This is a genomic window from Pseudomonas sp. 8 R 14 (assembly GCF_900005955.1).
Taxonomy (GTDB): domain Bacteria; phylum Pseudomonadota; class Gammaproteobacteria; order Pseudomonadales; family Pseudomonadaceae; genus Aquipseudomonas; species Aquipseudomonas marginalis.
The window spans coordinates 1-56482 of sequence record NZ_CVTH01000062.1; the positions used below are offsets into that span (position 1 = coordinate 1).

Here is a 56482-nt window from a genome sequence, read left to right on the forward strand (position 1 = left end):
CCCCATTTGCGAGAGCAGATGGGGTTTTGTTTTGGGCGGTCGGAAAGTGCGAAGAGGCGCCTCGGGAGGGGCTTCAGTGCTAAAGTCCATGCCCTCGATTTTGCTTTTCCCAAGGAAGCCGTTATGCCGGATGCGACGTCCCTCAGCGCTGGATTCATGGTGGTTCACGGCAACCGCTTGGACGAACTGCGCAGCCTGGTGGTGAGTTGGATGCGCCGTTATCCCCTGGCGCCCCTGGAAAACGAAATCGCCCTGGTACAAAGCAACGGCATTGCCCAGTGGCTCAAACTGGCCTTGGCTGAAGACCCGGAAGACGACGATATGGGAGGCTGCGGAATTGCCGCCGCCATCGATGTACAGCTCCCCGGCAGCTTCATGTGGCAGCTCTATCGCATGGTCCTGGGACGTGACGAAATCCCTCCAAAATCCCTGCTCGATAAAGCCCCGCTCACTTGGCGCCTGATGCGCCTGCTCCCGGAACTCATCGATCAACAGCACTTCGAGCCGTTGCAACGCTTCTTGACCCACGACTCCGACCTGCGCAAACGCTACCAACTGGCGGAACGACTGGCTGACCTGTTCGACCAATACCAGGTCTACCGCGCTGACTGGCTGGAAGACTGGGCCGCTGGCCGTCATCAATTGCGTAACGGTCGAGGCGAATCAAAGCCACTCAGCCCGGCCAACTGCTGGCAAGCCGAGTTATGGCGCGCGCTGCTGTTGGACGTCGGTGAAGAGGGCATGGCCGAAAGCCGCGCCGGCGTGCACCAGCGCTTTATCGAACGTATCAATGCGCTTGAGCAAGCGCCGAAGGGGCTGCCTTCCCGGGTGATTGTCTTCGGGATTTCTTCCTTGCCCGCCCAAGCGCTGGAGGCGCTGGCCGGCCTGGCCCGTTTCAGCCAAGTCCTGCTGTGCGTGCACAACCCGTGTCGCCACCATTGGTCCGACATCGTGGCCGACAAAGACCTGCTGCGTAACGAATACAAGCGCCAGGCGCGCAAAGCCGGCATGCCCGTTACCATCGACCCACAAACCCTGCACCAACATGCTCATCCGCTGTTGGCCGCCTGGGGCAAACAAGGTCGTGATTACATCAGCCTGCTGGACAGTTACGACGATCCCAACAGCTACCGCGCCGCTTTTCGCGATGGTCGAATCGACCTGTTCAGCGACAGCGAGCCCACCACACTGCTCAACCAGCTTCAGGACGATATCCTCGAACTGCGCCCGCTCAATGAGACTCGGGAACAATGGCCGGCTGTCGATCTGGAGCGTGATACATCCATCCGCTTCCACATTGCCCACAGCGCCCAACGCGAAGTGGAGATTCTCCACGACCAATTGCTCCAACGCTTCAGCGCCGACCCCACGCTTCGCCCAAGGGACATCATCGTCATGGTCCCCGACGTCGACAGCTATGCGCCGCATATCCGCGCGGTATTCGGTCAACTGGACAGAATCGATCCCCGCTTCATCCCCTTCACCCTGACCGATCAAGGTCAGCGCGGCCGCGATCCCCTGCTGATCGCCGTTGAACACCTGCTCAAACTCCCTGACAGCCGCTTCCCCGTCAGCGAGATTCTCGACCTGTTGGATGTCCCGGCCTTGCGCGAACGCTTCGCCATCAAGGAGCGCGATCTGCCCACACTGCACCGCTGGATCGAAGGCGCTGGCATCCGTTGGGGGCTCAACGCCGAGCAACGCGCGGGTCTCGGTCTGCCGAGTAAGCTGGAACAAAACAGCTGGCGATTTGGCCTTCGCCGTATGCTTCTAGGCTACGCCGTCGGCACCGGTGCAGCCTGCGAAGGCATTGAGCCCTACGACGAAATCGGCGGGCTTGATGCGGCCTTGATCGGCCCACTGGTCGCTTTGCTTGATGCGCTCAGCGATGCCCATCAAGCGCTGTCACAACCCGCAGCACCCCACGAATGGGGCGAGCGTCTGCAACGCCTGATGCAACTCTTCTTCCTACCCAGCAGCGAGCACGACGACTACCTGTTGGGTCAGCTTGAGCAACTCAGGGAAACCTGGTTGGAAACCTGCGAGTCCGTTGGCCTGCAGGATGAGTTACCGCTTACCGTAGTCCGCGAAGCCTGGCTGGCCGGCCTGGATCAAGGCCGTCTGTCCCAGCGCTTCCTCGCCGGAGCTGTCAATTTTTGCACCCTGATGCCCATGCGCGCCATCCCCTTCAAACTCGTCTGCCTGCTCGGCATGAACGATGGCGACTACCCACGCGCCCAACCACCGCTGGATTTCGACCTGATGGGCAGCGACTACCGGCCCGGCGACCGTTCGCGCCGCGAAGACGACCGTTACCTGCTGCTCGAAGCCCTGCTGTCCGCCCGCGACCAGCTCTATATCAGCTGGGTCGGCCGTAGCATCCGCGATAACAGCGAGCGCCCGGCCTCTGTACTCATCGGCCAACTGCGTGACCATATCGCCAGTGGCTGGCACAACGCACAAGAAACACCGCTACTGGACGCGATGACCCAGGAACACCCGCTCCAACCCTTCAGCGCCCGTTACTTCCACGAAGGTGATGCGCTGTTCAGCTATGCCCGCGAATGGCAGTTACTCCACCAAGCTGTGGATAACGTCCCCAAAGAGGATCAACTGGCGCAGCACCAACAGGAAGAGCCCCTGAGTCTCGGCCAGTTGCAGGACTTCCTGCGCAATCCGGTCAAACACTTCTTCAGCCAGCGTCTGAAAGTGTTCTTCGAAGCCGCCGAAGTACCCTTGGCCGATGAAGAACCCTTCGTGCTTGACGCGCTGCAACGCTACAGCCTGAGCGACAGCCTGTTGAACGCTGCGCTGTCCCAGCCCGAGCACCTCGACCAGGCCCTCAACGCCCAGGCTCTGCGGCTGCAAGGCAGTGGCCTGTTGCCGATGGTTGGTTTCGGCGAGTGCCTGCGCAACGAACTCATTGAGCCCCTGCCCGACTTGTTGCAACGCTACCAGCAGTTGCTGGCGCTCTGGCCAACGCCACACACCGCTGCAGAACCGATCAGTTTCGAGCATCAAGGTATAGCGCTGGAAGGCTGGATCAGCGGCCTGCATCGACGCAGTGATGGCGGATTGCTGAGTGTCACCACCATCCCCAATAGCATCGGCTCGATCAAAACACGCAAATGGCATCGTCTGATTCGTCCTTGGGTCAATCATGTGGTGGCCTGTGCCTGCGGTCTGTCGTTGAGCACGGGGTTGGTGGCCAGCGACGATACGTTGCTACTGGCCCCGCTGGATAAGCCCATCGCCCGGGAAATCCTCGGCAACCTGCTGTTGGCCTGGCACAGCGGCATGAGAGAGCCGCTCCCGGTAGCCGTCAAGACTGCCTTCGCCTGGCTCAGCCAAACCGATCCGGTCAAAGCCCACGCCGCCGCGAGCAAAGCCTATGAAGGTGACGGCCTGACCACCGACGGCGAGCGTCGCGAAACCCCGGCGCTCACCCGACAGTTCCCCGATTACGCCGCCCTGGTCGCCAGCGAAGAGTTCGAAGGCTGGTGCGAAACCTTGTATCGACCGCTCATCAACGCCCCATGGCGATCACTCACAGGCGAGGAGGCCGGCCCATGAGCAGCAAACCCTTGGCCCTGGCCTTCCCGTTGAATGGCAGCCAGCTGATTGAAGCCAGCGCCGGCACCGGCAAAACCTTCACCATCTCCGCCTTGTACCTGCGTCTGGTCCTTGGCCACGGTGACGGTGAGTCCGGTTTTGGCCGTGAACTGCTGCCGCCGCAAATCCTCGTGGTGACCTTTACCGATGCCGCCACCAAAGAGCTGCGCGAACGCATCCGCATTCGTTTGGCCGAAGCTGCACGTTTCTTCCGCGAAGAGATTGAACAGCCCGACGCGCTGATCGCCGACCTGCGTGCGCAATACCTCCCCGAGCAATGGCCCGCCTGTGCCAACCGCCTGGACATCGCCGCCCAGTGGATGGATGAAGCGGCGGTTTCCACGATTCACAGTTGGTGCCAGCGCATGCTGCGCGAACACGCGTTCGACAGCGGCAGCCTGTTCACCCAGACCCTGGAAACCGACCACAGTGACCTGCTCGGCGAAGTGCTGCGCGATTATTGGCGACTGTTCTGCTACCCGATGCACGACGACGTACTCAACTGGGTACGCAACAACTGGGGCGGCCCGGCCGCGTTGATGCCACGCGTGCGCGCACTGTTCGGCAGCGAACGGCCGACGGATGAAACCCGCGAACCCGCCGAGTTGATCAACGCTTGCCTGCAAGAACGCCGTGAAGCGTTGATAAACATCAAGGCTCCCTGGCAACAATGGGCCGCCGAGCTACGCGATATCTGTCTGCAAGCCGTAGCCGCCAAAGCCGTCGACGGCCGCAAGATGCAAGCGCGTTACTTCGAGCCCTGGTTCGAAAAGATCAGCGCCTGGGCCGCTGACGAAACCCTCGAGCAACTGGACATCGGCACCGGCTTCACTCGCCTCACCCCCGACGGCATGGCCGAAGCCTGGAAGGGCGACCCGCCGCAACACCCCGGCATCGACGCCATGGCCGGCCTCAAGGCCGCCCTCGACGCGCTGCCAACCCCCGACGCGGCGGTGTTGCAACACGCTGCCGTTTGGGTGGGCAACCGCTTTGAAGAAGAAAAACGCCGTCGTGCCGAAATGGGCTTTGACGACATGCTGATCCGCCTCAACGCTGCCCTGCGAGCCGATGGCGGCGAGCGTCTGGCCAGTGTGATCCGCGAGCAGTTCCCGGTGGCCCTGATCGACGAGTTCCAGGACACCGACCCAGTGCAGTACAGCATCTTCGACAGCATCTACCGTATCGAAGAGAACCACCTCGACAGCGGCCTGTTCCTGATTGGCGACCCCAAGCAAGCCATCTACGCCTTCCGCGGCGCCGATATCTACACCTATCTGCGTGCGCGCAAATCCACGCTCGGCCGTCATCACACCCTGGGCACCAACTTCCGTTCCAGCCATGCGATGGTCGAGGCAGTGAACCACGTGTTCCAGCGGGCGGAAACCGGCCGCGGCGCGTTCCTGTTCCGGGAGTCGAATGGCGACAACCCGGTGCCGTTCCACCCGGTGCTATCCCAAGGCCGCAAGGAAAAGCTGCAGGTAGACGGCCAAACGTTGCCGGCAATGAACCTGTGGCACCTGCCCACCGACCAGCCGGTTTCCAACGCGGTGTACCGCCAACAACTGGCCGGTGCCTGCGCCACCCGGATTGTCGAATTGCTCAACGGCGGGCAGCAAGGTACGGCCGGTTTCCTGCAGCCGGACGACAGCTTCCAAGGCGTACTGCCGTCGGACATCGCCATCCTCGTGCGCGACGGCAAGGAAGCCCAAGCCGTGCGCGCCGAATTGGCCGCCCGTGGCGTGCGTAGCGTGTACCTATCGGACAAGGACTCCGTCTTCGCCGCCCAGGAAGCCCACGACCTGCTTGCCTGGCTCAAGGCCTGCGCCGAGCCGGACGTCGAGCGGCCGCTGCGGGCCGCCCTGGCTTGCGTCACCTTGAACCTGTCACTGCCGGAACTGGAGCGTCTGAACCAGGACGAACTGGCGTGGGAAAGCCGCGTGATGCAGTTCCGAGGCTACCGCACGATCTGGCGCACCCAAGGCGTGTTGCCGATGCTGCGTCGCCTGCTGCACGACTTCAAACTGCCGCAAACCCTGATCGCCCGCAGCGACGGCGAACGTGTGCTGACCAACCTGTTGCACCTCAGCGAGTTGTTGCAACAAGCCGCGTCGGAACTGGACGGCGAACAGGCGTTGATCCGCCACCTGGCCGAGCACCTGGCGTTGTCCGGCCAGGCCGGCGAAGAGCAAATCCTGCGCCTGGAAAGTGACGAGCAACTGGTCAAGGTGGTGACCATTCACAAATCCAAGGGCCTGGAGTACGACCTGGTCTTCCTGCCTTTCATCTGCTCGGCCAAGCCGGTCGACGGCAGTCGCCTGCCGCTGCATTACCACGATGAACACGGCAAATCCCACGTCAGCCTGCGCCCTACCGCCGAGTTGATCGCCCAGGCCGACGATGAGCGCCTGGCCGAAGACCTGCGTTTGTTCTACGTGGCCCTGACCCGCGCCAAACATGCCTGCTGGCTCGGCGTTGCCGACCTCAAACGTGGCAACAGCAGCAGCTCGGTACTGCACCTGTCGGCGCTGGGTTACTTGCTCGGCGCCGGTGCGTCGTTGAGTGAGTCTGCCGGCCTCGCGCGTTGGCTGCTGGATCTGCAGGACGGCTGCCCGGCCATCCACTACGCCCCTGTGCCCGACGCCCAGGACATCCTGTTCCACCCGCCGCGCAACACCGCCCACTTGCTCGCGCCCTTGTTACCCAAGCGCAAGGCCGCCGAGAACTGGTGGATCGCGTCCTACAGTGCCTTGCGCATTGGCGACAGCATGAGCGTCGCCCACCTTGAAGCGCCCGAAAGCCCGCAGGCGCAAAAGCTTTTCGATGACGAACGTCTCGATCCCGATGCACCGCGTGACGTGGCGGCGTCCGGCGCAGACATTCACCGTTTCCCACGCGGTCCGAACCCCGGCACCTTCCTTCATGGCCTGCTGGAGTGGGCCGGGGAAGAAGGCTTCAACGTGACCTCGCAAGCCATCGAACACGCCGTAGGCGCGCGCTGCAATCGCCGCAACTGGGAAGGCTGGATCGTCACCCTCAGCGATTGGCTGGGCCATCTGCTGCACACGCCGCTGCCGGTGGATAACGACCAGGTCGCCCTGAGCGACCTGCAGCACTACCAGATCGAAATGGAGTTCTGGTTCGCCAGCCATAAAGTCGACGTGCTCGCCCTCGACAAGCTGGTGTGCCAGTACACCCACAACGGTGTGTCCCGCGTCGCCGCCGAACCGGTGCTGCTCAACGGCATGTTCAAGGGTTTTATCGACCTCACCTTCGAACATGACGGCCGTTACTACGTGGCCGACTACAAATCCAACTGGCTCGGCCCTGACGATTCGGCCTACACCCAGGACGCCATGGAACAGTCGATCCTCGAGCACCGCTACGACCTGCAATACGTGCTTTACCTGCTCGCGCTGCATCGTCAACTCAAGGCGCGCCTGCCGGACTACGACTACGACCGTCATGTGGGTGGCGCGCTGTACCTGTTCCTGCGCGGCACTCAGGCCGTCAGCCGAGGGGCGTTTTTCACCCGGCCGCCACGGGAACTGATCGAAAGCCTGGACCTGCTGTTCCAGGGCAAGCCCATCCCGCCCAAGGCTGAGCCTGCCTGGGAACAAGGAGTGTTGTTATGAGCCTGTCGCCGTTACCGCTTGAGGCGTTAGCGCCCTTGAGCCGCGCCGCCGACCTGGTGCACCTGCTGGAGCGTTGGGTTGACAGGGGGTGGCTGCGGGCGTTGGACAAGGCGTTCGTGGGCTTCCTGCACGAGCTCGATCCACACGCCGACCCCTTGGTCCTCCTGGCGGCGGCGCTGACCAGCCATCAACTCGGCCACGGCCATGTGTGCCTGGACCTGTTCGAAACCCTCAACGCGCCGGATTTTGCCCTGTCCCTGCCGCCCGAAGGCGACCTGCAAAGCGGCGCCATGCTGCTGCCGTCGCAATTGCTCGACGGCCTCGACGGCGCCCACTGGTGCCATGCACTGGCCGCCAGCCCGTTGGTCGCCCTGGCGGTGGACGGCAGCGAATCGGCACACAGTCGTCCCCTGGTACTGTCGGGCAAACGCCTGTACCTGCGCCGCTACTGGACTTACGAACGACGTATCGACAGCGCCTTGCGCCTGCGTCTCGCCACCCAGGAAAACGTCGCCGCCGATTTGCCCCAGCGCTTGAATGGCTTGTTTGACCAGCCGGCGCCCGATGGCGTGATCGACTGGCAAAAACTCGCCTGCGCCCTGGCCACCCGCGGTGCATTCAGTATCGTCACCGGCGGCCCCGGCACCGGCAAGACCACCACCGTGGTGCGCCTGCTCGCGCTGTTGCAGGCGCCGGCCGTTGAGTCCGGCAGCCCGCTGCGTATCCGCTTGGCCGCGCCGACCGGTAAGGCCGCCGCGCGTTTGACCGAATCCATCAGCCAGCAAGTGCTGTCGCTGACAGTGGCGCAAAGCGTGAAGGAAAAGATCCCGACCCAGGTCACCACGGTCCACCGCTTGCTGGGCAGTCGCCCGGGCACTCGGCACTTCCGCCATCACCTTGGCAACCCGCTGCCCCTGGATGTGCTGGTGGTGGACGAAGCCTCGATGATCGACCTGGAAATGATGGCTAACCTGCTGGATGCGTTACCGCCCCATGCTCGCCTGGTGTTGTTGGGCGACAAGGACCAGCTTGCCTCGGTAGAGGCCGGCGCCGTACTCGGTGATTTGTGCCGCGACGCCGAAGCTGGTTGGTACAGCCCCCACACCCGCCAATGGCTGCAAACCGTCAGCGGCGAAGACCTCAGCGCCAGTGGCCTGCACGAAGACCTCGATGGCAGCCATCCCTTGGCCCAGCAAGTGGTGATGTTGCGCTACTCACGGCGTTTCGGCGAAGGCAGCGGCATCGGCCAACTGGCGCGCTGGGTCAACCAGCAAAACGCCGAAGAGGCCCGCAAGCTGCTGGCCGCGCGCAGCCACAGCGACTTGTTCTGCGTCAGCCTCAAAGGCGAGCACGACCACGCCCTGGAGCGCCTGGTGCTGGACGGGCAGGGCGACGGCGCCCAGGGTTATCGCTATTACCTCAACCTGCTGCACAGCGCGCGCCCCACCGTCGACACCCCGCGCGATGATCTCGCCTGGACCCACTGGGCCCAGCAACTGCTGCAAGCCTTCGATGCGTTCCAACTGCTCTGCGCCGTGCGCAAGGGGCCTTGGGGGGTGGAGGGACTGAACCTACGCATCACGGCCGCCTTGCGCAAAGTGCGGCTGATCGAGGGGGATGAGCAATGGTACGAAGGCCGTCCGGTGTTGATGACGCGCAACGATTACGGCCTGGGCTTGATGAACGGCGATATCGGCATTGCCCTCAAACTGCCTGAAAGCGACGGCGGCCCCCAGGTGCTGCGGGTGGCTTTCCCACGTAACGATGGCCAGGGTGGCGTGCGCTTTGTCCTGCCCAGCCGTCTCAATGATGTGGAAACCGTGTACGCCATGACCGTGCACAAATCCCAGGGCTCGGAGTTCACCCACACCGGGCTGATCCTGCCGGACGCGCTGAACCCGGTGCTCACCAAAGAGTTGATCTACACCGGCATTACCCGCGCCAAGCGCTGGTTCAGCCTAATCGAACCCCGGGGCGGGGTGTTTGAAGAGGCCGTGCGACGCAAGGTCAAACGCTTGAGTGGGTTGATGCTGGCGTTGGGTCAGGAGTCAGAACTATCTGATGCTGTGCTATCGTTGCGGCATCACCCCGAAAACACCTGAGAGTATCGCTGCATGAACGTGGCCGTCTCGCCCACAGAGCGTAGTTTGAGCTGGAGGCGCCTGCTGCTGGTGGCGGTTCTATGCCTGCTGGCGCCCCGCGTATTTGCCGAGGGCCCAGGCCCGGCGGACCAGCGCGCCCAGGCGGTCACGCAAGTGGTACTCGGTATCCTCAGCTATGCCCGCTGGCCGGTAGAGCCGGAGCAACTGCGCCTGTGCATCGTCGGCCCGACCCAATACACCGACGACCTGATCAAAGGCACCACCCAGGCTACCGGTCGTCCGGTCGTGGTGCGGCGCCTGCTGGTCGACCACCCCGATGTGGTCAACGCCTGCGACGCCGTGTACATCGGCAAACTCAGCAATGACGAACGCAACCGCCTGTTTGCCTCGTTGATCGGCCACCCCGTGCTCAGCATCAGCGAAGGCGGCGACCAGTGCACCGTGGGCAGCCTGTTCTGCCTGCGGGTGGGCGATGAGCAAGTGTCGTTTGAGGTCAACCTCGACTCGGTGGCGCGCAGCGGCGTGCGCATTCATCCCAGCGTGTTGCAACTGTCCCGGCGCCGGGCGCCCGCCACATGAAAGTGGCGAACGTACGACCTACCCTGCGTTCCGTCATCGGCCGAGGGCACATGATCCTGGCGCTGGTGGCGGTGACGCTGGCCAGTGTTTCCCTGACCCTGCTCGGCGTGTTGGCGCTGCGGGTCTACGCCGAACACAACCTGCACCTGATCGCCCGGTCCATCAACTACACCGTGGAAGCGGCCGTGGTGTTCAACGACCGCGGCGCGGCCACCGAAGCCCTCAGCCTGATTGCCTCCACCGAAGAAGTCGCCCAGGCTGACGTGTTCGATAGCAGTGGCCGGCTGTTGGCGCACTGGGAACGTCCGGAAACCGGCATGCTCTCCCGGGTTGAACTGGCGCTGGCGCATACCCTGCTCGAGCAGCCCATCAGCCAACCGATCCTCCACCAGGGGCGCACCATCGGCAGTATTCACCTGACCGGCCACGGCGGTAGCCTGCTGCGCTTCCTGCTCAGCGGCCTGGCGGGGATCCTGATCTGCACCGTCCTCAGTGCCTGGGTCGCCCTGCACTTGGCGCGGCGTCTGTTGCGTGGCATTACGCAGCCGCTGCAAAGCCTCGCCGCCGTGGCCCACGCCGCCCGCAGCGAGCGTGACTTCGACCGCCGCGTGCCGCCGGCCCGCATCGCCGAACTCGACAGCCTGGGCAGCGACTTCAATGCCTTGCTTGGCGAGATGGAAGCCTGGCAAAACCATCTGCAAAGCGAAAACGAAACTCTCGCCCACAAGGCCAACCACGACAGCCTTACCGGTCTGCCCAACCGCGCGTACTTCGAAGGCCGCCTGATTCGCGCGCTGCGCAGCGCCGCCAAAGCCAAGGAGCAGGTGGCCGTGCTGTACCTCGACAGCGACCGGTTCAAAGAGATCAATGACAGCTTCGGCCATGCCGCCGGTGATGCCGTGCTGGTGGCCGTCGCCGAACGGGTGCGTGCGCAATTGCGTGAAGATGACCTGGTAGCGCGCCTGGGCGGTGACGAGTTCGCCATCCTGCTGGCGCCGCTGCACAAGGTGGAAGACGCCCAGCGCATTGCCGAAAAAATCATCGCCAGCATGGACATGCCGATTGCCGTGCCTGGCGACACCCAGGTGTTGACCTCCCTCAGTATTGGTATCGCCATCTACCCCGAACATGGCGTCACACCCGGCACCTTGCTCAATGCCGCCGATGCGGCGATGTACCAGGCCAAGCGTTTGTCCTCGGGTGGCCAGCAAACGGCGGAGTCGGAGAGCCCCGTCGTCAACGTTCAACACAGGAGTTGATCCCTTGTTCTCGACCGCGCGTCTTATGTTTATCACCCTGCTGGTGACACTGCTCGCCCTTGGCGGCTGCCAGACGGCGCCTCCCAAAGGCCTGACCCCGGCGCAAGTCGCCGTCCTCAAGCAACAGGGCTTCGAGCTTACCGATGACGGCTGGGCGTTCGGCCTGTCCGGCAAAGTGCTGTTTGGCAGTGACGTCGAAACCCTTAACCAACCCAGCACCGACATCGTCCAGCGCATCGGCAAGGCCCTGCTGGGTGTAGGCATCGAGCGCGTACGCGTCGATGGCCACACCGACGGCTCGGGCAAGGAAACCTACAACCAGCAACTGTCCCTGCGCCGCGCGAAAAGCGTGGCGACGGTGCTGCAGGGCGTGGGCATGAAAGAGGAAAACATCCAGCTGCGTGGGCTGGGCAGCAGTAAACCGGTGGACACCAACGACACAGCGGAAGGGCGTACCGAGAATCGGCGGGTGTCGATTGTGGTGATCGCGGACTGAGCCGGCAGTCCGATTTCAATCTGAAATCCAATCAAAATGTGGGAGAGGGCTTGCCACCTCCCACATTCGAACGGTGTTCGCTTAGTTGGCCGGAGATTCTCTAGGAGCCTCCTGCCATTTAAGGGGAGTTGTCGTTGCTGGCCTTTAATCCGCAAACCGCATCTCCCGCGTCTCCCCCATCAACAACCCCTGGTTCTGCTCCGTCACTTCCCTGATGTAATCCCACAGCAGAGTAATCCGCTTCAACTTCCTCAGGTCCTCCCGGCAATACATCCAGAACTGCCGGGTAATCGCAATCTGCTCCCCCAGCACCGGCAGCAGCCGTGGATCCTGCGCCGCCAGAAAGCACGGCAAGATCGCCATTGACCGCCCTTGCTGCGCCGCCACGTACTGCGCAATCACGCTGGTACTGCGCAGGCTGGCGCTGGCGCCGGGCACGACGTTGGCCAGGTACAGCAGCTCCGAGCTGAAGGCCAGATCATCCACATAGCTGATAAACGGATGCTCGGCCAAATCTGCCGGTTTGTGGATAGGCGGGTGTTGGTCGAGGTATTCCTGGGTCGCGTACAGCTGCAGTTTGTAGTCGCACAGTTTGCAGCACACGTAGGGCCCGTGTTCCGGGCGTTCCAGGGCGATGACGATGTCGGCTTCGCGCTTGGACAGGCTGATGAAGTGGGGCAGGGGCAGGATGTCGACCGAGATGGCGGGGTAGGTGTCGACGAAGTGGCTCAACTGCGGGGTGACGAAGAAGCTGCCGAAGCCTTCGGTGCAGCCCATGCGCACATGGCCGGACAGCGCCACGCCGGAGCCGGACACTTGCTCGCAGGCCATGTGCAGGGTGCTTTCGATGGACTCGGCGTAGCCCAGCAAACGCTGGCCTTCGGGGGTGAGGACGAAGCCGTTGGTCCGGGATTTTTCGAACAGCAGCGTACCGAGGGACACTTCCAATGAGCTGATGCGCCGCGACACGGTGGTGTAGTCCACCGCCAGGCGCTTGGCGGCGACGCTGGCCTTGCGGGTGCGGGCCACTTCGAGGAAAAACTTCAGGTCATCCCAATTCAGGGAACCCAGTGATGTGATGTTTTTTTGCATATTGGACCGGCTTTTATGTGCGTTCTTATTAGAGATTTGCACATCTATACTCCAAAAACAGTCCGAACGCCTCATTCTTCAAGGCGATTCAAGCGCCTTGTCTCTGCATAAATATAAGAGTTGGAGACCACATGAACGCATCTGCCGATATTTCCGTGCAACAGGTCAAGTTGCTCATCAATGGTGAGTGGGTCGAGTCCAAGACCACCCATTGGCAAGACATTGTCAACCCGGCCACCCAGCAAGTGCTGGCCAAAGTCCCGTTCGCCACGGCCGATGAAGTCAATGCCGCCATCGACGCCGCCCATCAAGCCTTCCAGACCTGGAAGCTGACGCCGATCGGCGCGCGCATGCGCATCATGCTCAAGCTGCAAGCCCTGATCCGCGAACACTCCAAGCGCATCGCGGTGGTCCTCAGCGCCGAGCAGGGCAAGACCATTGCCGATGCCGAGGGCGATATTTTCCGTGGCCTGGAAGTGGTGGAGCACGCCTGCTCCATCGGCACCCTGCAAATGGGCGAGTTCGCCGAGAACGTCGCCGGTGGCGTTGATACCTACACCCTGCGCCAACCCATCGGCGTGTGTGCCGGCATTACCCCGTTCAACTTCCCGGCGATGATTCCGCTGTGGATGTTCCCGATGGCCATCGCCTGCGGCAACACCTTCGTCCTCAAGCCGTCCGAACAAGACCCGCTGTCGACCCTGCTGTTGGTGGAGCTGGCGCTGGAAGCCGGCGTACCGGCGGGTGTGCTCAACGTGGTGCACGGCGGCAAGGACGTGGTGGATGCGCTGTGCACCCATAAAGACATCAAGGCTGTGTCCTTTGTCGGTTCGACTGCCGTCGGCACTCATGTCTACGACCTGGCCGGCAAGCACGGCAAGCGCGTGCAATCGATGATGGGCGCCAAGAACCACGCCGTGGTGCTGCCGGATGCCAACCGCGAGCACACCCTCAATGCCCTCGTCGGTGCCGGTTTCGGCGCGGCGGGCCAGCGTTGCATGGCCACCTCGGTGGTGGTACTGGTGGGCGCGGCCAAGCAATGGCTGCCGGATCTGAAAGCGCTGGCGCAAAAGCTCAAGGTCAACGCCGGCAGCGAAGCCGGCACGGATGTCGGCCCGGTGATCTCCAAGCGCGCCAAGGCCCGTATCCTGGAATTGATCGAAAGCGGCGTGAAAGAAGGCGCCAAGCTCGAGCTGGATGGCCGCGACATCAAGGTGCCGGGCTTCGAGCAAGGCAACTTCGTCGGTCCGACCCTGTTCTCGGGCGTGACCACCGATATGCAGATCTACACCCAGGAAATCTTCGGCCCGGTGCTGGTGGTGCTGGAAGTCGACACCCTCGATCAGGCCATTGCGCTGGTCAACGCCAACCCGTTCGGCAACGGCACCGGCCTGTTCACCCAGAGCGGGGCGGCGGCGCGTAAATTCCAGAGCGAAATCGATGTGGGCCAGGTCGGTATCAACATCCCGATCCCGGTGCCGGTGCCGTTCTTCAGCTTCACCGGTTCCCGTGGCTCCAAGCTCGGCGACCTCGGCCCGTACGGCAAGCAAGTGGTGCAGTTCTACACCCAGACCAAGACCGTCACCAGCCGTTGGTTTGACGACGACACGGTCAACGATGGCGTCAATACCACCATCAACCTGCGCTGATTCGGGAGACGACCATGAAGATTGCATTTATCGGCTTGGGCAACATGGGCGCACCGATGGCCCGCAACCTGATCAAGGCCGGCCATGGGCTGAACCTGTTCGACCTGAACCAGACGGTGCTCAAGGAACTCGCCGAATTGGGCGGCAACATCAGCGACTCGCCGCGTGACGCTGCCCGCGGCGCCGAGCTGGTGATCACCATGCTGCCCGCCGCCGCCCATGTGCGCAGTGTCTGGTTGAATGAAGACGGTGTGCTGGCGGGGATCGGCAACGGCGTGCCCGCGGTGGATTGCAGCACCATCGATCCACAGACCGCGCGCGACGTCGCCGCTGCTGCCGCCAAGCAAGGCGTGGTGATGGCCGACGCACCGGTCTCCGGCGGCACCGGCGGGGCGCAGGCCGGGACCCTGACCTTCATGGTCGGCGCCACCCCGGAACTGTTCGCCACCCTGCAACCGGTGCTGGCACAGATGGGCCGCAACATCGTGCACTGCGGCGATGTGGGCACCGGGCAAATCGCCAAGATCTGCAACAACCTGCTGCTCGGCATCAGCATGGTCGGCGTCAGCGAAGCCATGGCCTTGGGCGACGCGCTGGGCATCGATACCCAGGTGCTGGCCGGGATCATCAACAGCTCCACCGGGCGCTGCTGGAGTTCCGACACCTACAACCCATGGCCGGGCGTGATCGAAACCGCGCCGTCGTCCCGTGGCTATACCGGCGGGTTCGGCGCCGATTTGATGCTCAAGGATTTGGGCCTGGCTACAGAGGCGGCGCGCCAGGCGAAACAGCCGGTGATTCTGGGGGCTGTGGCTCAGCAGTTGTACCAATCGATGAGTCAGCGTGGGGAAGGGGGCCAAGACTTCTCGGCGATTATCAACAGCTACCGCAAGCCCAAATAAGGGCATTCAGGGACGAGCATTGTGGTGAGCGGGCTTGCCCCGCGCTGGGGCGCGAAGCGGCCCTGAAACCAGACGCCGCATTCTTTCTGAGAGAATGCGGCGTTTTTTATTGGGGCTGCTTTGCAGCCCAGCGCGGGGCAAGCCCGCTCACCATAAAAGGCGACTGCACCACAAAAAACTCAAGCAAACACAAAATACTTACGTACCGTCTCGACCACTTCCCACGTTCCCTTCATCCCTGGCTCCACCACAAAGATATCCCCAGCCCGCAAGTGAATCGGTTCCATCCCCTCAGGCGTGATCACGCAGTAGCCTTCCTGGAAATGGCAGTATTCCCATTTCACATATTCGACATACCACTTGCCCGGCGTGCAGATCCAGGTGCCCATGATCTTGCTGCCGTCTTCGCTGGTGTAGGCGTTGAGGTTGACGGTGTGCGGGTCGCCTTCGAGCTTTTCCCATTTGCAGGCATCCAGGACCGGCAGGGGGTGGGTGTCGCGCAGTACGGTGATGGGCTTGGACATGATGACTCCGAGGCAGGGAATGGAAAGATGCACCCTAAGGCCTGGGACGTTGCGCCAGTGGTCTGAACTCGACATCGGGATGCCCAGAAGCGCAGGTGAACACGACTCCTCAAGCCATGTGCAGTCAATGTGGGAGGGGGCTTGCCCCCGATGGCGCCGGGTCAGCCGACACTTTTGAGCGTGAATCAGTCATTTCCTCGCAGTAAGTGCGAAAGAAGTCACTCACGGCGCACGAATTCGCAAGAAAATTCACGTCTGGCCCTCGTATCATTCACCCCAGTAACCGCCGAGAGCCTTCAAATGACCTCAATAAAAACGTGGTGGGATATCAGCCCGCCCTTGAGCACGGCAACCCCGACCTGGCCGGGCGATACGCCGTTCCAGGAAGAGCGTGTGTGGCAGTTCGGCCCGGAGTGCCCGGTGAATGTCGGACGCATCACCCTGTCGCCGCACACCGGCGCCCATGTGGATGCGCCGCTGCATTACAGCGCCGACGGAGCGCCGATTGGCGAGGTGTCGCTGGAGGTGTACATGGGCCCGTGCCGGGTGCTGCATTGCCTGGACAGCGGTGCGCTGGTCCAGCCCCATCAGTTGCAAGGGCGTGTGGATAACCTGCCGGAGCGCGTGCTGCTGCGTACTTATCCACAAGCACCGCTGACCGAATGGGATTCGAACTTCACCGCCATCGCCCCGCAGACCATTGAACTGCTGGCCGGCCTGGGTGTGCGCCTGATCGGTATCGACACGCCCTCCCTGGACCCGCAACAGTCCAAGACCATGGATGCCCACAACGCCGTGGCGCGGCATGGCATGGCGATCCTTGAAGGCATCGTGCTCGACGACGTACCGGAGGGCGACTACGAACTGATCGCCCTGCCGCTGCGTTTCGCCAACCTGGACGCCAGCCCGGTCCGTGCCATTCTCCGCCCGCTCAAGGAGCCCACGCGATGAGCCAATGTCCTTTCTCTGCCGACTACCAGCCACCGGAAGAATGGCATAACGCCGAACTGAATTTTTCCGAGTCCATGAGCTACGGCGACTACCTGGACCTGGGCAAAGTGCTCAGCGCCCAGCACCCGCTGTCGCCGGACCACAACGAAATGCTCTTCATCATCCAGCACCAGACCTCCGAGCTGTGGATGAAGCTGATGCTCCACGAACTCAAGGCCGCCCGCGAACACGTGCGCCTGGGCGAGTTGCCGCCGGCATTCAAGATGCTGGCGCGGGTGTCGCGGATCTTCGATCAACTGGTGCACGCCTGGGCCGTGCTGGCGACCATGACGCCGTCGGAATACAAGGCGATTCGCCCGTTCCTGGGGCAATCGTCCGGGTTCCAGTCGTTCCAGTACCGCGAGATCGAATTTATCCTCGGCAACAAGAGCCCGGCGCTGTTGCGCCCCCACGCCCATCGGCCTGAGTTGTTGCAGGCGTTGCAGGTGGCGATTGCCACGCCGTCGCTGTATGACGAGGCGATCAACCTGATGGTCAAGGCGGGGCTGGCGATTGACCCCAAGCGTGCCGAGCGCGATCCGACGGCGGCGACCGTTCACGATGAGTCGGTGGAGGCGGCGTGGCGCGAGGTGTATCGCGATCCGAGCCGGTATTGGGACTTGTATCAGTTGGCCGAGAAGTTTATCGACCTGGAGGATTCGTTCCGCCAATGGCGCTTCCGGCATGTGACCACAGTGGAGCGGATTATCGGCTTCCAGCCCGGCACCGGCGGCACCGAGGGCGTGGGTTACCTGCGCAAGATGCTCGACACCGTGCTGTTCCCCGAGCTGTGGCGAGTGCGCTCCACGCTGTAAACAAAAAGCCCCGGATCACCGGGGCTTTTCATTTGCAATGCAATCAAATGCGGGAGGCGGCGACCGCTTTCGTCTTGCTCATTCGCAACCGGTAGGCCACATAGATAACCCCCACCCAAACCGGCATCGCATACACCGACTCGCGAATCCCCGGGATCGCCAGCATCACGCTGATGATCATCAGCATGAACGCCAGGCACAGGTAGTTGCTGAACGGGAACCAGAAGGTCTTGAACGACGGTGTTACCCCTTGCTCACCCATAGCTTTGCGGAACTTGATGTGGGTGATGCTGATCAGCGCCCAGTTGATCATCAGCGAGGCAACCACCAGCGCGAAGAGCAGCTCCAGGGCACTTTGCGGTGCCACGTAGTTGACCACCACGCACAGCATCGTCACCAGCGCCGAGATCGCCAGGGCCCGCAGCGGTACGCCTTGCTTGTTGAGCTTCATCAGCGCTTTCGGCGCATCGCCTTGCTCGGCCAGGCCGAACAGCATGCGGCTGTTGCAGTACACGCCGCTGTTGTACACCGACAGCGCCGCGGTCAGCACCACGAAGTTGAGGATGTGGGCGGCGGTGTCGTTGCCGATCAGCGAGAAGATCTGCACAAACGGACTGCCGCTGTAGGCATCGCCTGACGCGCCGAGGGTTTGCAGCAGTTGATCCCATGGGTACAGCGACAGCAGTACGGTCAATGCGCCGACGTAGAAAATCAGGATCCGGTACACCACCTGGTTGATCGCCTTGGGGATCACCTTGCGGGGCTCACTGGCCTCGGCAGCGGTGATACCCACCAGCTCCAGGCCGCCGAACGAGAACATGATGAAGGCCATGGACATCAACAGCCCCATGCCGCCATTCGGGAAGAATCCGCCGTGGCTCCACAGGTTGCTGACCGACGCTTGCGGGCCGCCGGTGCCGCTGAACAGCAGGTAACAGCCGAGCACGATCATGCCGACAATCGCCACCACCTTGATGATCGCGAACCAGAACTCCGCTTCACCGAAGAACTTCACGTTCAGGGTGTTGATCAGGTTCACCGCGACAAAGAACACCAGGGCGCTGACCCAGGTCGGGATCTGCGGCCACCAGAACTGGATGTACTTGCCCACCGCAGTCAGCTCGGCCATGCCCACCAGCACGTAGAGCACCCAGTAGTTCCAGCCGGCCAGGAAGCCCGCGTAACCGCCCCAGTATTTGTGCGCGAAGTGGCTGAACGAGCCGGCCACCGGTTCTTCGACGATCATCTCGCCGAGCTGGCGCATGATCAGGAACGCGATGAAACCGGCGATCGCGTAGCCCAGGATCATCGACGGCCCTGCCGACTTGAGTACCCCGGCCGAACCGAGGAACAGCCCCGTGCCTATCGCCCCGCCCAAGGCGATCAACTGAATATGCCGGTTCTTAAGGCCACGCTTGAGGCCTGCCGGGTTAACCATGTCATCCGCCATTAACGTTCCCTTCTACTTGTTTTTCTCGGGGTAGAACCCCTCAGAAGTGCTGAGGAGTCAGATATTACTCTGCGTAAACTTTTCGTAATACAGCTGAACGCCATCAAGTGCCTGATCCGCCAGCCATTGTTGGATGGATTCGACCATTGGCGGAGGGCCGCACACGTACATATCCGCCAATCCGTCGCGCAATTCGGCCAGGTCGAAATGCTCGGTGAGGTAGCCGCGCTTGCCGGCCCAGTCGGGGGCGGCATCGCTGAGGACTTCGGTGTAGCGAAAACCCGGCAGTTTCGCCGCATAGGCCGCGATGCGTGGGGCTTCGCATAAGTCCTCGGCGCCGCGTACGCCATAGTAGAGATGCACCGGCTGGTTGCAGCCGGTGGCGGCCAGTTGATCGAGCATGCCCAGCAGCGCCGACAGCCCGGTGCCGCCGGCGACCAGCACCAGCGGTTGGGTCACATGGCGCAGGTAGAACGCACCCAGCGGTGCTTCCATCCGCAGTTCATCGCCGACTTGGCAGCGCTCACGCAGGTAGTTGCTCATCACCCCATCGGGCAGCAAGCGGATCAGGAACTGCAATTGATTGCCCGCCAGGTTGGCGAAGGAGTAGGAACGCCAATGGCCTGTGCCCGGTACCGCAAGGCGCGCATATTGGCCCGGTAGAAAATCCAGCGGCGCATCCAACTGCACCTTCAGGATCGCCGTGCTGGTCGACACCTGTTGCACCTCGCTGACCGTCCCGCGCACTTGCACCGGCCCCGGCGCATTGCACAGGCTCGAATCAAAGTCGAAGTAGAACGCCGCGTCGGACTTCACCCGCGTCTGGCAACTGAGCATCTTGCGCTGTTGCAGGTCGAGCCTAGAGAGGGCTTCCTCGTCCACATAGTCCTGGGTGTAGTCACCCGACTCGCACCGCCCCTGGCAGGTGCCGCACACGCCTTCGCGGCAGTCCAGGGGGATCTTGATGCCATTGCGCAGCGCCGCATCCAACAGGATTTCATTTGCGCCCACCGGGAAAAACAGGGTCTTGCCGTCGGCAAAACTGAAGGCCACTTTGTGATTCATGTGTTGTTCTCTGCATATTTATGACGTACGTACGGCCTGTTGTGGTGAGCGGGCTTGCCCCGCGCTGGGCTGCGAAGCAGCCCCATGAGAGTCGCCGCATTTTTCCCGCCAAACCGCAGTGCTTGCACCAAGGGCCGCTGCGCGACCCAGCGCGGGGCAAGCCCGCTCACCACAAAAAGCCCGCTCACCACAACAACAAGGGTGCTTTAGAGGTGATAGAAATCCAGCACCGAATTGATGGTGTCGTTAAGCAGCAGCGCATGCTTGCGAGTGATCAGCCAACTGTCGCCATGGGGCTTGAGGCGATAGGTGGCATGCCCGTAGAACTGCTCCGATGTGGCCAGCCGATAGAACAGCGTGTGCCAGTTCAACCGGACCTCCAGCGTGCCGTCCGCCTGCTCGGCGATGCGTACGTTGTTGATCAGGTGCAAGGTGCGCGGCATCGGTGTAGCGGACGCCGCCTTGCCGGTGCGCAGGCGGAACACGCGGTCTTCCAAGCCCGAACGGTTGGCGTAGTAGATCAGCGACATCTCGCGCTTGGGGTCGCGGGTGTAGACGTGCTCCGAGTCCCATTGCGGCAGGTGGAATTCGCTCTGGGGGTCGAACAACTGCACGTAGGCGTCCCAGTCCTGGGCGTCGCACAGCTCGGACTTAAGGTAGAAAAACTGCTCGATCCGATACTGCAATGGCGCATTCATCATTCCACCTCCCGCAGTGTCAGCGCGTGTTGGTCCAGGCCCTTGAGCAGGAAGTGCTGCCAGTTGCGGTGCTGGTTGACGTACAGGCCTTCATGGGTGAATTCGGTGCCGGTCATGGCCGGCGAGATGCCGATGGCTTCGCTGTTCGGCGTTGGCCCGGTTTCCCAGCGATGGCTGCCGCGTGAAATATCGCTCCAGCGTTCCAGGCGGCCCTGGAAACCACGCTGGGCTTCGCGGAACTCCACCAGGTCGTCCGGTGTGCCCATGCCCGAGACGTTGAAGAAGTCTTCGAACTGGCGAATACGGTTTTCACGGTCGGCGTCGGATTCGCCTTTCACCCCCAGGCACTGGCTGATGATCTCGGTCTTGTTCCACGCCACCGGACGAATGATGCGCAGCTGCGAGCTGATCTGGTCGAGGAAGAACAGGCTCGGGTAGATATTCAGGTTACGCAGGCGGTGCATCATCCACTCGGCCTTCTGCTGGCCATGCTCTTGTACCAGGCGCGGCATGATGGTGGCGTAGCCGGAGCGCACGCTGGGGTTGGGCATGTCGCTGAACAGCACGCTGTGGCCATTGTTGAAGGCGAACCAGCCGTCATCGGTGTTGGCGTCGCCGGCGCCGAGCTTGCTGTAGTCCAGGGTGCTGGCGGACCCGCTGCCGCTCTCGGTATTCACCTGCTGGCGATGCTGCACCGTGGCCACGTAGTTGTAGTGCACGGTGCTGACGTGATACCCGTCCAGGCCGTTTTCGTTTTGCAGTTTCCAGTTGCCGTCGTAGGTGTAGGCCGACTTGCCCGGCAGCACCTCCAACTCACCAGTGGCGGACTGCGCGACCATCATGTCGAAGAACACTTTGGCGTCGCCGAGGAAGTCTTCCAGGCTGTCACGGCCATTCACATCCAGGCTGATGAAGACAAAACCCTTGTAGCTCTCGATGCGGGCCTTTTTCAGGCCGCGCGTTGCCTTGTCGAAACTTTCCGGATATTCCCCCGGCGCCTTGACCTTCACCAGCCGGCCATCGCTCTTGTAGCACCAGGCGTGGAACGGACAGGTGAAGGTGGACTGGTTGCCTTTGCCGACCCGGGTCAGGGTGGTGCCGCGATGCTGGCAGGCGTTGACCAGCGCATTGAGCCGGCCCTCGCCATCACGGGTAATGATCATCGGCTGGCGCCCGGCGCGCATCGTCACGAAGTCATGATGATTGGCCAGTTCGCTTTCATGGCAGGCGTAGATCCAGTTCTTCTCGAAGATCAACTCCATCTCAAGATCAAACAGCTCCGGCTCGGTGAACATGTCGCGGGCGATGCGGAATACGGCGTCTGCCGGGCGAAAATCCAGGCAGCTCTCGATAAAGCTTTTCCATTGCTCGACGCTTCTTGCACCACTCATGGGAGGCACCTTTTGATAATGGCTGAACAGGTGAGCCATTAAGAGGCTGCGGCAAGGTGGCGGGCTATCCGCTTAATGGGGGAAGGTGGGCCGCAAAGTTGGGCAGCAAATACCCACGGTGGTGCAGGGCGGTGACGCGACGCGCTACCGTCTGGCGAGGCAAGGGGCGTCAACACCTGCGGTTTATCCACATAGTGGACGGTTGCTATCCACCCGGTTGCAATCGGGCCGGCGTGGCGTAGAACTTGCTGTGGAGCCACAACGACGCGCCGCCAGAGCGCGCAACCGCCTGACCGCCGTGGGTGCACACTGATGAATAGTCCTACACGCGATATCCATGTCCAACGCTTCGACCTCGAAGGCGCCCGCAGCTGGATGTCCGGCATTTGCGGGCCGCACCGCCTGGCGACGAGCACGCCCGAGCGCCTGCGCTTTCATCACAGTGCCAACGTGTTCAAGTCCCGGGCCACCACCCTGGGCGTGATCGAATACGGCACCGACGTGACCATCGATATCGAAGACGCCGAGCACTTCAGCAGCTACAGCCTCACGCTGCCGTTGGTGGGTGAGCAGGAGCTGAGCAAGAACGGCCAACGCCTGAGTTCCAACCGTGATCAGGGCGTGATCATTGCGCCCAATGAACACCAGGTGCTGGCCATATCCGGTGACTGCCGCAAGTTGCAGGTGGTGATCACGCGGGCGGCGATGAGCGAGTCGCTGGAGGGCTTGCTGCAACGGCCGGTCGACGCGCCGCTGCAATTTGAACCGGTGATGGATGCGGTGGAGGGGGCGTCGGCGTCGTGGTGGCGCATGGCGCGCTACTTCATCGCCGAGCTGGAGTGCCGTAGCGAATTGTATGAACAGGCGGCGTTCACCCGTGACCTGGAAAGCTCATTGATCAAGGGCCTGATCCTCGCCCAACCGAACAACTACTCGGAAGAACTGCGCGCCGTACTGGGGGTGAAACTGCCCCATTACCTGATCCGTGCGCGCCAGTACATTCACGACAACGCCCGCGAGGCGCTGCACCTGGAAGACCTGGAAACCGCTGCCGGGGTGTCGCGGTTCAAGCTGTTCGATGCGTTTCGCAAGTACTTTGCCCTGTCACCCATGGCCTACCTGAAGAAGCACCGGCTGAGTGCGGTGCGCCAGGAAATCCTCGAGCACGGATCGATCCGCACCATCTCCGAGATCGCCTTCGGCTGGGGCTTTACCCACCTGGGGCGGTTCTCGGCGGAGTATCGAAAACTGTTCGATGAATCCCCCAGCCAGACGCTGCAACGCATGCGTATGCGCAGTACTTGAACCTGATGAAGATCAACCTGTGGGAGGGGCGGTACCTGGGCGATTTCAGATCAGTTCTTCAACCAACTGCAGGCAATGACTGAGCCCCGGCGACTGATCATTTACCCGTCGGCTGAGAATGATCGGCGAGGTCGCCGTCGCTTCCACAACCGGCGTGTAGCCGATATCCGCGCGATGCAGCACCTGCACCGACGCCGGCACCAGTGTCACGCCCATGCCCGCACCGACCAGGCCGATGGCGGTCTGCAGTTCGTTGGTCCACTGCGCCACCTTGAGGCTCAGGCCGTGGGCGTCGAACAGTGCAATCACATGGTCGGCATAGCTGGGGCGCGGGTTACCGGGGTAGAGCACAAACGGCTCGGCGGCCAGTTGGGCGAGGGTCGCGGGTGCATCGAGCAATGGGTGGCCGGCGGGCAGCACGGCGACCAACCGATCCTCCACCAGCACGCGCTGGACGATGGCCGGGTCGTCGATACGAATGCGCCCGAAGCCCACGTCGATACGTCCGGCCTTGAGCGCCTCGACCTGCTGCAAGGTGGTCATCTCCGACAGCCCCAACTCCAGTTCCAACGCCTCATGGCTGCGCAACCGCCGGATCAATTCCGGCAGCACGCCATACAAGGTCGACGGCGCAAAGCCGATGCCCAGCCAGGTCTTCTCGCCCTGGCCGATGCGGCGGGTGTTGTCGCAGACCTTGGCCAATTGTTCGAGCAACACATTGGCGTGCTCATAGAAAAACCGCCCGGCTTCGGTCAGCCGCAGCGGTCGGCCACGCTCCAGCAGAATCACGCCCAATTCCTCTTCCAATTGTTGGATCTGCCGGCTCAACGGTGGCTGGGCGATGTGCAGGCGTTCGGCCGCGCGGGTGAAGTTGAGGGTCTGCCCCAACACCTGGAAGTAGCGCAGATGACGCAGTTCCATAACGGCTCCTTTCATACCTTAAGGGTATTGCTCGAGACTAATTCTATATTGGAAGCCAGGAAAAATGCGGCACAGAATCGACGTAAATCTATAAAGAACCCAGCGGGTATTGCCATGCCGATTTGCGCCATCGAGTCGATCGAGACCATTATCGTCGACCTTCCCACCCTTCGCCCGCACAAGCTGGCGATGCACACCCTGCAAAACCAGACGTTGGTAATCATCCGCGTGCGCTGCGCCGACGGCATCGAAGGCATCGGTGAATCCACCACCATCGGCGGCCTGAGCTACGGCAACGAGAGCCCCGAGAGCATCAAGGTCAACATCGACCGTCACTTCGCCCCACTGCTGATCGGCCAGGACGCCAGCAATATCAACGCGGCCATGTTGCGCCTGGAACGCAGCATTCGCAGCAACACCTTTGCCAAATCCGGTATCGAAAGCGCTTTGCTCGACGCCCTCGGCAAGCGCCTTAACCTGCCGGTCAGCGAACTGCTCGGTGGGCGTGTGCGCGATGCACTGCCGGTGGCCTGGACCCTCGCCAGCGGCAATACCGCCCAGGACATTGCCGAGGCCGAAAAGATGCTCGACCTGCGCCGCCACCGCATCTTCAAATTGAAGATCGGTGCCGGTGAAGTTGGCGAGGACCTGGCCCATGTCATCGCGATCAAACAGGCCCTGGGCGAGCGTGCCAGCGTGCGCGTCGACGTCAACCAGGCCTGGGACGAAGCCGTGGCCCTGCGTGCGTGCAAGGTGCTCGGCGACCACGGCGTCGACCTGGTCGAACAGCCGATCTCGCGTAACAACCGTGGCGGCATGGCCCGGCTCAACCTGTCGAGCCCGGCGCCGATCATGGCCGACGAATCCATCGAGTGTGTGGAGGATGCCTTCAACCTGGCCCGTGAAGGCGCGGCCTCGGTGTTCGCCCTGAAGATCGCCAAGAACGGCGGCCCCCGCGCGGTATTGCGCACCGCCGCGATTGCCGAGGCCGCTGGTATCGGCCTGTACGGCGGCACCATGCTGGAAGGGGGGATCGGCACCCTGGCGTCGGCGCATGCCTTCCTCACGCTGAACAAACTGGCGTGGGGCACCGAGTTGTTCGGCCCGCTGTTGCTGACCGAAGACATTCTTGCCGAGCCGCCGCTGTACCGCGATTTCCAGCTGCATGTCTCCCACATGCCGGGCCTGGGCCTGGCCATCGATGAGGAGCGCCTGGCGTTCTTCCGTCGTGACAAACACTAAGAGGCGCCGCCCATGTTGTTCCACGTAAAAATGACCGTGAACCTGCCCGTCGACATGCACCCCGAGCGCGCCGCCAGCCTCAAGGCCGACGAAAAGGCCTTTGCCCAGCGTCTGCAGCACCAGGGCAAATGGCGCCACTTATGGCGCATCGCCGGGCTCTACGCCAACTACAGCGTGTTCGACGTCGACAGCGTGCAAGAACTGCATGACCTGCTGATGCAACTGCCGCTTTACCCCTACATGGCCATCGAAGTGAATGCCTTGTGCCGGCACCCTTCGTCGATCCATGAAGACGACCGCTAGGCCGGTTTTCACCCTGATAACTACAAGATGAGGAACGCACCATGTCCATCCGACTGTCCCAGACTGCCCAGGCCCAACGGTTTCTCGAAGAAGCCAGCGGCAACCTCACTGACGGCGGCAACCCGCGCACCAAGGCGCTGATCTACCGGATCCTGCGCGATACGGTAAACATCATCGAAGACCTGGACGTGACCCCGGAAGAGTTCTGGAAGGCGGTCAACTACCTCAACGAACTGGGCAAGCACCAGGAGGCCGGACTGCTCGCCGCCGGGCTCGGCCTGGAGCATTACCTGGATATGCTGATGGACGCCGCCGACGAGGAAGCCGGCAAGTCCGGTGGTACCCCGCGCACCATCGAAGGTCCGCTGTATGTGGCCGGCGCGCCGCTGTCGAAGTACGAGGCGCGGCTGGACGATGGCAAGGACGACGCTGTGCCGCTGTTTATGCGCGGGCAGGTGCGCGACACCGACGGCAAGCCGTTGGCGGGGGCGATTGTCGATGTGTGGCAGGCCAATACCGGCGGTACGTATTCGTGGTTCGACCCGACGCAATCCGAATTCAACCTGCGCCGCCGTATCGAGACCGACGCCCAGGGCAACTACCGCTTTCGCAGCATCGTGCCGTCGGGCTACGGCTGCCCGCCGACCGGGCCGACCCAGCAGTTGCTCGATCAACTGGGGCGTCACGGGCAGCGCCCGGCGCATATCCACTTCTTCATCTCGGCGCCGGGGTATCGGCACCTGACCACCCAGATCAACCTGTCGGATGACCCGTACCTGCACGATGATTTTGCCTACGCGACGCGGGACGAATTGATTGCCGAGATTCGCTTCAGTGACGATCAGCAACTGGCGCGGGAGTTTGGCGTGGAGGGGCGGTTTGCACAGATTGATTTTGACTTTGAGTTGCAGACCGCCGCAGCGCCGGTAGAGCAAAAACGCATGCAGCGGGTTCGCGCGTTGGAGGATTGATCAACACGGTCAAAAATGTGGGAGGGGGCAAGTCGAGTCGTCGCACCGCCCCTCCCACATTTGATCGGTGTCGTGGCTGACTATTTGCGAACGACCAGATCAAGCACCTCATCCCGATCCTTGATCTTCTGCAACACAATCTCCGAGCGGATATCCATCACCCCCGCCGTGCGGTTCAGGTGGTTCACGATAAAGTCCGAAAAGTGCTTGAGGTTGCGTGCCTGCACCCGCAGCACATAGTTGCTGGCGCCGGTGATCACGTAGGCGCTGGCCACTTCCGGCCAGCCTTGCACCTTCTTGATAAACGTCTCATGCCAATCCTCCACATCCTGGCGCAATGACAGGTGGACGATGGCCTCCAGTTCAATCCCCAACTGCTCGGCATTTAACACTGCACGGTAGCCGCTGATAATCCCTTCGCTCTCCAGCAGGCGTAGACGACGCAGGCAGGCAGAGGGCGACAACGCGACTTTTTCCGCCAGTTCCTGGTTGCTGATACGGCCATCCTGTTGCAGGAAATGCAGGAGGCGCAGGTCGGTGGCGTCAAGGATCATGGTTAGAATAAATCCGCGTATTTAGGGGTTAAATTCGAATTTCCTACAGCTTAATTAGCCTGTTACCCACCACTTTGCACGAAAATTCTCTAAATCTTCGTTCATTATTTGCTGCATCCTCACTGACAAAAACCAGGACAACCCATGACCCCTCGCAGCCATTGCCAAGCCCTCGACACCCAGGACCCGCTGGCGCCGCTACGTCAGCAGTTCGCCTTGCCGCAGGACGTTATCTACTTGGACGGCAACTCCCTCGGTGCGCGTCCGGTGGCGGCGTTGGCGCGGGCGCAGGCGGTCATCGCGCAAGAGTGGGGCAATGGCTTGATCCGCAGTTGGAACAGCGCCGGCTGGGCCGACTTGTCCCAGCGCCTGGGCAACCGCCTGGCGCCGCTGATCGGTGCGCGGGACGGTGAGGTGGTGATCACCGACACTACCTCGATCAACCTGTTCAAGGTGCTCAGCGCCGCCTTGAGCGTGCAGCGCCAACGTGAGCCGGCGCGCAAGGTGATCGTCAGCGAAGCGAGCAACTTCCCCACCGATTTGTACATCGCCCAGGGCCTCGCCGAGTTGCTGCAACAGGGCTATTCCCTGCGCCTGGTCAACAGCCCGGATGAACTGCCCCGGGCCATCGACGGCGACGTGGCGGTGGTGATGCTCACCCACGTCAACTACAAGACCGGCTACATGTACGACATGCAGGCGCTCACCGCCTTGAGCCATGAATGCGGCGCGCTGAGCATCTGGGACCTGGCGCATTCGGCGGGCGCAGTGCCCATCGACCTGCACGGGGCCGGTGCTGACTATGCGATTGGCTGCACTTACAAATACCTCAACGGCGGCCCCGGCTCCCAGGCGTTCGTGTGGGTCAACCCGGCGTTGGTAGACCTGGTGCACCAGCCGCTGTCGGGCTGGTTCGGGCATACCCGGCAGTTCGCCATGGAATCCAGCTATGCGCCGAGCGCCGGCATCGCCCGCTACCTGTGCGGCACCCAGCCGATCACGTCGCTGGCGATGGTGGAATGCGGCCTGGAGATTTTCGAACAGACCGACATGGCCCGCCTGCGCAGCAAATCCCTGGCGCTGACCGACCTGTTTATCGAGTTGGTCGAAAGCCGCTGCGCCGCCCACAACCTTGTGCTGATCACTCCCCGTGAACACGCTTGGCGTGGCAGCCATGTGAGCTTCGAACACCCGGAGGGATATGCGGTGATCCAGGCCCTGATCGCACGTGGCGTGATCGGTGATTACCGCGAGCCGCGCATCATGCGTTTTGGGTTTACGCCGCTGTACACGAGTTTTACCGAGGTGTGGGATGCGGTGGAAATCCTCGGTGAGATTCTCGACAACGGCACCTGGGACCAGCCGCAATTCAAGGTCCGCCACAGCGTCACCTGAAGATAATGCAGATCAAAATGTGGGAGGGGCGGTGCGACGATTCGACTTGCCCCTCCAACAGGGGATTTGCGTCAATATCCAAATAGTGCAACCACAATAATAAAGGGGCACACCACGTGAGCACACCCGACAACGGCTTTGCCGAGATCACCCACCGCGAACTGGGCCTGAGGCGCCAGCTCACTTCCGGCCAGATGAGCATGATCGCCATCGGTGGCGCCATCGGCACCGGGCTGTTCATGGGCAGCGCCTATGCCATCGGCTACGCCGGGCCCAGCGTGCTGGTGAGCTACGCGATCGGCGCGTTGATCACCTTGCTGCTGATGGGCTGCCTGGCCGAGATGACGGTGGCCCATTCCACCTCGGGCTCTTTCGGCGCCTATGCCGAGTTCTACATCAGCCCGCTGGCCGGGTTCCTGGTGCGTTATGCCTACTGGGCGGCGATTGTGCTGGCGGTGGGGGCCGAGGTCACGGCGGTGGCGATGTACATGAAGTACTGGTTCGCCCACGTGCCGGAATGGGTGTGGATCGTGTCGTTTTCCAGCGTGCTGATCCTGCTCAACGCCATCAGCGTCAAGACTTTCGGCAACTTCGAGTACTGGTTTTCGACGATCAAGATCAGCGCCATCGTCGGCTTCATCATCCTCGCGGTGTACGTGGTATTCGGCTCCGGCAACCCGCAATACGGGGTGCAGAACTACACGGCCCACGACGGGTTTTTCCCCCATGGCTTGAGCGGCATGTGGATCGCCGTGATCGTGTCGATCTTCAGCTACCTGAGCGTCGAGATGATTGCCGTGGCTGCCGGTGAGGCGGCGGACCCGGAGCAGGCCGTGAAGAAAGCCTTTCGCGCGACCATCGTGCGGCTGGTGGTGTTTTACCTGCTGACCCTGGCGCTGATGCTCGCCATCGTGCCATGGAACCAGGCCGGCCAGGCCCAGAGCCCGTTCGTCACGGTGATGCAGACCATCGGCATTCCCGGCGCCACTGGGGTGATGAATTTCGTGATCCTGATTGCGGCCTTGTCGGCGATGAACAGCCAGCTCTACATCACCACGCGCATGATGTTCAGCCTGTCCCGCGCCGGCTTTGCGCCCAGGTCCATGGGGGCGTTGAGCAAGAGCGGCATTCCGCTGAATGCCTTGCTGTTGTCCAGCTCGGGCATCGCCCTGGCGACGCTGTTGAACCTGGTGTACCCGGAAAGTTCGTTCACCCTGATGATGGCGATCTCGATGTTTGGCGCGATCTTCACCTGGTTCATGATCTTCCTCACGCACCTGTTCTTCCGGCGCTATCGCAAGCGCCATGGCGGCGCGAAGCTGTCGTTCCAGTTGCGCCTGTTTCCCTACAGCACGTTATTGGGGCTGATGCTGATGGGCGCGGTGATGATCACCACGTACTTCACCGAAGCGTTCAAGATGACCCTGGTGTTTGGCGTGCCGTTCCTGCTGATTCTGTCCGCGGTGTATTACGGGTTTTTCCGCAAGGGCAGGGCCAAGGCATCGAACAAGGTCTTGGCGTAACCCGGCAATTGTTCGAACGAACGCGCGCATAACAGCAACGCGCGGCAAGCCCACTCTTCCTGCAACGGTTGGGCGATGAAGCGGCGCGGCGCTGGCCAGCGCGCCAGCGCCGCCTGGGGCACGATGCCCAGGCCGGCGCCGCGGGCCACCATGCGAATCAGCCCGTCAAAACCCTCGGCGCGGATGCGCGTCTGCACACGAAAGCCCGCGTGCAGTGCCTGTTCTTCCAGATACACCGCGAGGGCGCTGGCGGCGGCCAGACCCACGTAGTCGTATTGCAGGCTGTCGACAAAGCTCACCGTGCCGCCCGCCAGGGGATGGTCGTGCGGCATGATCAGCGCCAGCGGGTCGTCGCGAAAGGGCAAAGTCTGCAAGCCATGGGTGTCCACGGCGTCGGAGATGATCCCCAGCTCCGCCGTGCCCTGGCGCAAGGCCTGGGTGATGCGCAGGCTGGGCAATTCCTGCAGGTCGATATCGAGGTTGGGGTGTTCGCGCAGAAAGTCCGCGAGCAGTTCCGGCAGGTATTCGCTGAGCGCAGTGGTGTTGCACAGCAGGCGCACCTGGCCTTTGACGCCCTTGGCATATTCCGCCAGGTCCTGTTGCAGGTGCTCGGCCTGTTGCAACAACAGGCGGGCGTGACGGGCCAGGGCCTTGCCTGCCGGTGTGGGGGTGACGCCGCGACGTCCACGCTGGAGAAACTCGATGCCCAACGACGCCTCCATCGCCCGGATGCGGGCACTGGCGGCGGCCAGGGATAAATGGCTGCGGGCCGCGCCGGCGGTGATGTTGCCGGTGTCGAGGGTGTGCAGGTAGAGGCGCAGGTCGATCAGGTCAAAGTGCATGGCTGATGGCTCGAGGGAGTAGACGGGCCTCAGGCTCACGCAAAACAAGAGGCTGCCTCAGTATATGGCGAATTTTAGAGCGCATCGAAAAGTCGCACACTCTGCCCATGAATACCTTCCTCGCGTTTTACCAGAACCTCGGCCCCGCCCTTACCTTGCTGGTGATCGGCACCTTCCTGCTGGCCGGTACGGTCAAGGGTATCATCGGCCTGGGCCTGCCCACTGTCGCCATGGGCATGCTCGGCCTGGCTATGTTACCGGCGCAGGCTGCGGCATTACTGATCATCCCTTCGACCGTCACCAACCTGTGGCAATTGGCATTCGGCGGGCACCTGAGTGCGTTGCTCCGGCGGCTGTGGCCGATGTTGCTGCTGATTTTCCTCGGCACTGGGCTGGGCACGGTGTCGCTGGGGATGGACGGCGGGCAATGGGTGGTGCGCGCACTGGGCGCGGCGTTGCTGGCGTATGCACTGAGCGGACTGTTCCTGCCCACGTTCAAGGTCAAGGCCCGGACCGAGCGTTGGCTGGGCCCGGTGTGCGGGCTGATCACCGGCCTCATCACCTCGGCCACCGGTGTGTTTGTGATTCCTGCCGTACCGTACCTGCAGGCACTGGGTTTGAATCGCGATCAACTGGTGCAGGCGTTGGGGCTGTCGTTCACGGTATCGACCCTGGCCTTGGCCGCCGGTCTGGCCTGGCACGGCACCTTGGGCGCTGGCGCAATCAACGCCTCGTTGCTGGCCTTGGTGCCGGCGCTGCTGGGCATGTGGCTGGGCCAAGTGCTGCGCCAGCGCATCAGTGCGGTGCTGTTCAAGCGGGTATTTTTTATCGGCATGGCACTGCTGGGCGGGCATTTGCTGATCGGCGGTTAACAATTAGTGATCCATTCGTGCCTTGTGGTCAAAGGTATTTTGCCCGGTGGCGGCTTATTCCGAAGGGCCGAGGTGGATAGGCTGCGTCCAGACATTTTCAACCTTCTGGATGCTTCCCATGAAAAAAGTACTCCTGCTCAACGGCGGTAAAAAGTTCGCCCACTCCGATGGCCGCTACAACACCACCCTGCATGACACCGCCTTGGCGGTATTGGACCGAGGCGGTATCGACGTCAAGGTCACCCATATCGACGAAGGCTACGACGTGGCCGAAGAAGTCGCCAAATTCCTCTGGGCCGACGTGATCATCTACCAGATGCCCGGCTGGTGGATGGGCGCGCCATGGATCGTCAAGAAGTACATCGACGAAGTCTTCACCGAAGGCCACGGCAGCCTGTACGCCAGCGATGGCCGCACCCGTTCCGACGCCTCACAGAAATACGGCAGCGGTGGCCTGGTCCAGGGCAAGCACTACATGCTGTCACTGACCTGGAATGCACCGCAGCAAGCCTTCGACGATCCGACCGATTTCTTCGAAGCCAAGGGCGTGGATGCGGTGTACTTCCCGTTCCACAAAGCCAACGAGTTCCTCGGCATGACCGGCCTGCCGACCTTCCTGTGCGTGGACGTGATGAAACGCCCGGCCATCGAGGTGGATGTGGCGCGCTACGAACAGCATCTGGCGCGGGTGTTCAACCTCTCGGTGTAAGCTGCGGTACACCGATAACGAGGACCGCCCGTGAAAGCCCGATCCGATGAGCTACAGATCTTCGTCAGCGTGATTGAGTGCGGCTCGATTTCCGCCGCCGCGGAGCAGGTCGGGCAGACGCCATCGGCGGTCAGTCGCACCCTGTCGCGCCTGGAAGCCAAGCTTGAGACCACGCTGATCAACCGCACCACGCGGCGCATGGACCTGACCGAGGAGGGCAAGTACTTCTTCGAGCAGGCCAAGCTCATCCTGGCGCAGATGGACGAGCTGGAAGAGCGTCTGTCGTCACGTCAGAAGAACCCCGCCGGGCGCCTGCGCATCAATGCCGCCGTGCCGTTCATGCTGCATGGGATCGTGCCCTACATCGCCGAATTCCGCCGTTTGTACCCGCAGATCCAGCTGGAGTTGAACAGCGATGACCTGATCATCGACCTGCTGGAACAGAGCACCGATATTGCGATTCGCATCGGTGCCCTGGCCGACTCAACCCTGCATGCGCGATCCCTGGGCTGTACGCCGCTGCATATCCTCGCCAGCCCTGATTACCTCAAACAGTACGGCACGCCGACGACGGTCGCCGAGTTGGCTGACCACACCCTGCTGGGCTTTACCCAGACCGAAACCCTCAACCACTGGCCGCTGCGCCATGTGGAAGGTGACCGCTGGCTGATCGAGCCCAGCGTGGCCGCGTCCAGTGGTGAAACCCTGCGCCAGTTGGCGTTGGAAGGGCAGGGCATTTGTTGCCTGTCGAACTTCATGACCGTCGAAGACATCAATGCCGGGCGCCTGGTGCCGGTGCTGGAGGCGTTCAACAGCGGGTATCGCCAACCGATCCACGCGGTGTTCTACCGCAACTCGCAATTGGCGCTGCGCATCCAGTGCTTCCTGGACTTTATCCAGGCCAAGCTGGCGCGGTATTCCTGCTGATTCGTGACCCTCACGCAAGAGTGAATTGGGCGGTGCGGGCTTATTCGTCAGGGATGAGTCCGTAACAATGGACCCATCACTTACCCCGTCAGGAGCACTCTCCATGCACGTATTCATTACCGGCGCAGCCGGTTTTATCGGCGGTTCCATCGCCACCGGCCTGGTCAAGGCCGGTCACACGGTCACCGGCCTGGTACGTAGCGCCGAGCAAGCGGCTGAAATGACCGCCCTGGGCATCAACCCGGTGATCGGCACCCTCGACGATGCTGCTGTGTTGACCGAGCAAGCGCACAAAGCCGATGCAGTGATCAATGCCGCGAGCAGCGACCATCGTGCTGCGGTGGAAACCCTGCTGGCCGCACTGAAAGGTTCGGACAAGCCATTCCTGCACACCAGCGGTTCGAGCATCGTGGGGGATGCGTCGGGCGGTAAGTCCAGCGGTGTCATCTATTTCGAAGACAGCCTGCCGGAACCGACCGTCGACAAGGCTGCCCGCGTGGCCATCGACAACCTGATCCTGGCGGCCGCAAAAGACGGCGTGAACTCAGCGGTAATCTGCAACACCCTGATCTACGGCCACAGCCTCGGTGTGAAGCGCGACAGCGTGCAACTGCCGCGCTTGCTCAAGCAGGCACGCAAGAGCGGTGTGGTGCGCCATGTCGGCACCGGGCAGAACATCTGGTCCAACGTGCACATTGAAGACGTGGTGGCGCTGTACCTGCTGGCACTGACCCGCAACGTGCCGGGTACGTTCTACTTTGTGGAAAGCGGCGAGGCCTCGTTTATCGACATGACCACGGCGATTGCCCAAGCCCTGAACCTGGGCCGGCCGCAGGATTGGCCGTTGGCCGAGGCTGAGGCCGAGTGGGGCTATGAAATGGCCAACTATGGCCTGGGCTCCAACAGCCGCGTGCGCGGCAGGCATGCCCGCGAGTTGCTGGGCTGGGCGCCGAAGCGTACGTCCGTAGTCGAGTGGATTCGCCACGAGATGGTTTAACAGAGGTGGGACACGGAGGGTATGCAGCTTAAGCGGTCGCCATTGGGCGGCCGTTTGTGTTTATGGACTGAATGAACGTGTACATGGATTGCGTGAAAGGCTTCCAGCCTAGAGAATGCAAGGATTCTGTTATCAGGCTTATGCCCGCCTGCGGTTTTTGGCGATGAAAGACTTGGAGTCTCGAATGATAAAAACCATAGTGATTAAAGGCTTCAAGTCTATTCCAGAGTTGACGCTAGAGTTAGGACGAGTTAATTGCTTTATCGGCGCCAACGGTGTCGGTAAAAGTAATATCTTGGAGGCCATTGGTGTTTTGGGCGCAGCAGCAAACGGCGTAGTTGATTCGGAGTCTCTTCTGCGACGTGGCGTCAGACCTGGTTTGCCGAGACTTTACAAAACGTCGTTCACCGGCGGAAGAACGCCGCCAGAAATTCGATTGAGTGCCATAGGTGCTCAAAGTGAGGAATATCGAACTTCAATTTTGAACCCTATTGATAAGCCTGAGCCGGCTTGGGAGTTCAAGACAGAGTATCTACGAGATTCGAATACTGAGATTCTGACTGCCGGTGTCAGAAGTTTGAAAAATTTGAAACCTACTGCTGGATTGGCGGCACTTAAGTTGGTGGATCTTTCACCGGATAACCCGGCTGCCAAATTGATGCAGCAGTTGCAGGACTACGCGATTTATAGCCCGAATACACCCACCCTACGGGCAATGGTGGCTGACCCGCAAACGCGTTCACCGCTGGGGTTGTCGGGCGGGCGGCTGGCTGACGCATTTGCTGAACTCAAGAGTGCTTTGGACGCTGATCCGCAATTGATGGACTCCGTACTGGAGTTAATCGACTGGGTTATCGATATTGACGCCGTATCAACGGCAAATTCTTTATTGTCACCCTCGGTATCCCGTACTGGCCAAAGCGTTCTAAAGCTTACTGATCGATATATGAAAAGTGGGCGCAACTCTCTCACGGCATACGACGCCAGTGAGGGCGCTTTGTACGTATTGTTCAGTGCAATTCTATGTTTATCTCCTGCCGCGCCGATGGTGCTTGCGATTGACAATCTGGATCAAGCCTTGAACCCGCGTCTTGCCATGCGGCTGACTGAAAAACTGTCTTATTGGTTGAAGAAAAACGATGCCCGCAGACAGCTACTGTTTACAACTCATAACCCTGCCGTACTTGATGGACTTGACCTTTCGGATGATGAAATTCGTTTATTTGCGGTTGATCGCAATAGTGAAGGCCATACCAGTGTTATTCGGATAGAGCCAACCGAAAAGCTACTGAAAATGAATAAAGAATATCCGCTGTCCCGGCTATGGATGATGGGGCACCTAGGGGCGCTGCCCAATGTCTGACTTGCGCATCGCGTTGATCGCCGAAGGAAAAACCGACCTGGTGGTGGTGGAGGCTGCTCTTAAGGCGATTTTATTAGAGCCGTTTGTTCTCAAACTGATACAACCAGAAGCATCTTCACGTGAACTGGGTGAGGGCTGGGGTGGTGTTGCCAAGTGGTGTCATCAAAGTGTCGAGCGCGGTGAGGGCGTATTGCATGATGATCCAACACTTTTTTTGTATGACTTTTACATCATTCATTTGGACGCTGATGTGGCTGGCATGACGTATGCGCATGCCAGGCTTGAAGAGCTTGCTCAGCAACACAGTTGGGGCGCGTTGCTGTGTCAGATGCCGTGTCCTGTTGCACAGGATTCGGTTACCGCTTTGCGTACCGTCCTGCTGTCCTGGCTAGGCAATCCTGTTCCCACAAGCAAGACAGTGATTTGTATTCCCTCCAAGGCTATTGAGTCTTGGTTGGCGGCCGCCATCCTCCCGGCGACTGCAACTGCGCTTACAGATATCGAATGCAATTTTAATATGAAAACGGTATTGGCTCAGTTGTCCAAGGCGTCCCGGATCAACAAGCGAGCTGACTACATATTGAGAGCCCCTTTAGTCCAGAGTAGATGGAAGCGGGTATGTCAGCTTTGCACCCAGGCCGATGTCTTTGATCAGGATGTCAGAGCTGTGTAGTCTTCGTCGGCTGTTAAGATTCCCGCGATTTTCACACCCTTCAAAAAAGGCGATCAGTCAGGATCGCGTTTGTCATCATTGATGGCTGAAGTTTTTACTGACTTATACTTTTTGGTACCTCATGAACCTCACTCGTCTGCGCGCCGATGCCCTGGCCGGCCTCACCACGTCCTTTGCGCTGCTGCCCGAATGCATCGCCTTTGCCCTGGTGGCTCACCTCAACCCGCTGATGGGGCTGTACGGCGCCTTTATCATCTGCACCCTCACGGCGTTGTTCGGCGGCCGGCCCGGCATGGTGTCCGGGGCGGCAGGCTCGATGGCGGTGGTGATCGTCGCGCTGGTGGTGCAGCACGGCGTGGAATACCTGCTGGCTACGGTACTGCTGGGCGGGCTGATCATGGTCGCGTTCGGCCTGTTGCGCCTGGGCAAGCTGGTGCGCATGGTGCCGCACCCGGTGATGCTGGGGTTCGTCAACGGCCTGGCGATCATCATTGCCCTGGCCCAGTTGGAACATTTCAAGAACGGTGAACGCTGGCTCAGCGGTACGCCGTTGTACGTGATGACGGGCCTGGTGCTGGTGACCATGGCCATCGTCTACCTGCTGCCGCGCATCACCCGTGCGGTGCCGCCGGCCCTGGTGGCGATCCTTGGCGTGGGCCTGGCCGTGTACCTGCTCGGCCTGCCGACCCGTACCCTCGGCGACATGGCCCACATCGCCGGCGGCCTGCCGAGCTTCGCGCTGCCGCAGATCCCCTGGACCCTGGAAACCCTCGGCATCATCGCCCCCTATGCGTTCCTGATGGCCATGGTCGGCCTGCTGGAAACCCTGCTGACCCTGAACCTCACCGACGAAATCACCGAGACCCGTGGCTACCCCGACCGCGAAAGCGTGGCCCTGGGCGCGGCGAATATGCTCTCGGGCCTGTTCGGCGGGATGGGCGGTTGCGCGATGATCGGGCAAACCGTGATCAACCTCAGCTCTGGCGGGCGTGGACGTTTCTCCGGGGTGTTCGCCGGGGTGATGATCCTGCTGTTTATTTTGTTTCTGTCACCGCTGATCGAGCGGATCCCGCTGGCGGCGCTGGTGGGGGTGATGTTCGTGGTGTCCCAGCAGACCTTCGCCTGGGCGTCCCTGCGGGTGATCAACAAGGTGCCGCTCAATGATGTGCTGGTGATTATCGCGGTAACAGTGATCACGGTGTTCACCGACCTGGCCACCGCCGTGCTGTGCGGCATCGTGATCGCAGCACTGAACTTTGCCTGGCAACAGGCCCGTGAGCTGTACGCCGATGAGCATCTGGAAGCGGATGGCAGCAAGCTCTATCGCCTGCACGGTACGCTGTTCTTTGCCTCGACGACGCCGTTCCTGAACCAGTTCGACCCGGCCAACGACCCCGCCCAGGTGACGCTGGATTGTCGTCACCTGAGCTTTGTCGACTACTCGGCGATTGCCGCACTGATGACCCTGCGCGAGCGCTACAGCAAGGCCGGCAAGCATTTGCGCGTGCTGCATTTGTCCGAACGCTGCAAGAAGCTGCTCAAGCGTGCCAAGGTTCACCACGACTGATCACATACCCCTGTAGGAGCGAGCTTGCTCGCGAAAAACCAGAGAGCGCCGCGGGCATCCAGAAAGCCCGCGTTGTCGTTGGCGATCTTCGCGAGCAAGCTCGCTCCTACAGAGGGCGATGCAGCCTTGCATTACGGCCCGACCAGGTCTTCCAGTTCCTGGGCGCGGGTCTGGGTCATGTCCAGCACGCAGCCGGTGCCGTTGACCTGGTCGATGGTGCCGCCGGTAGCCGAGCCGACGAAGGCACAATTGGCGTCACGGTACTTGATCCACAGGCGCTGCAGGTCCTGCAGTTGCTGCCTGCGGTTGCCTTCCTGGGCGGCGAGGGCGGTTTTGTAGGCTTTGTTCAGGCGCGTGTCTTGCACCTTGGTTTCCTTGACGTTGCAGCTGACCATGTCGGCAGTGGTATTGGCGCCGTCCATGCATTTTTTCAGCGCCGGGTTGTCGGCAGCGGCGGCAGTGCCGCACACGGCGAGAAGCAGGGCGCCGGCGGCGAGTGTGGTGCGAATCATGCTCGATTTTCCTGGCATCGGTGGATGTGCATTCTATGACTCAAGCCTCTTCGTTGAGTTTCCAGCCTTCTCTGAACTTCATGTAAGAACACCCCCCGAATTTTCATGCGCGGCCCTTGGGCATACCCCAACGCGACAGCGCTTATCTGTGGGCGAAAGTTACTTTCATAAAATTTGAAAATGCTCCTCGGTAATGATTTATGAGTTTCACAACCAATTCGACGTGACCCTTTCCGAGGAGTACCGCATGGCCGCATCACCGGGCTTCGGGCTGTTGGCATACGCTGCCATCGCCATCATTGCTTTGATCGTGCTGATCGCACGTTACCGGCTCAACCCGTTTATCGTCATCACCCTGGTGTCCATCGGCCTGGCGCTGATGGCCGGGATGCCGGCGGACACCATCATGGGCTCCTACGAGGCGGGCGTCGGCAAAACCCTGGGGCATATCGCCCTGGTCGTGGCGCTGGGCACCATGCTCGGCAAGATGATGGCCGAGTCCGGTGGTGCCGAGCAGGTGGCGCGCACCCTGATCAACCGTTTCGGTGAACGTAATGCCCATTGGGCCATGGTGTGCATCGCCTTCCTGGTGGGGCTGCCGCTGTTTTTCGAAGTGGGCTTTGTGCTGCTGGTGCCAATCGCCTTTACCGTGGCGCGGCGCGTGGGGGTGTCGATCCTGATGGTCGGCCTGCCGATGGTCGCCGGCCTGTCGGTGGTGCATGCGCTGGTGCCGCCGCACCCGGCGGCGATGATGGCCGTGCTGGCGTATAACGCGTCGGTGGGGCAGACCGTGCTCTATGCGATCCTCATCGGTATCCCGACGGCGATCATCGCCGGCCCGGTGTACGCCAAATTCATCGTGCCGCGTATTCACCTGCCGGCGGAAAACCCGCTGGAACGCCAGTTCATCGAGCGCGAACCCCGTGAGCGTTTGCCGAGCTTTGCACTGACCATGGGCACCATCCTGTTGCCGGTGGTGCTGATGATGATCGGCGGTTGGGCCAACGTGATTTCCACCCCGGGTACGGGCTTCAACCAGTTCCTGCTGTTTATCGGCAACTCGGTGATCGCGCTGCTGGTGGCGACCCTGGTGAGTTTCTGGACCCTGGGCCTGGCGCAGGGCTTCAACCGCGAGTCGATCCTCAGGTTCACCAATGAATGCCTGGCGCCGACCGCGAGTATCACCTTGCTGGTGGGCGCAGGCGGTGGCCTGAACCGGATCCTCGTGGATGCAGGCGTCACTCATGAGATCCTCGGCCTAGCCCATGCCTTCCACTTGTCGCCGCTGGTGATGGGCTGGCTGTTCGCGGCGTTGATGCGGATTGCGACGGGCTCAGCCACGGTAGCCATGACTACGGCTTCGGGCGTGGTAGCCCCGGTCGCCCTGGGCCTGGGTTATCCACACCCGGAATTGCTGGTGTTGGCTACTGGCGCGGGTTCGGTGATCTTTTCCCACGTTAACGACGGCGGCTTCTGGCTGATCAAGGAATACTTCAATATGACGGTGATCCAGACCTTCAAGACCTGGACCGTATTGGAGACCCTGATCTCTGTGGTTGCCTTCGGTCTGACTTACGGTCTGTCCTGCATTTTGTAACCCGGAGCCTCCATGGACATCCTCTACCAGATCCGCGCCCGCCAGGATTCCTTCAGCGCCGGCGAAGGGCGTATCGCCAGGCTGATGCTGGAGGATGTGGGCTTTGCCGCCTCGGCCAGCCTGGAAGAGCTGTCCCAACGGGCCGAGGTCAGTACCGCGACCTTATCGCGGTTTGCCCGCAGTGTCGGTTGCCGGGACTTGCGCGATCTGCGCCTGCAACTGGCCCAGGCCAGCGGCGTCGGCAGCCGCTTCCTGGACCCGGCGGGGTTGCCTGAGCAGTCGGCGTTTCATCGGCAGATTCTTGGCGATATCGAGGCGACGCTGCGCCAGCATTTGTCGGGTTTCAACCAGGCGAGTTTTGTCGATGCGGTCAACCTGCTGGGGAAGGCGCGGATGATCCACGCGTTCGGCATGGGCGGGCCGTCGAGTTTGTGCAGCGATGAATTGCAGGTGCGCCTGGTTCGCCTGGGCTACCCGATTGCCGCCAGCCACGACCCGGTGATGATGCGTGTCACGGCGGCAACCCTGGGGCCGGAACACGCGCTGATCGTCTGCTCGCTCACCGGCCTCACCCCCGAGTTGCTTGATGTGGTGGCGCTGGCGCGCAACTACGACGCGCGCATCGTCGCCATCACCCTGGCCGACTCGCCCCTGGCGCAGTTGGCGGATGTGCTGCTGCCGCTGCAACCGGCCGAAACCAGTTTTATCTACAAACCCACGGCGGCGCGCTACGGCATGCTGCTGGCCATCGACCTGCTCGCCACCGAGCTGGCGCTGGCCCTGCCCGACGACAACCAGGAACGTTTGCGCCGGATCAAGCTGGCCCTCGACGATTATCGCGGCGGCCCTGACAGCCTGCCGCTTGGAGATTGATATGACGTACGACACGCTGATTCGCCAGGCGCTGATCATCGATGGCAGCAACACCGAAGGGTTTGTCGCCGATGTGGGGCTGCGTGACGGGCGCATCGAGACCATTGGCGACTTATCGACGGCGGTGGCCGCGCATGAAATCGATGCGACTGGCCGTGTGCTGGCGCCGGGCTTTATCGATGTCCACACCCATGACGACACGGTGGTCATCCGCCAGCCACAGATGCTGCCCAAGCTCAGCCAGGGCGTGACCACGGTGATTGTCGGCAACTGTGGCATCAGCGCCTCACCGGTGAGTTTGCGCAGCGATCCGCCGGACCCGATGAACTTGTTGGGCAGCGCTGCAGCGTTTGTTTATCCCCGTTTCAGCGACTATCGCAGCGCCGTTGAAAGCGCTCATCCAGCGGTCAACGTTGCGGCATTGATCGGTCACACGGCGCTGCGCAGTAACCACATGGACGACCTGCATCGCACTGCCACACCGGATGAAATCGCCGCCATGCGCGTGCAGTTGCACGAGAGTCTCGAGGCCGGCGCCCTCGGTTTATCCACAGGCCTGGCCTACGCCAGCGCGTTCAGTGCCGAGACCGATGAAGTGCTGCAACTGAGTGAAGAACTCACGTCCTTCGGTGCGGTGTACACCACCCATTTGCGCAGCGAATTCGAACCGGTGCTGGAGGCGATGGACGAGGCTTTTCTGATTGGCCGGCACGCACAGGTACCGGTGATCATTTCCCACCTCAAATGTGCGGGAGCGGGGAACTGGGGGCGTAGTCCGCAGCTTTTGGCAGCGTTGGAATCAGCGGCTAAAACCCATCCGGTGGGGTGTGATTGTTATCCCTATGCGGCCAGTTCCTCGACCCTGGACCTCAAGCAGGTGACCGACGCGTTTCGCATCACGATTACCTGGTCGACGCCGCACCCGGAAGTGGGTGGGCGCGACTTGCAGGACATTGCCGGCGAATGGGACGTCTCCCTGATGGACGCCGCCCGTCGTCTGCAGCCTGCGGGGGCGGTGTACTACGGGATGGATGAAGCGGATGTGCGACGCATCCTTGCGCATCCATTGTCGATGGTGGGGTCTGATGGGTTGCCTGAAGATCCGTTTCCACACCCACGCTTGTGGGGGGCGTTTCCACGGGTGCTGGGGCATTTCAGCCGGGATGTCGGGTTGTTCCCGTTGCATACCGCCGTGCACAAGATGACCGGCTTGTCGGCAGCGCGTTTTGGGTTATCCGAGCGTGGTGAAATTCGTGAAGGGCACTGGGCCGACCTTGTGTTGTTCGACCCGTTGCGGGTACGGGATGTGGCGGACTTCAATGAACCTCAGCGTGCAGCGCAAGGCATTGATGGCGTGTGGGTCAACGGCGTATTGAGCTACAGCGATGGTCGGGCGAACGGTCAGCGATCGGGGCGATTCCTGGCGCGCAGTGGGGATTTGCGTGATGGGTTTTCGACTCTATAGTGGGCGCTTTCATACACGGAGCGGTTGCCATGCACTTAGGAAAAGTTACCCCCATCCTGCGGATTTTCGATGAGGCCAAGGCCTTGGAGTTCTACGTCGACTTCCTGGGGTTCAAGGTCGATTGGCAGCATCGCTTCGAGGTGAATTTCCCGCTGTATCTGCAGGTGTCGTTGGGGGAGTGCGTGCTGCATTTATCCGAGCATCATGGCGATGCTTCGCCGGGCGCGGCGGTGCGGATTCAGGCGCAAGGGGTGGACACGTACCAGCAGCAGTTGGCAGGCAAGGATTACCGTTACGCCAAGCCTGGGGTTGAGGAAACGCCTTGGGGATCGCGGGAGATGAGCATCAAGGATCCGTTTGGGAATCGGGTGGTGTTTGTTGAGGAAGGTGAGGGCTGAGAGGCAAATCGCAGACAATAAAAAACCGCCTTAGTAGGGCGGTTTTTTATTGCAATCCCGGTTAGTAGCTGGGGTTGCATATTCAGCGGAAGCTATGACCAGCGAGAAGAATACTACTGCCGATTGTCGCGCCCCGCAAGGACTGGCCAAGGCCGACGATTTTCACGCATTTCACTGAATGTTTAAAAAAAACGGTGGCAAGAATTGGCAATAAATTAGCGGAGCTCTGCGGAGGGTTTTCTCATCGCCCGTCACACCTTCGATGAAGATGTTGGTTAGTATCACCCCCGTTCCAAGTATGTCGTTTGTAGGTGGCTGGGTATGCGCGCGGAATTATGGACCGAACGCCACGGGCTAGTAATCCGTGCCGGATTTATGCGGGAGGAACCAAAGCCCGGCCGCCTCATCGGAAGCTATGACCAGCATCCTAAGGCCCACATGTTCCGGTAAGTGTGCTGGAGGTAAGGCCCAACTTACGGAGGGCTGAGTATGTCTAAGTTTGCACGACGTACATGGAACCTCGTAGTGAACTGCCTACGTGCTTATCACGTATGGAAGTTCCTGCGGGACAGCTTCGATGACCGCTAACGTCTGAGAAGTGGAGCCGCCTCGGTATATGCCGAGGCGGCTTTTTGGTTTCTTACACCCGGAAGTGACTGACCATCTGCTGCAACTGGCTACCCAAACGTGCCAGTTCCACGCTCGATTTTGCCGTCTCATCGCTCGCGGTGGCGGTCTGCTCGGACACGTCACGCACATTCACGATGCTGCGGCTGATCTCTTCGGCCACGGCGCTTTGTTGTTCGGCAGCGGCGGCGATCTGCTGGTTCATCGACTGGATGTTCGACACCGTGCGGGTAATGTTTTCCAGTGACACACCGGCCTTGCGCGTCAGTTCGACACTGCTGTCGGTGAGGCTGCGGCTGTTGTTCATCACGTTGGCGACTTGCTGGGTGCCGTTCTGCAAACCGGCGACCAGGCCTTCGATTTCCTCGGTGGATTTCTGCGTGCGCTGGGCCAGGCCGCGCACTTCGTCGGCGACCACGGCAAAGCCGCGACCGGCTTCACCGGCACGCGCCGCTTCGATCGCTGCGTTGAGGGCCAGCAAGTTGGTCTGTTCGGCCACAGCCTTGATCACGTCCATCACGCTGCCGATCTTGTTGCTCTCTTGTTGCAGGTGCGCCATGGCATCGGTGGAACGTTCCACTTCGGCGGCCAGGCGTTCGATCTGGGCGATGGCCTCGGCCACCACTTTATCGCCTGCGCGGGCCTGGCCGTCAGCGTCGGCGGCGGCCAGAGAAGCTTGCTCGGCGTTGCGTGCGACTTCCTGCACGGTGGCGGTCATTTCGTGCATTGCCGTGGCGACCTGATCGGTCTCGATCTTCTGGCTGTTCACACCGGCGCTGGTCTGCTCGGTGACGGCCGACAGTTCTTCGGCGGCGCTGGCGATCTGGGTCACGCCGTCGCGAATCCCGCTGATCAGTTCACGCAAGGTGGTGCCCATGCGCTGGATGCCTTGTTGCAGTACGCCCAGCTCATCGCGACGGGTGACCTGGATATTGTGGCTCAGGTCGCCGGAGGCGATGCGCTCAACCACGGCCAGGGTTTCCTGGATCGGGCGGGTGATCTGGCGGGTGATCACCCAGGCAGCAATGATGCCGACCAGCAGTGCAAGCAAGGTGCTGATCAATTGCAGGCTACGGGCTTGTGCACTTTCGGCGTCACGGCGGTTCAACTGGATGTCGTAGAGCTTGTCACTGATGGTGACGATGTCGGCACCCTGGGTGGTCATTTCAGCACGGGCGGCGACAATGTTGGCGTTGGCGGCCTTGTAGTTCTGCACGGCGCTGCGATAGGCGCCAAGGGCGGTTTCCAAAGAGGTCAGTGCGCTTTGCTGGCTGGCGCCGAAGGCGGCGCTGAGGTCTTTCAAGCCACTGATGGCTTTTTCGATTTGTGCGGCAGCGCGGGCTTCGGTATCCGGGTTGACGTTGCCGGTGTAGCCACGTACTTCATAGCGGGCCAACTGGAACTGCATCTTGGCGTCGGCCACGGCCTGGAACTGTGCAAGGTGCTCCGCGCTGTCGGGCATTTGCTTCACACTGGCTTCCAGCGCGTCGATTTGGGCGTTGGCGATATCGGCCTTGTCGCCCATCATTTGGCGAGAGGTATTACCGTTACGGTAAGCCTCACGCATTTTGTTCAGGGATTGCTGATAAGCCGTGATGATGGCTTTCTGCTCGTTGAGCAGCTTGACGTTTTCCGGGCTCTTGAAGCTGTCCAGGAGTTTCTGTTGCTGGGCAGCGAAGGTGTCCAGGCTGGTCTGCACGTTCTGCGCCACGGCTTCGTCGCCGTTAGCGAGCATGTATTGCAGGCGCACGATGCGCAGTTTGGTCAGCGACGCGTTGAGCTGGGTGATATCGCTCATCCAGTTACTACGGTCGATCAGGCTGCCGAGGCTGGTCCAGCCGGTGAAGGCCAGGATTGAGGTGAGGACCAGTACCAGGCCAAAGCCCAGGCCCAGTTTGAGGTTGACGCTGATGTTACCGAACCAGCTGTTCATCGAATGCTCCGCGAAGGTGATTTTTTGTCTGCTGGACGGTGTTGTTGTTTGAGCCAGCCAAGGTGTGTAGGCCTGTATCGGCGAAAGGGTTTGAATCTGAAGCGCTTTTATCGTGCGTGCGACGAAGCGTCGCGATCCCGGTGCCGCTCTGCCGTGCAGGGCTCATCACGAGCGGGTCTTGTGTGCTAGTCTGCTGGCCCTTTTAGTTCAGGGCGGCGCGCACATCACTGTTTCCAGTGCTGCCCTACAGCGGAGCCTCTTCATGTCCGAAGTTAATCTGTCCACCGACGAAACCCGCGTCAGCTACGGTATCGGCCGTCAGTTGGGCGACCAACTGCGCGACAACCCACCACCGGGTGTGAGCCTGGACGCGATCCTGGCTGGCCTGACCGATGCATTCGCCGGCAAACCAAGCCGTGTTGACCAGGAGCAAATGGCCGCCAGCTTCAAGGTCATCCGCGAAATCATGCAAGCCGAGGCTGCTGCCAAGGCTGAAGCCGCCGCAGGCGCTGGCCTGGCGTTCCTGGCTGAAAACGCCAAGCGTGATGGCATCACCACCCTGGCTTCCGGCCTGCAATTTGAAGTGCTGACCGCCGGTGACGGCGCCAAGCCGACCCGTGAAGACCAGGTTCGTACTCACTACCACGGCACCTTGATCGACGGCACGGTGTTCGACAGCTCCTACGAGCGTGGCCAGCCTGCAGAATTCCCGGTAGGCGGCGTGATCGCCGGCTGGACCGAAGCCCTGCAACTGATGAATGCCGGCAGCAAATGGCGCCTGTACGTGCCGAGCGAATTGGCTTACGGCGCTCAAGGCGTTGGCAGCATTCCGCCGCACAGCGTGCTGGTATTCGACGTCGAACTGCTCGACGTTCTGTAAGACCTGCTTTTGATTACCTGTAGGAGCGAGCTTGCTCGCGAAAAACGTCAACGATGACGCGGGCATCCTGGATGAGCGCGTTGTTTATGCGGTCTTCGCGAGCAAGCTCGCTCCTACAGTGTTTTGCTGGTTTCCTCATGGATGAAATTTGCCATTGAGCTCCGTCGCCGGGCGCAACGCTCGGGCATAGCAGAACAGAAACAGATTACGCACCACTTCCTTGAGCACTCCTGGTTCACTCGAACTCAGGCCGTTGACGTCCAGGTCACCCTGATCCTGCAATTCATTCAGCGCTTCTTCTTCCAGCACCGCACAGACTTCGCCGGTTTCCCGATGAAGGATGCGCAGGTAAGGGTGTGGGCGGTCGAGCCAGGCATCTATCAAATAAGTCATGGGTACATCTCCTTGATGGGTTTCAATGAGAATAATTCTTATTCGTAGAATAGCAAGTGCCTATTGGCAGTTTCCTGGTTTTTCTGTGTGGATATTGCGAGGGGTCAACAGGGAGGGCAAAACGCCATCCCGCGCGGGCGCGGGATGGATGCAGCAGGTTCAGACTTTGCGCACGAACTCGGACTTGAGTTTCATCGGGCCGATACCGTCGATCTTGCAATCGATATCGTGGTCGCCATCGCACAGGCGGATGTTCTTGACCTTGGTGCCGACCTTCACGACCAGGGACGTACCCTTGACCTTGAGGTCTTTGATCACGGTGATGGTGTCGCCGTCCTGCAGGACGTTGCCCACAGAGTCTTTCTTCACGGTTTCATCGCCGGCTGCTTCGGCCTCGCCATTGGCGGACCACTCATGGGCGCATTCCGGGCAGATCAGCTGGGCGCCGTCTTCATAGGTGTATTCGGAATTGCATTTCGGGCAGGGTGGCAACGTGCTCACTAAAGCTCCTTGAGATTCAGGGATGACTAAAAGTCGCACATTATATAGGGTTTTGTGATGTTGCAGGCTGTATGAAATCCAAATGTGGGAGGGCTTAGTGAGTACGGGCGACCGCAAACTCACTCAGCTCAACCAGGGCATCCCGGTACTCGCTGGCCGGAAGGGCTTGCAGGCACTGGATCGCACGGGCTACGTAGTCACGCGCCAGTTGCGCGGTGTACTCCAGGGAACCGGAAGCTTCCACGGCAGCGCGGATGGCCTCCAGGTCTTCGATCCCGCCTTTCTGGATCGCCTTGCGCACGAGTGCCGCCTGTTCCGGCGTGCCTTCGCGCATGGTGTAGATCAGCGGCAAGGTCGGTTTGCCTTCGGCCAGGTCGTCGCCGACGTTCTTGCCCAGGGTTTCTGCATCGCCACGGTAGTCGAGGAGGTCGTCCACCAGTTGGAACGCCACGCCCAGGTGATCACCGAAGGTACGCAGGGCTTCGGCCTGCTCGGCGGTCGCGCCACAGAGCGCGGCGGCACTGTGTGTGGAGGCTTCGAAGAGCATCGCGGTCTTGCCGCGAATCACTTCCATATAGGTTTCTTCGGTGGTGCTGGCGTCGCGAACCTTGGACAGCTGCAGCACTTCGCCTTCAGCGATGATGCGCGTGGCCTGGGAAAGAATCTTCATCACCGGCATCGAGCCCAGCTCGACCATCATTTCGAACGAGCGCGAGTACAGGAAGTCGCCCACCAGCACGCTCGGGGCATTGCCCCACATCGCATTGGCGGTCTCGCGGCCACGGCGCATGCCGGACATGTCGACCACGTCGTCATGCAGCAGGGTCGCGGTGTGCAGGAACTCGATGGTGGCGGCCAGCAGGCGCAGGTCATCGCCTTCGCGGCCCAGGGCCTTGCCACACAGCAGCACTAATAAAGGACGCAGGCGTTTACCGCCCGCCGACGTAATATAGTCACCAATTTTGGAGACCAGCGGCACTTTAGACGTCAGCTGCTGCTTGATGATGCCGTCGACGGCGCTAAAATCGTCCGCGACCGCGCGGTAGAAAGCTTGGGGTTGCATCAGCGACAGTCGCTCCAGAAGGGTTGCGCGGCATGCTAGGACCCTGACCCCGTAGTGTCAAGGCGCGATAGACGGCCACTTGCAACACCCATTTACCTTGCGTACAATCGCGCACCCTGAACTTCCTGGGCAGCACCTGCCTTACGCAATTGCATTCGGGACGTCCATCCCATGCAGCCATGCCAGCCAATACCTCTTCTTATAAAGCGCTGGGTGAGCAGGATTATCGGAGAAATACCATGTCGTACGCAGTAATTGTTACTGGTGGCAAGCAATACAAGGTCGCCCCAGGTGAATACCTGAAGATCGAAAAACTGGAAATCGCTACCGGCGAATCCGTTACCTTTGATCGCGTTCTGTTGGTCGCCAATGGCGATGACGTGAACATCGGCGCTCCAGTTGTTGCTGGCGCTACCGTTGTGGCTGAAGTGATCTCCCAAGGTCGTCACGATAAAGTCCGCATCATCAAGTTCCGTCGTCGTAAGCACCACATGAAGCGTATGGGCCACCGCCAGTGGTACACCGAGATCAAAATCACCGGTATTCAGGCTTAATTTCAGCCTAATTCCTCACTAGGAGAATTGACTCATGGCACACAAAAAAGCTGGTGGTAGTACCCGTAACGGTCGCGACTCAGAAGCCAAACGCCTTGGCGTTAAGATGTATGGCGGCCAGAAAATCATTCCGGGCAACATCATCGTGCGTCAGCGCGGCACCCAATTCCACGCCGGTTACGGTGTTGGCATGGGTAAAGATCACACCCTCTTCGCGAAAATCGAAGGCGTGATCAAGTTTGAAGTAAAAGGCGCGTTCAACCGCCGTTACGTGAGCGTTGTCGCCGCTTAATTGCGCGATCGCTGGAAAAGCCCTGTCTTGCGACGGGGCTTTTTCGTTTGTGGAGTGAGTCTCTTGCAAAGCTGTTTGTAATGGGCTCGAGCAGCTGGATTTGCGGCTGTTGATTGAGGTCCCTGCGCTCATTTTTGCAAGAGTCTTATGTCTTGGTTTCTTAAGCTCGTCCATGCGGCGAGAGGCGTTTTGTTATGAAGTTCGTTGATGAAGTTTCCATCCGAGTAAAAGCAGGCGACGGCGGTAACGGTTGCATGAGTTTCCGTCGCGAAAAATTCATCGAAAACGGTGGCCCTAACGGCGGTGACGGCGGTGACGGCGGTTCCATCTACATGATGGCCGACGAAAACCTCAACACCCTGGTCGACTACCGTTACACCCGGCACTTCGATGCCGAGCGTGGCTCCAACGGCGGCAGCACCGACTGCACCGGTAAAAAAGGCGAAGATTTGGTACTGCGTGTACCGGTCGGCACCACGATCATCGACTCCGCGACCCAGGAAGTGATTGGCGACCTGACCAAGGCCGGCCAGAAACTGATGGTTGTACAGGGCGGCTGGCACGGTCTGGGTAACACCCGATTCAAGTCCAGTACCAACCGTGCACCGCGCCAGACCACGCCGGGCAAGCCGGGCGAGCAGCGCGACCTGAAGCTGGAAATGAAAGTACTGGCTGACGTGGGCCTGCTGGGCCTGCCGAACGCCGGCAAAAGTACCTTCATCCGCTCGGTGTCGGCCGCCAAGCCGAAAGTCGCCGACTACCCGTTCACCACCCTGGTGCCAAACCTGGGCGTGGTCAGCGTCGACCGCTGGAAAAGCTTCGTGATCGCCGACATTCCCGGCCTGATCGAAGGGGCTTCCGACGGTGCTGGCCTGGGGATTCGCTTCCTCAAGCATTTGTCCCGCACCCGTTTGCTGCTGCACCTCGTCGACATGGCGCCATTGGATGACACCAGTGCACCGGACGCCGCCGAAGTGATCGTCAGCGAACTGACCAAGTTCAGCCCGGCCCTGGCCGAGCGTGATCGCTGGTTGGTGCTGAACAAGTGCGACCAGATCCTCGAGGAAGAGCACGAGGAGCGCGTCAAGGAAATCGTCGATCGCCTGGAATGGACAGGTCCGGTCTACGTGATCTCGGCGATCGCCAAAGAAGGCACCGAGCGCCTGACCCGCGACATCATGCGCTACCTGGAAGACCGTGCCGACCGTCTGGCGGCCGACCCGGTATTCAAGGCCGAACTCGCCGAACTCGATCAGCAGATCGAAGACGAGGCCCGTGCCCAGTTGCAGGCCCTGGACGACCAGCGTGCCTTGCGTCGCAGCGGCGTGAAGTCGGTCCATGATATCGGCGACGATGATTGGGACGAAGAAGACGTGGATGATGAAGACGGTCCGGAAATCATTTACGTGCGCGACTGATAGGTTGCGATAAACTCGAACGCCGCTCCCTGGAGCGGCGTTTTGGTATCCGGGTATAACGTTATGGCCAGCGCTGGGTCGCGCGGCCCTCTATCTAAGGTTGAAGATGATGCGGAGCAAAGTGACAGGTGCGCAGCGCTGGGTCGTAAAGATCGGAAGTGCGCTGCTGACGGCAGATGGCAAAGGCCTGGATCGTGCAGCCATGAGCGTCTGGGTCGAGCAGATGGTGGCCTTGCATGAGGCGGGTGTCGAGTTGGTGCTGGTGTCGTCCGGGGCGGTTGCCGCCGGGATGAGCCGCCTCGGCTGGACCGCGCGACCCAGCGCGATGCACGAACTGCAAGCCGCCGCCGCCATCGGCCAGATGGGCCTGGTGCAAGCCTGGGAATCCAGCTTTGCCGAGCATGGCCGCCACACGGCGCAGATCCTGCTGACCCACGATGACCTGTCCGACCGCAAGCGTTACCTCAACGCCCGCAGCACCTTGCGTGCGTTGGTGGAGCTTAAGGTCATCCCGGTGATCAACGAGAACGACACCGTGGTCACCGACGAGATCCGTTTCGGTGATAACGACACCCTGGCCGCGCTGGTGGCCAACCTGGTGGAGGCCGACCTGCTGGTGATCCTCACCGACCGCGACGGCATGTTCGACGCCGACCCGCGCCACAACCCCGATGCCCAACTGATCTACGAAGCGCGCGCCGATGACCCGGCGCTCGACGCCGTGGCCGGCAGCGTCGGCGGCGCCCTGGGGCGTGGCGGCATGCAGACCAAGTTGCGCGCAGCACGCCTGGCAGCACGTTCCGGGGCCCACACCATCATCGTCGGTGGGCGCCTGGAGCGTGTGCTGGATCGCCTCAAGGCGGGTGAGCGCATCGGTACGTTGCTGTCGCCCGAACGCGGCATGCTGGCGGCGCGCAAGCAATGGCTGGCCGGGCACCTGCAAACCCGCGGCACCCTGGTGCTCGACGATGGTGCGGTGTCGGCGTTGTCTCAGGGCCACAAGAGCCTGCTGCCGGTGGGCGTCAAGTTGGTGCAGGGCAGCTTCCGCCGTGGCGAGATGGTGGTGTGCGTGGCGCCCGACGGTCGTGAGATCGCCCGTGGCCTGGCCAACTACAGCGCCCTGGAAGCGCAGAAAATCATTGGACAATCGTCTGACGCGATTGTCGGACTCTTGGGTTACATGGCGGAACCGGAACTGGTTCACCGCGATAACCTGATCCTGGTCTAAACAAAGGGAATACACGATGCGCGTGATGAAGGGATTGCTCGGCCTGCTGCTGGCCCTGCCGCTGCTGGCTTCGGCCGAAGAAGTTGGCCAGGTGTCGACGGTGTTCAAGTTCGTCGGCCCCAACGACCGGATTGTGGTCGAAGCGTTCGATGACCCCAAGGTCGACGGCGTGACCTGCTATTTGTCACGCGCCAAGACCGGCGGCGTGAAAGGTGGCCTGGGCTTGGCCGAAGACCGTGCCGAAGCCTCGATCGCCTGCCGTCAGGTCGGCCCGATTCGCTTCAAGGGCGAGCTCAAGGACGGCGACGAAGTGTTCAAGGAGCGCACCTCGCTGGTGTTCAAGACCATGCAGGTGGTGCGTTTCCTCGACAAGAAGCGCAATACCCTGGTGTACCTGGTCTACAGTGACCGCTTGATCGAAGGCAGCCCGCAGAACGCGGTGACGGCGATTCCTATTCTGCCGTGGCCGACCGCTCAGTAATCCGCAGGCAAGTTTTGCAATCGGCGTCTATGATTGCAGGCTTGCGGGTTGTAATCTCGAAGCGCTGCTTTGCTAAGAACATGGGAAATCTGGAGTTCGTCATGAGTGCTTTCCACGACCTGAAACTCAAAGCTTTGGACGGACAAGAGCTGCCGCTGGCGCCCTTCAAGGGGCACGTTGTGCTGGTGGTCAACGTAGCCTCCAAGTGTGGCCTGACCCCGCAATACGCTGCGCTGGAAAACCTTTATCAGCAGTACAAGGACCAGGGATTTACCGTGCTTGGCCTGCCGTGCAACCAGTTTGCAGGCCAGGAACCGGGTACCGAGGAAGAAATCCGCGAGTTCTGTAGCCTGAACTACGGCGTGACCTTCCCCCTGGGCAGCAAGCTCGATGTGAACGGCCCTGAGCGTCACCAGCTGTACCGTTTGCTGGCGGGCGAGGGCGCCGAGTTTCCAGGGGATATCACCTGGAATTTCGAGAAATTCCTGCTGGGCAAGGATGGCCGGGTCCTCGCGCGTTTCTCGCCGCGCACCGCACCGGATGATCCAACGGTCGTGCAGGCTATCGAAAAAGCCCTGAATTGAGCACCTGTCGGTGCAGCTTCAAGTTGTAAGCTTGAAGCTGCAAGTAGAAGCACATGCGCGGCTCTTGCAGCTTTAAGCTTGCAGCTGGCCGCTGCTTTCATACCCCTTAATCACCCAAATCAATAGTGCTATTCGGCACGCTGCACTCCTCATATTATCCGCATCATAAACCTCGTCTTCCGCGGAGTGCTCCCATGCCTGTCCAAGCCTTGTTCAAACCGTTCCAGCTCGGTGCACTGCAGCTGTCGACCCGTGTGGTCATGGCGCCGATGACCCGTTCGTTTTCCCCAGGTGGCGTGCCTGATTCCAAGGTCATCGAGTACTACCGCCGCCGTGCCGCTGCCGGCGTGGGCCTGATCATTACCGAAGGCACCGTGGTTGGTCACCCAGCCTCCAATGGCTACCCGAATGTCCCGCATTTCTACGGCGAGGCGGCGCTGGCCGGCTGGAAGAAGGTCGTCGATGCCGTGCACGCCGAAGGTGGCAAGATTGTCCCGCAGCTCTGGCACGTGGGCAGTGTGCGCCGCATCGGTACCGAGCCTGACGCCAGTGTGCCGGCCTACGGCCCGATGGAAAAACTCAAGGATGGCAACGTGGTCGTCCACGGCATGACCACCCAGGACATCAAGGATGTCATTGCCGCGTTCGCCCAAGCCGCCAAGGATGCCCAGGGCATCGGCATGGACGGCGTGGAAATCCATGGCGCCCACGGCTATCTGGTCGACCAGTTCTTCTGGGAAGGCAGCAACCAGCGCACCGACGAATACGGCGGCAGCCTGGCCAACCGTTCGCGCTTTGCCATCGAGTTGATCCAGGCCACCCGCGCCGCCGTCGGCCCGGACTTCCCGATCATCTTGCGTTTCTCCCAGTGGAAGCAGCAGGACTACACCGCACGCCTGGTGCAAACCCCCGAGGCCTTGGGTGAATTCCTCAAGCCGTTGTCTGATGCCGGTGTGGATATTTTCCACTGCTCCACCCGTCGTTTCTGGGAGCCGGAGTTCGAAGGTTCCGACCTCAACCTCGCCGGCTGGACCCGCCAACTCACGGGCAAACCGACGATCACCGTGGGCAGTGTCGGCCTGGATGGCGAATTCCTGCAGTTCATGGTCAACACCGACAAGGTTGCCCAACCGGCCAGTCTGGAAAAGCTGCTGGAGCGCTTGAACAACGACGAGTTCGACCTGGTCGCTGTTGGCCGTGCGCTGCTGGTGGATCCGGATTGGGCCGTGAAGGTGCGTGAAGGTCGTGAAGGCGACATTCTGCCGTTCAGTCGCGAGGCGTTGACGACCCTGGTGTAGGGGGGAGCCCAGGCCTGCGTTCACTATCGACGGCTGAGCGTGAGGGTTTAGCTGTTTCAGGCGAAAGGCTGGGTATTGAATACCCGGCCTTCCGCTTGTGTTCAGGCCATCATTCGCCTCAATGCTTATTGCCTTGTCCTTGGTCCATATGGATTAAAGCTAGAAGTGCTGTCCGTCTGGTCGGAACGTGCCCATTGAGGTGGCCTGACGGAACATTGCTCCTGGTTTGGGCGCGTACCCCCAGGTAGTGGAAGGCGGTCAGTGGGCTGCGGGCGTTGCCAGTCGTTCTGCGCCGGCTGCCAGGCGTTTTGCGAGTGTGTGGACTGTGGGCGGTTGTCATGGTTGTGCGGTGGGCGTTGCCAGTCGTTCTGCGCCGGCCGCCAGGCGTTTTGCGGGCGTGTGGACTGCGGGCGGTTGTCATGGTTGTGCGATGGGCGTTGCCAGTCATTCTGCGCCGTTTGCCAGTTGTTTTGCGGGCGCGAAGGTTGCGGGCGGTTCCAGCCAGTGTTTGCGTGGTTCTGGTGGTTTTGACCGCTTCCGGATGGGGATGCCCATGCGGAGGGGTTGAATGGTTGGAATCTCAGCGCCATTGATCCATTTATCAGTGTCGACATAGTGCTCTCTATTAGTTTTTCAGCATGAATGACCTGCCTCGTTCGAGTGTGTTTCACAGGGACACACCCCCTCTTACGGCAGGTGTCATATCAGTGGTGATAATTCGTTCGACGTTCCGGAAATATCCTGTTGTGGCGTGCCGATTCAGGCAGTCCCAAGCAGGGATTCCTACCGTTGAAACCAATATTCAAGGGGTAGGCAGGCAGGACCGGGAATTGGCCTACGTCATTCGTAGAGGGTTCAACGAATGTCAGGCAGTGTTGGAGCTGCCAAATGTTCTGCGCACACATCGCGTAACTGGTTCTCGAACTGCTCGATAATCGCCGGCCAGCCCTGGCGGCTCGCATGTTGGCGTGCATTGAGGCGGGCCCTGCGCAAATGTTCGCTGTCTTCCAGCAACCATCTGGCCGCATCGCAAAACGCGTCCTCATCACCCGGCATGGCCAGCACACCGTTGTAACCATGGCGGATATGCTGGGTCGCCGCCGCCTGGTCGTACGCCACCACACCCAGCCCGGAGGCCATGGCCTCGAGCACCACATTGCCGAAGGTTTCGGTCAGGCTGGGGAACAGGAACACATCCCCGGATGCGTAATGCCGCGCCAGTTCTTCGCCGCGCTGGGTGCCACAGAACACCGCGTCGGGCAGGTCGCGCTCGAGCATCGGGCGTTGCGGGCCATCGCCGACGATGATCAGTTTCAGCCGACGCTGTGGATAAGTTGCCTGCAGCGCGTCAAAGCAGCGCTTGAGCAGCCCGAGGTTTTTCTCCTGGGCCAGGCGCCCCACGTGCAGTACGGCAATATCGTCGTTTTCCAGGCCCCAGCTTTCCCGTAGTGCGTTGTCACGCTTGGCCGGGTGGAATAATTGGCTGTCCACCCCGCGCGCCAGCATCCCCAGTCGCTCGAAATGCCGGCGCTCCAGTTCCAGGCGTTGGCTGGCGCTGGGCACCAGGGTCAAGGTCGAACGGTTATGAAACCAACGCAGGTAGTGCGTAACCATGCGGCTTAACAGGCTTAGGCCGTACTGGTTGGAGTACTGCTGGAAATTGGTGTGAAAACCGCTGACCACGCTGATTCCCAGGCGCCGCGCCGCCCGCAGCGCCGACAGCCCCAGCGGGCCCTCGGTGGCGATGTAGAGCACGTCGGGGCGCTGGCGTGTCCAGCGGCGCAGCAACTTGTGCATCGACGACTGGCCCCATTGCAGGCCTGGGTAACCCGGCAGCGGCCAGCCACGGCAGAGCAGCAAGCCATCATCGCTGGGCCGGCTTGCATCGGCGCCCTGGCGCGGGCGAACCAGTTCGACTTGATGGCCACGCGCGCGCAAACCTTCGCACAGGCGGCCAAGGGTATT

50 protein-coding genes and 1 pseudogene (1 of these 51 cut by a window edge) are annotated in these 56482 nt (G+C 61.2%); 35 read left to right on the forward strand and 16 right to left on the reverse strand.

Features of this window, described 5'->3' with window-relative positions; genetic code table 11:
- Positions 1-123 precede the first annotated feature (123 nt).
- From recC to BFQ01_RS15565, 6 genes are read left to right on the forward strand one after another with little or no spacing between them, the layout of a single operon-like run.
- On the forward strand, positions 124-3573 hold the full coding sequence (gene recC, locus BFQ01_RS15540; protein ID WP_065925938.1) for an exodeoxyribonuclease V subunit gamma: 3450 nt from the start codon (positions 124-126) through the stop codon (positions 3571-3573).
- Positions 3570-7244, forward strand: coding sequence for an exodeoxyribonuclease V subunit beta (gene recB, locus BFQ01_RS15545; protein WP_065925939.1), 3675 nt, complete (start codon positions 3570-3572; stop codon positions 7242-7244). The genes recC and recB overlap by 4 nt, the downstream gene beginning before the upstream one ends.
- On the forward strand, positions 7241-9346 hold the full coding sequence (gene recD / locus BFQ01_RS15550) for an exodeoxyribonuclease V subunit alpha (protein ID WP_065925940.1): 2106 nt from the start codon (positions 7241-7243) through the stop codon (positions 9344-9346). The genes recB and recD overlap by 4 nt, the downstream gene beginning before the upstream one ends.
- 12 nt (positions 9347-9358) lie before the next feature.
- Positions 9359-9925 (forward strand): YfiR family protein, encoded by a 567-nt coding sequence (locus BFQ01_RS15555; protein ID WP_065925941.1) that lies wholly within the window; start codon positions 9359-9361, stop codon positions 9923-9925.
- A complete protein-coding gene (locus BFQ01_RS15560; RefSeq protein WP_065925942.1) occupies positions 9922-11184 on the forward strand; it encodes a diguanylate cyclase domain-containing protein in 1263 nt (420 codons plus the stop codon). Before BFQ01_RS15555 ends, BFQ01_RS15560 begins: the two co-directional genes overlap by 4 nt.
- A 4-nt stretch (positions 11185-11188) precedes the next feature.
- Positions 11189-11680: an OmpA family protein gene (locus tag BFQ01_RS15565; protein WP_065925943.1), complete on the forward strand. Its 492-nt coding sequence runs from the start codon at positions 11189-11191 to the stop codon at positions 11678-11680.
- A gap of 144 nt (positions 11681-11824) precedes the next feature.
- Here the strand turns inward: BFQ01_RS15565 and BFQ01_RS15570 are convergent, their stop codons facing one another.
- Complete coding sequence (locus tag BFQ01_RS15570) at positions 11825-12772, reverse strand: LysR family transcriptional regulator (protein ID WP_065925944.1); 948 nt, start codon at positions 12770-12772, stop codon at positions 11825-11827.
- A 131-nt stretch (positions 12773-12903) separates the two neighbouring features.
- Here BFQ01_RS15570 and BFQ01_RS15575 point away from each other — a divergent pair, with 131 nt between their 5' ends.
- A complete protein-coding gene (locus tag BFQ01_RS15575) occupies positions 12904-14421 on the forward strand; it encodes a CoA-acylating methylmalonate-semialdehyde dehydrogenase (RefSeq protein ID WP_065925945.1) in 1518 nt (505 codons plus the stop codon).
- A gap of 14 nt (positions 14422-14435) precedes the next feature.
- Positions 14436-15323, forward strand: coding sequence for a 3-hydroxyisobutyrate dehydrogenase (mmsB, locus tag BFQ01_RS15580; protein WP_065925946.1), 888 nt, complete (start codon positions 14436-14438; stop codon positions 15321-15323).
- 179 nt (positions 15324-15502) lie between these two features.
- On the opposite strand, the gene BFQ01_RS15585 is transcribed toward mmsB, so the two are convergent.
- Complete coding sequence (locus BFQ01_RS15585; RefSeq protein ID WP_003230905.1) at positions 15503-15847, reverse strand: cupin domain-containing protein; 345 nt, start codon at positions 15845-15847, stop codon at positions 15503-15505.
- Between the two features lie 300 nt (positions 15848-16147).
- Between BFQ01_RS15585 and kynB the strand changes: the two genes are divergently transcribed.
- Together kynB and kynA are read left to right on the forward strand one after the other, a co-directional pair.
- A complete protein-coding gene (gene kynB / locus BFQ01_RS15590) occupies positions 16148-16798 on the forward strand; it encodes an arylformamidase (protein WP_065925947.1) in 651 nt (216 codons plus the stop codon).
- Positions 16795-17652 carry a tryptophan 2,3-dioxygenase gene (kynA, locus tag BFQ01_RS15595; protein ID WP_027607676.1) on the forward strand — a complete coding sequence of 286 codons (858 nt, stop codon included), beginning with the start codon at positions 16795-16797 and terminating at the stop codon, positions 17650-17652. The genes kynB and kynA overlap by 4 nt, the downstream gene beginning before the upstream one ends.
- Before the next feature lie 43 nt (positions 17653-17695).
- Here the strand turns inward: kynA and BFQ01_RS15600 are convergent, their stop codons facing one another.
- The 4 genes from BFQ01_RS15600 to antA all read right to left on the reverse strand — a co-directional run bounded on the left by BFQ01_RS15600 (position 17696) and on the right by antA (position 22256).
- The gene (locus BFQ01_RS15600; RefSeq protein ID WP_065925948.1) at positions 17696-19102 is read right to left on the reverse strand and encodes an amino acid permease; all 1407 of its coding nucleotides are present in this window, start codon (positions 19100-19102) and stop codon (positions 17696-17698) included.
- Positions 19103-19159: 57 nt separating this feature from the next.
- Complete coding sequence (antC, locus tag BFQ01_RS15605) at positions 19160-20167, reverse strand: anthranilate 1,2-dioxygenase electron transfer component AntC (protein WP_065925949.1); 1008 nt, start codon at positions 20165-20167, stop codon at positions 19160-19162.
- Positions 20168-20373: 206 nt separating this feature from the next.
- Positions 20374-20865, reverse strand: coding sequence for an anthranilate 1,2-dioxygenase small subunit (antB, locus tag BFQ01_RS15610; RefSeq protein ID WP_065925950.1), 492 nt, complete (start codon positions 20863-20865; stop codon positions 20374-20376).
- Positions 20865-22256, reverse strand: coding sequence for an anthranilate 1,2-dioxygenase large subunit (antA, locus tag BFQ01_RS15615; protein WP_065925951.1), 1392 nt, complete (start codon positions 22254-22256; stop codon positions 20865-20867). Before antA ends, antB begins: the two co-directional genes overlap by 1 nt.
- A gap of 312 nt (positions 22257-22568) precedes the next feature.
- On the opposite strand from antA, the gene BFQ01_RS15620 reads away from it, so the two are divergent.
- Positions 22569-23561, forward strand: coding sequence for an AraC family transcriptional regulator (locus BFQ01_RS15620; protein ID WP_065925952.1), 993 nt, complete (start codon positions 22569-22571; stop codon positions 23559-23561).
- A 45-nt stretch (positions 23562-23606) separates the two neighbouring features.
- Here BFQ01_RS15620 and BFQ01_RS15625 read toward each other — a convergent pair whose 3' ends face one another.
- Positions 23607-24482 carry a LysR family transcriptional regulator gene (locus BFQ01_RS15625; protein ID WP_065925953.1) on the reverse strand — a complete coding sequence of 292 codons (876 nt, stop codon included), beginning with the start codon at positions 24480-24482 and terminating at the stop codon, positions 23607-23609.
- 114 nt (positions 24483-24596) lie between these two features.
- On the opposite strand from BFQ01_RS15625, the gene BFQ01_RS15630 reads away from it, so the two are divergent.
- The 3 genes from BFQ01_RS15630 to catA are packed head-to-tail and all read left to right on the forward strand — an operon-like array spanning position 24597 to position 26998.
- Positions 24597-25724 carry a muconate cycloisomerase family protein gene (locus BFQ01_RS15630; protein WP_065925954.1) on the forward strand — a complete coding sequence of 376 codons (1128 nt, stop codon included), beginning with the start codon at positions 24597-24599 and terminating at the stop codon, positions 25722-25724.
- A 12-nt stretch (positions 25725-25736) separates the two neighbouring features.
- Positions 25737-26027, forward strand: coding sequence for a muconolactone Delta-isomerase (catC, locus tag BFQ01_RS15635; RefSeq protein ID WP_027607668.1), 291 nt, complete (start codon positions 25737-25739; stop codon positions 26025-26027).
- A gap of 41 nt (positions 26028-26068) precedes the next feature.
- On the forward strand, positions 26069-26998 hold the full coding sequence (gene catA / locus BFQ01_RS15640) for a catechol 1,2-dioxygenase (RefSeq protein WP_065925955.1): 930 nt from the start codon (positions 26069-26071) through the stop codon (positions 26996-26998).
- 80 nt (positions 26999-27078) lie between these two features.
- Here catA and BFQ01_RS15645 read toward each other — a convergent pair whose 3' ends face one another.
- Positions 27079-27552, reverse strand: a complete 474-nt coding sequence (locus tag BFQ01_RS15645) for an Lrp/AsnC family transcriptional regulator (protein WP_003176072.1) — start codon at positions 27550-27552, stop codon at positions 27079-27081.
- A 144-nt stretch (positions 27553-27696) separates the two neighbouring features.
- Between BFQ01_RS15645 and kynU the strand changes: the two genes are divergently transcribed.
- Together kynU and BFQ01_RS15655 are read left to right on the forward strand one after the other, a co-directional pair.
- Positions 27697-28947, forward strand: a complete 1251-nt coding sequence (gene kynU, locus BFQ01_RS15650) for a kynureninase (protein ID WP_065925956.1) — start codon at positions 27697-27699, stop codon at positions 28945-28947.
- Positions 28948-29063: 116 nt separating this feature from the next.
- Positions 29064-30470 (forward strand): amino acid permease, encoded by a 1407-nt coding sequence (locus BFQ01_RS15655; RefSeq protein WP_065925957.1) that lies wholly within the window; start codon positions 29064-29066, stop codon positions 30468-30470.
- On the opposite strand, the gene BFQ01_RS15660 is transcribed toward BFQ01_RS15655, so the two are convergent.
- The gene (locus tag BFQ01_RS15660; protein WP_065925958.1) at positions 30416-31312 is read right to left on the reverse strand and encodes a LysR substrate-binding domain-containing protein; all 897 of its coding nucleotides are present in this window, start codon (positions 31310-31312) and stop codon (positions 30416-30418) included. The two genes, BFQ01_RS15655 and BFQ01_RS15660, sit on opposite strands and share 55 nt — an antisense overlap.
- Before the next feature lie 107 nt (positions 31313-31419).
- Here BFQ01_RS15660 and BFQ01_RS15665 point away from each other — a divergent pair, with 107 nt between their 5' ends.
- The 7 genes from BFQ01_RS15665 to BFQ01_RS15695 all read left to right on the forward strand — a co-directional run bounded on the left by BFQ01_RS15665 (position 31420) and on the right by BFQ01_RS15695 (position 38420).
- On the forward strand, positions 31420-32184 hold the full coding sequence (locus BFQ01_RS15665) for a sulfite exporter TauE/SafE family protein (RefSeq protein ID WP_065925959.1): 765 nt from the start codon (positions 31420-31422) through the stop codon (positions 32182-32184).
- A gap of 118 nt (positions 32185-32302) precedes the next feature.
- Positions 32303-32893: an NAD(P)H-dependent oxidoreductase gene (locus BFQ01_RS15670; RefSeq protein WP_065925960.1), complete on the forward strand. Its 591-nt coding sequence runs from the start codon at positions 32303-32305 to the stop codon at positions 32891-32893.
- Positions 32894-32923: 30 nt separating this feature from the next.
- The gene (locus tag BFQ01_RS15675) at positions 32924-33820 is read left to right on the forward strand and encodes a LysR family transcriptional regulator (RefSeq protein WP_065925961.1); all 897 of its coding nucleotides are present in this window, start codon (positions 32924-32926) and stop codon (positions 33818-33820) included.
- A gap of 103 nt (positions 33821-33923) precedes the next feature.
- Positions 33924-34817 carry an NAD-dependent epimerase/dehydratase family protein gene (locus tag BFQ01_RS15680; RefSeq protein WP_065925962.1) on the forward strand — a complete coding sequence of 298 codons (894 nt, stop codon included), beginning with the start codon at positions 33924-33926 and terminating at the stop codon, positions 34815-34817.
- A gap of 184 nt (positions 34818-35001) precedes the next feature.
- On the forward strand, positions 35002-36180 hold the full coding sequence (locus BFQ01_RS15685) for an AAA family ATPase (protein ID WP_065926022.1): 1179 nt from the start codon (positions 35002-35004) through the stop codon (positions 36178-36180).
- Positions 36173-36853: a hypothetical protein gene (locus tag BFQ01_RS15690; protein WP_065925963.1), complete on the forward strand. Its 681-nt coding sequence runs from the start codon at positions 36173-36175 to the stop codon at positions 36851-36853. The genes BFQ01_RS15685 and BFQ01_RS15690 overlap by 8 nt, the downstream gene beginning before the upstream one ends.
- A gap of 121 nt (positions 36854-36974) precedes the next feature.
- Positions 36975-38420 (forward strand): SulP family inorganic anion transporter, encoded by a 1446-nt coding sequence (locus BFQ01_RS15695; protein WP_065925964.1) that lies wholly within the window; start codon positions 36975-36977, stop codon positions 38418-38420.
- A gap of 131 nt (positions 38421-38551) precedes the next feature.
- On the opposite strand, the gene BFQ01_RS15700 is transcribed toward BFQ01_RS15695, so the two are convergent.
- A complete protein-coding gene (locus BFQ01_RS15700; RefSeq protein WP_065925965.1) occupies positions 38552-38932 on the reverse strand; it encodes a lysozyme inhibitor LprI family protein in 381 nt (126 codons plus the stop codon).
- A 247-nt stretch (positions 38933-39179) separates the two neighbouring features.
- Between BFQ01_RS15700 and BFQ01_RS15705 the strand changes: the two genes are divergently transcribed.
- From BFQ01_RS15705 to BFQ01_RS15720, 4 genes are read left to right on the forward strand one after another with little or no spacing between them, the layout of a single operon-like run.
- Complete coding sequence (locus BFQ01_RS15705) at positions 39180-40529, forward strand: GntT/GntP/DsdX family permease (RefSeq protein ID WP_235865606.1); 1350 nt, start codon at positions 39180-39182, stop codon at positions 40527-40529.
- A gap of 12 nt (positions 40530-40541) precedes the next feature.
- The gene (locus tag BFQ01_RS15710; protein WP_065925967.1) at positions 40542-41402 is read left to right on the forward strand and encodes a MurR/RpiR family transcriptional regulator; all 861 of its coding nucleotides are present in this window, start codon (positions 40542-40544) and stop codon (positions 41400-41402) included.
- A 1-nt stretch (position 41403) separates the two neighbouring features.
- Positions 41404-42867 (forward strand): N-acyl-D-amino-acid deacylase family protein, encoded by a 1464-nt coding sequence (locus BFQ01_RS15715; protein ID WP_065925968.1) that lies wholly within the window; start codon positions 41404-41406, stop codon positions 42865-42867.
- Positions 42868-42896: 29 nt separating this feature from the next.
- Positions 42897-43265 carry a glyoxalase superfamily protein gene (locus tag BFQ01_RS15720; protein WP_065925969.1) on the forward strand — a complete coding sequence of 123 codons (369 nt, stop codon included), beginning with the start codon at positions 42897-42899 and terminating at the stop codon, positions 43263-43265.
- Positions 43266-43905: 640 nt separating this feature from the next.
- Here BFQ01_RS15720 and BFQ01_RS33365 read toward each other — a convergent pair.
- Together BFQ01_RS33365 and BFQ01_RS33370 are read right to left on the reverse strand one after the other, a co-directional pair.
- Positions 43906-44769 (reverse strand): methyl-accepting chemotaxis protein, encoded by an 864-nt coding sequence (locus BFQ01_RS33365; protein WP_370671263.1) that lies wholly within the window; start codon positions 44767-44769, stop codon positions 43906-43908.
- A 39-nt stretch (positions 44770-44808) separates the two neighbouring features.
- Positions 44809-45825: pseudogene (locus tag BFQ01_RS33370) on the reverse strand (methyl-accepting chemotaxis protein); the annotation flags it as partial.
- Positions 45826-46087: 262 nt separating this feature from the next.
- Between BFQ01_RS33370 and BFQ01_RS15730 the strand changes: the two are divergent.
- Positions 46088-46705, forward strand: coding sequence for an FKBP-type peptidyl-prolyl cis-trans isomerase (locus tag BFQ01_RS15730; protein WP_003176055.1), 618 nt, complete (start codon positions 46088-46090; stop codon positions 46703-46705).
- A 135-nt stretch (positions 46706-46840) separates the two neighbouring features.
- Here the strand turns inward: BFQ01_RS15730 and BFQ01_RS15735 are convergent, their stop codons facing one another.
- The 3 genes from BFQ01_RS15735 to BFQ01_RS15745 all read right to left on the reverse strand — a co-directional run bounded on the left by BFQ01_RS15735 (position 46841) and on the right by BFQ01_RS15745 (position 48662).
- The gene (locus tag BFQ01_RS15735) at positions 46841-47098 is read right to left on the reverse strand and encodes a PA4570 family protein (RefSeq protein WP_003194088.1); all 258 of its coding nucleotides are present in this window, start codon (positions 47096-47098) and stop codon (positions 46841-46843) included.
- A gap of 159 nt (positions 47099-47257) precedes the next feature.
- A complete protein-coding gene (locus BFQ01_RS15740; protein ID WP_017254008.1) occupies positions 47258-47599 on the reverse strand; it encodes a zinc ribbon domain-containing protein YjdM in 342 nt (113 codons plus the stop codon).
- Positions 47600-47693: 94 nt separating this feature from the next.
- A complete protein-coding gene (locus BFQ01_RS15745) occupies positions 47694-48662 on the reverse strand; it encodes a polyprenyl synthetase family protein (RefSeq protein WP_027607652.1) in 969 nt (322 codons plus the stop codon).
- Positions 48663-48901: 239 nt separating this feature from the next.
- On the opposite strand from BFQ01_RS15745, the gene rplU reads away from it, so the two are divergent.
- From rplU to BFQ01_RS15780, 7 genes are all read left to right on the forward strand, one after another.
- Complete coding sequence (gene rplU / locus BFQ01_RS15750) at positions 48902-49216, forward strand: 50S ribosomal protein L21 (protein WP_003176051.1); 315 nt, start codon at positions 48902-48904, stop codon at positions 49214-49216.
- A 34-nt stretch (positions 49217-49250) separates the two neighbouring features.
- Positions 49251-49508, forward strand: coding sequence for a 50S ribosomal protein L27 (gene rpmA, locus BFQ01_RS15755; protein WP_003176049.1), 258 nt, complete (start codon positions 49251-49253; stop codon positions 49506-49508).
- Positions 49509-49702: 194 nt separating this feature from the next.
- Positions 49703-50926: an Obg family GTPase CgtA gene (cgtA, locus tag BFQ01_RS15760; RefSeq protein ID WP_015885843.1), complete on the forward strand. Its 1224-nt coding sequence runs from the start codon at positions 49703-49705 to the stop codon at positions 50924-50926.
- A 109-nt stretch (positions 50927-51035) separates the two neighbouring features.
- Entirely contained in the window at positions 51036-52154 is a 1119-nt protein-coding gene (proB, locus tag BFQ01_RS15765; RefSeq protein ID WP_065925971.1) for a glutamate 5-kinase, read from the forward strand.
- 16 nt (positions 52155-52170) lie between these two features.
- Positions 52171-52635, forward strand: coding sequence for a CreA family protein (locus BFQ01_RS15770; RefSeq protein ID WP_027607650.1), 465 nt, complete (start codon positions 52171-52173; stop codon positions 52633-52635).
- Between the two features lie 101 nt (positions 52636-52736).
- Positions 52737-53219 carry a glutathione peroxidase gene (locus tag BFQ01_RS15775; RefSeq protein WP_065925972.1) on the forward strand — a complete coding sequence of 161 codons (483 nt, stop codon included), beginning with the start codon at positions 52737-52739 and terminating at the stop codon, positions 53217-53219.
- A 194-nt stretch (positions 53220-53413) separates the two neighbouring features.
- Positions 53414-54517: an NADH:flavin oxidoreductase gene (locus BFQ01_RS15780; protein ID WP_065925973.1), complete on the forward strand. Its 1104-nt coding sequence runs from the start codon at positions 53414-53416 to the stop codon at positions 54515-54517.
- Between the two features lie 855 nt (positions 54518-55372).
- Here the strand turns inward: BFQ01_RS15780 and BFQ01_RS15785 are convergent.
- Positions 55373-56482, reverse strand: the 3' portion of a protein-coding gene (locus BFQ01_RS15785; protein ID WP_065925974.1) for a glycosyltransferase family 4 protein. Its footprint extends 69 nt past the window's final position; 1110 of the gene's 1179 nt are visible here — the last part of the coding sequence; its start codon lies off the right edge, out of view; the stop codon is at positions 55373-55375.

What these genes read in the sequence shown, in the direction of transcription:
- recC (WP_065925938.1), top strand. Translation starts at nt 124, where the DNA reads ATGCCGGATGCGACGTCCCTCAGCGCTGGATTCATGGTGGTTCACGGC.
- recB (WP_065925939.1), top strand. Translation starts at nt 3,570, where the DNA reads ATGAGCAGCAAACCCTTGGCCCTGGCCTTCCCGTTGAATGGCAGCCAG.
- recD (WP_065925940.1), top strand. Translation starts at nt 7,241, where the DNA reads ATGAGCCTGTCGCCGTTACCGCTTGAGGCGTTAGCGCCCTTGAGCCGC.
- BFQ01_RS15555 (WP_065925941.1), top strand. Translation starts at nt 9,359, where the DNA reads ATGAACGTGGCCGTCTCGCCCACAGAGCGTAGTTTGAGCTGGAGGCGC.
- BFQ01_RS15560 (WP_065925942.1), top strand. Translation starts at nt 9,922, where the DNA reads ATGAAAGTGGCGAACGTACGACCTACCCTGCGTTCCGTCATCGGCCGA.
- BFQ01_RS15570 (WP_065925944.1), bottom strand. Translation starts at nt 12,772, where the DNA reads ATGCAAAAAAACATCACATCACTGGGTTCCCTGAATTGGGATGACCTG.
- BFQ01_RS15575 (WP_065925945.1), top strand. Translation starts at nt 12,904, where the DNA reads ATGAACGCATCTGCCGATATTTCCGTGCAACAGGTCAAGTTGCTCATC.
- mmsB (WP_065925946.1), top strand. Translation starts at nt 14,436, where the DNA reads ATGAAGATTGCATTTATCGGCTTGGGCAACATGGGCGCACCGATGGCC.
- BFQ01_RS15585 (WP_003230905.1), bottom strand. Translation starts at nt 15,847, where the DNA reads ATGTCCAAGCCCATCACCGTACTGCGCGACACCCACCCCCTGCCGGTC.
- kynB (WP_065925947.1), top strand. Translation starts at nt 16,148, where the DNA reads ATGACCTCAATAAAAACGTGGTGGGATATCAGCCCGCCCTTGAGCACG.
- kynA (WP_027607676.1), top strand. Translation starts at nt 16,795, where the DNA reads ATGAGCCAATGTCCTTTCTCTGCCGACTACCAGCCACCGGAAGAATGG.
- BFQ01_RS15600 (WP_065925948.1), bottom strand. Translation starts at nt 19,102, where the DNA reads ATGGCGGATGACATGGTTAACCCGGCAGGCCTCAAGCGTGGCCTTAAG.
- antC (WP_065925949.1), bottom strand. Translation starts at nt 20,167, where the DNA reads ATGAATCACAAAGTGGCCTTCAGTTTTGCCGACGGCAAGACCCTGTTT.
- antB (WP_065925950.1), bottom strand. Translation starts at nt 20,865, where the DNA reads ATGAATGCGCCATTGCAGTATCGGATCGAGCAGTTTTTCTACCTTAAG.
- antA (WP_065925951.1), bottom strand. Translation starts at nt 22,256, where the DNA reads ATGAGTGGTGCAAGAAGCGTCGAGCAATGGAAAAGCTTTATCGAGAGC.
- BFQ01_RS15620 (WP_065925952.1), top strand. Translation starts at nt 22,569, where the DNA reads ATGAATAGTCCTACACGCGATATCCATGTCCAACGCTTCGACCTCGAA.
- BFQ01_RS15625 (WP_065925953.1), bottom strand. Translation starts at nt 24,482, where the DNA reads ATGGAACTGCGTCATCTGCGCTACTTCCAGGTGTTGGGGCAGACCCTC.
- BFQ01_RS15630 (WP_065925954.1), top strand. Translation starts at nt 24,597, where the DNA reads ATGCCGATTTGCGCCATCGAGTCGATCGAGACCATTATCGTCGACCTT.
- catC (WP_027607668.1), top strand. Translation starts at nt 25,737, where the DNA reads ATGTTGTTCCACGTAAAAATGACCGTGAACCTGCCCGTCGACATGCAC.
- catA (WP_065925955.1), top strand. Translation starts at nt 26,069, where the DNA reads ATGTCCATCCGACTGTCCCAGACTGCCCAGGCCCAACGGTTTCTCGAA.
- BFQ01_RS15645 (WP_003176072.1), bottom strand. Translation starts at nt 27,552, where the DNA reads ATGATCCTTGACGCCACCGACCTGCGCCTCCTGCATTTCCTGCAACAG.
- kynU (WP_065925956.1), top strand. Translation starts at nt 27,697, where the DNA reads ATGACCCCTCGCAGCCATTGCCAAGCCCTCGACACCCAGGACCCGCTG.
- BFQ01_RS15660 (WP_065925958.1), bottom strand. Translation starts at nt 31,312, where the DNA reads ATGCACTTTGACCTGATCGACCTGCGCCTCTACCTGCACACCCTCGAC.
- BFQ01_RS15665 (WP_065925959.1), top strand. Translation starts at nt 31,420, where the DNA reads ATGAATACCTTCCTCGCGTTTTACCAGAACCTCGGCCCCGCCCTTACC.
- BFQ01_RS15670 (WP_065925960.1), top strand. Translation starts at nt 32,303, where the DNA reads ATGAAAAAAGTACTCCTGCTCAACGGCGGTAAAAAGTTCGCCCACTCC.
- BFQ01_RS15680 (WP_065925962.1), top strand. Translation starts at nt 33,924, where the DNA reads ATGCACGTATTCATTACCGGCGCAGCCGGTTTTATCGGCGGTTCCATC.
- BFQ01_RS15685 (WP_065926022.1), top strand. Translation starts at nt 35,002, where the DNA reads ATGATAAAAACCATAGTGATTAAAGGCTTCAAGTCTATTCCAGAGTTG.
- BFQ01_RS15690 (WP_065925963.1), top strand. Translation starts at nt 36,173, where the DNA reads ATGTCTGACTTGCGCATCGCGTTGATCGCCGAAGGAAAAACCGACCTG.
- BFQ01_RS15695 (WP_065925964.1), top strand. Translation starts at nt 36,975, where the DNA reads ATGAACCTCACTCGTCTGCGCGCCGATGCCCTGGCCGGCCTCACCACG.
- BFQ01_RS15700 (WP_065925965.1), bottom strand. Translation starts at nt 38,932, where the DNA reads ATGATTCGCACCACACTCGCCGCCGGCGCCCTGCTTCTCGCCGTGTGC.
- BFQ01_RS15705 (WP_235865606.1), top strand. Translation starts at nt 39,180, where the DNA reads ATGGCCGCATCACCGGGCTTCGGGCTGTTGGCATACGCTGCCATCGCC.
- BFQ01_RS15710 (WP_065925967.1), top strand. Translation starts at nt 40,542, where the DNA reads ATGGACATCCTCTACCAGATCCGCGCCCGCCAGGATTCCTTCAGCGCC.
- BFQ01_RS15715 (WP_065925968.1), top strand. Translation starts at nt 41,404, where the DNA reads ATGACGTACGACACGCTGATTCGCCAGGCGCTGATCATCGATGGCAGC.
- BFQ01_RS15720 (WP_065925969.1), top strand. Translation starts at nt 42,897, where the DNA reads ATGCACTTAGGAAAAGTTACCCCCATCCTGCGGATTTTCGATGAGGCC.
- BFQ01_RS33365 (WP_370671263.1), bottom strand. Translation starts at nt 44,769, where the DNA reads ATGGGCACCACCTTGCGTGAACTGATCAGCGGGATTCGCGACGGCGTG.
- BFQ01_RS15730 (WP_003176055.1), top strand. Translation starts at nt 46,088, where the DNA reads ATGTCCGAAGTTAATCTGTCCACCGACGAAACCCGCGTCAGCTACGGT.
- BFQ01_RS15735 (WP_003194088.1), bottom strand. Translation starts at nt 47,098, where the DNA reads ATGACTTATTTGATAGATGCCTGGCTCGACCGCCCACACCCTTACCTG.
- BFQ01_RS15745 (WP_027607652.1), bottom strand. Translation starts at nt 48,662, where the DNA reads ATGCAACCCCAAGCTTTCTACCGCGCGGTCGCGGACGATTTTAGCGCC.
- rplU (WP_003176051.1), top strand. Translation starts at nt 48,902, where the DNA reads ATGTCGTACGCAGTAATTGTTACTGGTGGCAAGCAATACAAGGTCGCC.
- rpmA (WP_003176049.1), top strand. Translation starts at nt 49,251, where the DNA reads ATGGCACACAAAAAAGCTGGTGGTAGTACCCGTAACGGTCGCGACTCA.
- cgtA (WP_015885843.1), top strand. Translation starts at nt 49,703, where the DNA reads ATGAAGTTCGTTGATGAAGTTTCCATCCGAGTAAAAGCAGGCGACGGC.
- proB (WP_065925971.1), top strand. Translation starts at nt 51,036, where the DNA reads ATGCGGAGCAAAGTGACAGGTGCGCAGCGCTGGGTCGTAAAGATCGGA.
- BFQ01_RS15770 (WP_027607650.1), top strand. Translation starts at nt 52,171, where the DNA reads ATGCGCGTGATGAAGGGATTGCTCGGCCTGCTGCTGGCCCTGCCGCTG.
- BFQ01_RS15775 (WP_065925972.1), top strand. Translation starts at nt 52,737, where the DNA reads ATGAGTGCTTTCCACGACCTGAAACTCAAAGCTTTGGACGGACAAGAG.
- BFQ01_RS15780 (WP_065925973.1), top strand. Translation starts at nt 53,414, where the DNA reads ATGCCTGTCCAAGCCTTGTTCAAACCGTTCCAGCTCGGTGCACTGCAG.